Here is a 57,671-nt window from a genome sequence, read left to right as displayed (position 1 = left end):
ATGCTCCTGTTTGCAGTAACAATGCAGAGAGCAGCCGCTGTATCAGTATTTTACCGGAGTGCGCTTTACTTCCGATCACGGCAATTACCTACACCCATAACGTTGAGAATTCAAAGGCACTCTTGTTCAGCAAATCAACTGTACACCTCCAAATAAAAACACCAGCCTGAGATCGGTATAAATGAAGATACGAGCGTCTTTCATGATTTTCGGCGGCCTACTTGCGCTCTCCAGCAGTGGTCATTTACTTGCGGACACTCTTGCGCTTAGCGTTCCACTACCGGATCCACTCCCACAGTTAAAGGTTCTGACACTCCTTGTAGGTATGCATCTGCTTGGTATGTGCTTCGGTCTCGGCGGGGCGACGATGCTGGACCTCTGGATTTTGCGTTGGATGCGTAGGGGTAGCCTTCCAGTTGAAATCGGGCGCACCTTTCACTTCATCAGCGACGCGGTCACCACTGGACTATGCCTCCTGTGGCTTTCAGGCCTTGGCTTCCTTGCCCTTTACGCCATGGAGTCGCCGGAAAAGTTTGAAAATCCTAAGCTCTGGGCGAAGGTAATTGTGGTGACCGTCCTGACCATCAATGGAATCATCATCCACGCGTTTGTGTTGCCAGAAGCACTACGCGACTTGAGTCGCCCTTTGCTCTTTGGATTTTCCCACAGGAGAGCTGCCTTATTTCTCGCATCAGGTGCAATTTCAGGCGTTTCTTGGTACACCGCTTTTGCCTTCGGCCTTTTTCGCGAGTTAAACAACAGTGTCACATTCACCTTGTTGGTCATCATGTGGCTTACGTTGATAGTAGCCGCCGCTCTCGCAGCAATTATGCTCTGGTTAAAAACTGCAGCGGCAGCCAGAAAACCTCGTTCCCTAAGTCCTCCGACTTTAAAATGAGCTTGTAGCTGTCTGGGCAACATACACTTCTGCGACTGTTGTCAGAAGCCAGGCAACTGGGGTACGGCAATTCCATATCCAGGCCGTTGTATTACTACTTAGCTTGGCAGGTTTCCCACTTAAATCTTACGTTTCAACCGGAACGGCCCGGGGACTGACTGACAGCGTACGGGTCCGGCGTCGCGATGCATTCGTGTCCACGGCGCTGAATTGCTTCGTCGAGAAACTGCAGAGCCAGTCTGGCCCCGGCAATGAGGGTGCGGCGACCAGCGCCAGCACTCACTAGCCCACCGCAGCACAGGATCAGGCCGTTTTCTCAACCAGCGTCAGCGCCACCGGCGGGCGCTTCTGGCTCAGGTAACGAATGCAGCTGACGCGCAGGAAGGACGCGAAATTCACCACCTCGCCGCGGTAATTCATCACTTCCTGATGCAGTTGGGTGATCAATTGATTGGTGCTGAGGCCATCAGTGGCGGCAATTTCGACCAATACATCCCAGAACTGGTTTTCCAGGCGCAGCGTGGTGACGACCCCGTTGATACGCAACGAACGGGTTCGCGACTCGTACAGTATGGGATCGGCCTTTACGTAGAGTTCACACATGAATGGCGCTCCTGTCTCTGAATGAATAGCCAGCCCATGCTAGTCGGTTTTCCGACGATGCGGGTAACAGAAGGCTATTACGTGGGCCCGGACGGAAACGCGGGCCACGCCGAACATAATAGCCGTCTATTACCTCATGGGTTTTGCCCTGGCGTATGGTTTGAATGAAGCCGTCAACGGCCTCATCACCACCAGCACGACAACGGGTTTTACTATGCTTAAGTTCATTCACTCAATGATTCGTGTATCAGATCTGACACGTTCATTGCGTTTTTATCAGGACGCATTAGGCCTGCAGGAATCCCATCGCCTTGAGTTCGATGATTTCTCCCTGGTCTATTTGCGTGATCCCCATAGCGGTATTGAAATTGAATTGACCTGGAATAAAGGCGTCTGCGCCTATGACCTGGGCAATGGCTATGGCCACGTCGCCTTCGTCACCCCTGAGCTTGATGCCTGTCATGCCAGGATGACCGAGCTAGACATCTCGCCTGGGGCCATCAAGGAATTCAAACGCGATGACGAACTGCTTGCCCGGTTCTTTTTCATCCAGGATCCCGACGGCTACAAGATTGAAATCCTGCAACAAGGAGGTCATTACCAATAAACCAGCACTTTTCAGAGTTTGATCAGGCGATTCAACTCGATGATTCAGCAGTACACCGTGGCTTCTCATAAAAATAACAAGGAGACACCCATGAACGACCTCAAGGTCAATAGGCGCCGTTTTCTGCAAGGAAGTGGCGGCCTGTTATTAGGCACACTGCTATTTACTTCCGGCCCCATCGCACTGCTTGCACCCGGCCAGAGCTGGGCGCTGGAAATGACCACTCTGAGCAGTGATCTGGGCAGCAAGCTGCTGTTGCTGATCCGCCGTATCTATCCCCACGACACCATGGAAGACGCTGTCTACGCCTTCGCGGTCAAGGCGCTGGATACACGGGCATCTGCCGACCCGTCCATTGTTCCCTTGCTCAATCAGGGCTTCGCGCAACTGGATCAGTTGGCGGGCAAGAGCTGGGCTTCCCTGGACGAATCGCGCCAGGTTGAGCTGCTCGAGAAAATCCAGCACTCGGACTTCTTCGCCCTGGTTCGGAGTGTGTCGGTTACTTCGCTGTACAGCAACGAACTGGCCTACACCCATTTTGGTTATGAAGGCGCGTCGTTTGCCAAAGGCGGTTACCTGATGCGCGGTTTCAACGACCTCAAATGGCTACCTGCGCCTCCCGCAGATGCCAGCCCTGCCGCAATGTCCTGAGGAATTATCAACATGACCACTTACAGTTATGACGATCAATCCGTAGTAGTCGTGATCGGCTCCGGCGCAGGCGGCGGCACATTGGCCAACGAGCTGTGCCAGAAAGGCATTGCGGTGGTGCTGCTGGAGGCTGGCAAGCGGCAATCCACGGCCACCTTCATCAACGATGAATGGCCCTCTTTCGAACAACTGTCCTGGGGCGATACCCGCACCACCTCGGGCACCTGGCAGATTGCCCAGGACTTTCCCAACCTGCCCGCCTGGATCTGCAAGACCGTAGGCGGTACCACGACTCACTGGGCCGGCGCGAGCCTGCGCTTCCAGGAGCACGAATTTCGCGCCCGCCAGACTTATGGCGAAGTGAAGGATGCCGCCCTGCTGGACTGGCCCCTGACCCTGGCCGAGCTTGAGCCGTTCTATGCCCGCGCCGAAGAGAAAATGGGCGTCACCCGCACCAACAATATTCCCGGGCTGCCAGGCAACAATAACTTCAAGGTGATGTACAACGGTGCGATGAAACTGGGCTACAAAGAGTGTTCGACCGGTCATATGGCCATTAACAGCCGCGCCCGCGACGGTCGCGCCCAATGCATGCAGCTGGGCTTCTGCTTCCAGGGCTGCAAGATGGGCGCAAAATGGTCAACCCTGTATACCGAGATTCCGGCAGCCGAGGCCACGGGCAAGCTGGAACTGCGCACCGAAGCCCACGCGGTGCGTATCGAACATGACGCCAAGGGCCGGGCGACTGCCGTGGTGTATGCCGACGCCAGCGGCCAGTTGCATCGCCAGCAAGCGCGACTGGTGGCCGTGGCGGGCAACGCCATCGAAACACCGCGTCTGTTGCTCAATTCCGCCAGCACGCTGTTCCCCCATGGCCTGGGTAATGGCGCGGGCAACGTCGGCAAGCATTACATGCGTCACACCACCGGCTCGGTATTTGCCGAGTTCAAGGAGCCGGTGCACTTCTATCGCGGCAATATCATGGCGGGGCTGATCGGCGACGAAGCACGCTTCGATCCTGCCCGTGGCTTTGTTGGCGGCTATGAAATGGAAACCATCTCACTGGGGCCGTCATTTATGGCCGCCTTTCTCAAACCTGGCGCGTGGGGCCGTGGTTTCGCCAGTGTCATGGACAACTACGCCAACCTCGCCGGCATGTGGCTGGTGGGCGAGGATATGCCACGGGCAACCAACCAGGTCACGATCAGCGCCAGCGTCAAGGATCGATTCGGCATTCCCGTGGCCAACGTCCACTACGATGACCATGCCAACGACATCGCCATGCGTGAACATGCCTACAAGCAGGGTACGGCACTCTATGAAGCCGTCGGCGCCTTGAAAACCCATCGGGTACCGCCCTACCCCTCGACCCACAACATGGGCACCTGCCGCATGAGCCTCAAGGAAGCCGACGGCGTCTGCAACAAATACGGGCAAAGTCATGAGGTACCGAACCTGTTCATTTCCGATGGCAGTCAGTTCACCACCAGTGCCGCAGAAAACCCCACGCTGACCATCGTCAGCCTGGCCATCCGTCAGGCGGGGCACATCGCTGAGTCGCTGAAAAGCAACGCGGCCTGATCTTCGCCAGCCTGCCAGGGCGGCCAGTCATTGTGCTGGCAGCCCTGGCGGACTGGTGTCCGTTAACTGTCATTCTGAAGAAAAAGAATATTGAATGAGCCGCCTGTTCGCGCTGGCCCTCGCCCGTTGATTGCGGCCTGACTTGGGGGCGGGGCGGCGTTGACGGTCGAGATCAACGCAAACAATTGAAATTTGTTGGAGCGAGGCTCGCACAACGCTTTGGCGCCTTTCTTGCCTATGGGAATCCATGCACCATCCGAACCGGAGCCCCTATGCAAGATCCACAACTGCCCGCCACCCTGCGTTTCATGCTCGCCGCCAGCCGCTGCGAGAAGCAGGGCCTGGATGCATTGGCCCGCACCTGCACCCTGGTCACGCTGCTGAGCAATCTGGTGCATGCCATGCAACGCGAACGCGGTTTTTCCAATCTCTACCTCGGCCAGCCTCAGCCACGTCTGCTGGCGACCCTTGAACAGATCAGCGAAGAAGCGCGCCTGTGCGAGCAGGCGGTGCGCGGTTATCTGGAGCAGATGGATATCGAGGGCGCCGACCGTGCGCGCCTGTGCCATCGGCTTGCCTATATGTTGCACAGCCTCGATGACCTCCCGGCCCTGCGCCGCAAGGTTCGCGATGTTAACGTCACGGTCATCGACTCCACCGACAGTTTCAGCCGCCTGATTGCCAGCCTGCTGGCCGTGGTGTTCGAAGCCGCCGACACCGCCATCGACCCGCAGATCACCCGGGCACTGGTGGCCATGTTCAACTTCATGCAGTGCAAGGAGCTCTCCGGACAGGAACGTGCCTGCGGGGCCGTGGGCTTTTCCCAGGGTTACTTTGACCCGGCACGGCACGAGCAGATGGAACATTTGCGCTGCGGCCAACAGCGCTGCAGCGAGGTCTTCAGTCAGTACGCCGACAGCGCCGCGCTGGAGCGTTGGAAGCAAATCGAGGCCGATGCCGGGCAGTTGCAACAGCTGCGGCAGATGGCTCTGCGCACCAACGCCGAGCAGACCGTCGATCCTGGGCTGGCCGAGCTGTGGTTTGACCTGTGCAGCCAGCGCATCGACGCCATGCACAGCGTCGAAGGGCTGCTCGCCGATGGTTTGCGCCAGCTCTGCCAGGAGCGCCTGGACCGCGCCGCCAAGGAACTGGACAACCATCGGACACTGCTGAGTCGCCTGGCCAACCGCGCCGCCGATCATCAACCGCTGCTGTTCAGCGTGCAGGGGCGCAGCCTTGATCAGGCCAGCGCCGAAGACCCGCTGCAACACTCGCTGCTCGACCTGCTGCAGAAACAGTCCCGGCATATGCATCGTCTCAGCGACGAGCTCAAGTCCGCACGCAGCGCGTTGGCCGAGCGCAAAACCATTGAGCAGGCCAAGCGCCTGCTGATGAGCCGTTTCCAGCTGGACGAACCGGCCGCACATAAACATATGCAGCAGGCGGCGATGAATAATGGCGTGCGCCTGATTGACATGGCCGAACGCTTTCTCGCCCAGGCTCAAGAGTGAACCCGCAGCACCAACGCGGAGCATCCGCCCCACCGTGGGGCAATCAATAGCCCGCTTAATCCCGAAAAACCACTTCAACGCGTTGGTTTTCGGCGGCACCAACGTTTTGGCACAAAGTCTGCTTAATCACCCTTGTAGCTGCCCAGAACAAGCAGCCTCTCTATTTGGCAAAGGCGCCCGAGACCGAAAGGTCTGGGGCGCTTTTTTTTGCGCGTCTGAAAACCAGATCAAAGCCTGACCGGGGGAATACCCATGAACTCACTTACTCATTCCATTGAACGCCCTGTCCTGATCGTGATCGGCAACGGCATGGTCGGCCACCATTGCGTCGAACAACTGATCGCCAATGGCGCCCTGGAAAAGTACCAGGTCCTGGTCTTCGGTGAGGAACGCCAGCGCGCCTACGACCGTGTGCACCTGTCCGAATACTTCAGCGGCAGCGACTGCGAAGCCCTGGCCATGAGCGATGCCGAGCTGTATCAGCAACCGGGCCTGACCTTGCACCTGGGCACGCCGGTGCTGGCAATCGACCGGGTAACCAGGCAAATCACTACAGCAATGGGCGCCTTTGCCTACGACAGGCTGGTCCTGGCCACCGGTTCCTACCCGTTCGTACCGCCGGTCGAAGGCGCCGAAGGTGCATCGCGCCTGGTCTACCGCACCCTTGATGATCTCGATGCCATTCGTGCCGCCGCAGAAGGCAAACGCCGGGGCGTGGTGGTCGGTGGCGGCCTGCTCGGTCTGGAAGCCGCCAATGCCCTGAAATCCCTCGGCCTGGAAGCCCATGTGGTGGAATTCGCACCGCGGCTGATGCCCGTGCAACTGGACGATTTCGGCGGCGCCGCGCTGAAGAAACGTATCGAGGATCTGGGCGTCGGCGTGCATCTGTCCAAGGCCACCCAGTCCATCACGGCGGGCGAGGAATATCGCTACCGGATGAATTTCGCCGGTGATACTCATCTGGAAACCGACATCATCGTGTTTTCCGCCGGTATCCGCCCCCAGGATGCCCTGGCCCGCAGTTGCGAGCTGCAACTGGGCGAGCGCGGCGGCGTGGCCATTGACGGCCAGTGCCTGACCAGCGACCCGGCTATCCATGCCATCGGTGAATGCGCGGCGTGGAATGGCAGCATCTTCGGTCTGGTCGCACCGGGCTATCAGATGGCCCGCAGCGTCGCAGCGCAGTTGTGCGGTGAAGAAGGCGCGTCGTTCCAGGGCGCGGACATGTCGACCAAACTCAAGCTGCTTGGCGTCGATGTCGGCTCCATCGGCGACGCCCATGGCGCCCTGCCCGGCTCGCGCAGCTATCGCTATATCGACGAACTCACCGGCAGCTACCGGCGCCTGGTGGTCTCCGCTGATGGCAAACACGTACTCGGTGCCGTACTGGTCGGTGACAACAGCTACTACGACACCCTGCTGCAATATGCGCAAAACGCCATCACGCTGCCAGCCGATCCGGCCGCGCTGATCATGCCGGCGGGCGAAGGCGCGCCGGTACTGGGCGCCGCCGCCCTGCCCGACACGGCCACCCTGTGCTCGTGCCATAACGTCAGCAAGGGCCAGGTCTGTGCCGCTATCGACGGCGGCTGCACCGACGTGGCCTCGGTCAAGGCCTGCACCAAGGCGGCCACCGGTTGCGGCGGCTGCCAGGCGCTGATCAAGCAGGTGGTCGAACATGAACTCAGCGCCCGCGGCGTCGCCGTGGACAAGAGTCTGTGCGAACACTTTGCCCATACCCGCCAGGAGCTGTACCACTTCGTCCGGGTCGAAGGTATCCGCACTTTCGAAGCACTGCTCAACCGCCACGGCAAGGGCCACATCGGTTGCGATATCTGCAAGCCCGCCGTCGGCTCGATCCTCGCCTCGTGCTGGAACGAGCAGATCACTGCCAAGGCGCTGATCCCCCTGCAAGATACCAACGACACCTTCATGGCCAATATGCAGAAGAACGGCACCTACTCGGTGGTACCGCGCATTCCCGGCGGCGAGATCACCCCGCAAGGCCTGATCGCCATTGGCGCTGTGGCACAGAAATACGACCTCTACACCAAGATCACCGGCGGCCAGCGTATCGACCTGTTCGGCGCGCAGTTGCACGAGCTACCGGATATCTGGAGCGAACTGATCGCCGCAGGCTTCGAGACCGGTCACGCCTACGGCAAGTCCCTGCGCACGGTGAAATCCTGCGTCGGCAGCACTTGGTGTCGTTACGGCGTGCAAGACAGCGTGGCCATGGCCTTGCGCCTGGAGAATCGCTACAAGGGCCTGCGCAGCCCGCACAAGATCAAATTCGCCGTCAGCGGTTGCACCCGCGAATGTGCAGAAGCCCAGAGCAAGGACATCGGCGTGATCGCCACCGAGCACGGCTGGAACCTCTACGTCTGCGGCAACGGCGGCATGCGTCCGCGCCACGCCGAGCTGTTCGCCACCGACCTGGACGACGAGACCCTGATCCGCACCATCGACCGCGTCCTGATGTTCTACATCAGCACCGCCGACAAGCTGCAACGCACGTCGGTCTGGCGTGAGTCACTGGAAGGCGGCCTGGACTACCTCAAGGACGTCATCCTCGAAGACAGCCTGGGCCTGGGCGACGAGCTGGAAGCGCAGATGCAGCAGGTGGTCGACACCTACGAATGCGAATGGGCCAACACCTTGCAGGACGAGGAAAAACTCAAGCGCTTCCGCACCTTCGTCAACCAGAAAGGCGGCGACCCCGCCGTGCAATTTGTCCGCGAGCGCGGCCAACGCCGTCCTGCCCGCAGCGAAGAACTGCAACTGATCGCCCGCACCGAGGAGAACCTGGCATGAGCAACCATCACTCGATCAACTGGCAACCGCTGTGTCAGCACAGCGACCTGGTCGCCAACTCCGGCGTCGTCGCACGGCTGGACGACGAACAGATTGCCCTGTTCTACCTGCCGGAAACCGAGCAGCAAGTATTCGCCATCGACAACCGCGACCCGAAATCCGAAGCCAATGTGATCGGTCGCGGCCTGCTCGGGGAGCTATCCGGGGAGCTGGTGATTGCGTCGCCTTTATATAAGCAGCACTTTCGCCTGAGCGACGGGCAGTGTCTGGAGTATCCGGAGCAGCAGTTAAAAGTGTGGCCGGTGCGGCTCAATGGCAGTGTTGTCGAGATAGCCGTTTAACCCATCACTTGAATGATCAACCTGTGGGAACGGCTTTGGCCGCGAAGACGCATTCCCGGCTAAAGCCGGTCCCACAGATTAAATCCACTTTAACCCTCTGCAACCTGAAAAATTGTTGGGCGTTCAGTGCCGTTACCTGTCTAAAATCCCAAGGGTGACAATCACCCTCTGAAACGGACGGGCATGGCAATCAGACAGACCAGAACCGCCGTTCAGGCGCTACGACAGATGTGCAGGCAGGGCATGTTCCTGCTCTGCCTCACCGCACTCAACTGCGTCAGCGTACAGGCCGCCCCCCAGGTCCTGGTCATCGCCACCAATGAAGCCCCGCCTTATATCAGCGAAAACCCACAGAACAGCTTTCTCACCGACCTTCTTGGCCACGTCGCCGAGGAAATGGGCGTGACCTTCGAGTACCGCTTCATGCCCTGGCCCCGTTGCGAACTGGCGGTCGACAACTTGCAGGTCTGGGCAACCATGCCCTATGTCCCGACACCCGAGCGCAGCAGCAAATTTCTGTTCTCGCAATCGCTGTTCGCCAAAAAGACCCTGCTGTTCTACTACAACCCCAATGGCGCACACTTTCCCAAGACCTTCCAGCGCCTGAGCGAACTCAAGCCCTACCGCATGGGTGGCGTGCGCAGTTATTATTACGAAAGCCTGTTCGCGCAAGCTGGCCTGGCTCTGGATCTGGCCAACAACGAAGAACAGAGCTTTCTGAAACTGCGCGCCGGCCGCGTCGACATGGTCCCCGCCGTCGATAACACCGGCTGGGAGATGATCCGCAAGACCTTCCCCGTAGAAGAACAGGCTTACTTTCAAACACTGGAAACGCCACTGGCCGTGGGCAATAACTACCTGATGAGCTCACCGCGCTACCCCGAGGCACAGGCCTTGATGGAGCGGTTTAACGACGCGTTGGCCGAGGTGCGTCGAGATGGGATTTACAAGGATGTGGCTCAGCGGCATGGGTTGATTGTGCAGGACTGAATAGATGAGCTTTGGGCAGCTCAAAAAAACCGAGTCATTGGAATGGGATTCTGTGGGAGCTGCGCCCCACCATCCAAAGCACTATCTGATACGCAAACAACAACGCTCCGGCAATCGCCAGCGTCCATTGCACACTCAAGGCAGCAGCCAGCAACCCGGCCATCAAGCCGCCAATCGCTTCAAAGCCGAAGCGCATGGCAATGTAAAAGGCGATCACCCGAAAGCGGTGGCGCTGTATGGGTTTGAGTAAGCCCCTTTTCTAAAACAAAATGTAACCAACTGAATTGAAATGTTTTTTCTGTGGGACCGGCTTCAACCGGGAAAATGTTGCCATGAGCAATATATTTCGATCGCCTGTCATATCGTCTTCCCGGCTAAAGCCGGTCCCACACTGGCCTGATGTAGATGCCCGCCACTTGATCCCTCACACACTCGACGCTACCCTGTCGCCGCCGCAGCAAAATCTGCGGCCAGGTGTCAGAACCTGCAACTACACGAAGGCGTGATTAGCGCCATAGCCTGTCTGTCGGCGCTATTTTCATTGCGTCTGCCGCTGCATTTCTATGGTGGATCGCGTGAGGCAGGCCTCGGCCTGGCCGGCGTTCCTTCGTGTGCCGGTTTCTGACCCTTGCGCGGTCCGCCACCCTTTCCGCGTCAGAACGGTGGGTGTCGGTTCCTTAATCACACGAAGGAACATAAGGAAATGGATTATCTCCCTTTTATCCAAGGGCACCGCCCATTACGCCAGCTGATACCAGGCAATCCCGGGGGCCTCCTCCATGATTGACTACAGCCTGCTCTCCAGCCTCCCTACAGCCGATATGATCCACCTCGGCTCACTGACCCAGAACGAAGCCGTCCACCGCCTGCAACACGCGGCCCAATTGTGCCTGGGCGGTGCCAAGCACCTGCTGGAACATGACCCCACCCAAGCCCTGTTGGCCACCAAGCTGATTCAGGATGGCCTCAGCCTCTACGACCTCGCCCTGCTGCGCCTCAAGACCATCCCCGAAGCCCAGCGCCCGACCATTTCCGTCACCGCCCGGGAACATATCGACAGCCCGACGCCATGGGACATCCACCACGCCGAGGAAATCGAACAAGGTGCAGCCAGTGCGGAAGAATGGCTGAAAGCCTCTTCACGCGTACCGCTATGGTGGCAACTGGTCCAGACCCGCTACCCCCATCCACTGGGCGAGCAGCGCGATGCCTTTGAGGCGGGCTTTCTAAGACGCTTGCAGCATCGGTTATTGGTAGCGAAGTATCGGGCGGTGGTTAGAACCTAGCGCTCCGTGCAAATCACCCTCTGAACACGAATTAGATTTGTAGGACCGGCTTTAGCCGGGAGGGCGCTCTCTCGGCCGAAGCCCTACGCCTATCATTTCATCCAGATCAGTAGCGCACTGGCATGGGGTGCTAGGGGTCGAGTGGAGGTATTTTCTGTGCTTTGGAACGCAATACTCGTGGGAGCCGGCTTGCTGGCGATTGCAGTAGACCGGTCCGACGATGTTACGAGCGCTCACACCTATCTTCCGAACACCGTTAAGTCGTTGTCGATGATAAAGCCAGCTAACAACGCTACAGCACCAGCCTTTGCGGGGCGCACTGGTGGCGGGAGCTGAATCGGCAATCACCACTGCGGATGGAGAATACTTCGAATCCCTTCCCACCCAGACTCGCAACGTTCGATAACGAAAGCCGAAACCGCTATCCCACGAGCTCCTGCCAAGCAGGATGCAGTAGACGCGATCAGCTATTACTTCGCAAACCATGCCAAACAGGCTGCAAATAACGACATTCATCGATTAAAATACATATTCGCTAGAATATTGACCACTTCTAAACAATTCACCTAGGCATATTAAATAATGTATGAAAATATAGATCCGCAGCTTTTAAATTTCCTGTTCAACCCTATGCTCAACCTGGAAACCATGCAACAGACGCGCCCGAAGTCAAAACTGATAACCCGATTACTTTACAAAATCCCTCCACTTCGCCATTTCATATCCAAAGATCAGGTACGCCTCCTGCTCTTGGAAAAAATACTTCGAGGCTTGATATATGCAAACAAAAACCTGCCCCTGAACCTCTTCGAGACCCACGAACGTTTAAATGAAGACGCGTTAGACACCTATCTCCAGACGCTTGAAAGCTATTTTTCAATTATCCACTTAGATATGGATGAAAATTTGCTGAACCCAAAGCAATCAGAGCATATTGAAAACCGTCGAAAACAACAAGCCTTTGCCAATATTGAGTACACCAACAATAGAATCAGCGAAAGCTTGGAGCTACGAGCCGAGCACAATTTCGCCATCGTCAATGATAAACACCTCTGGCTAACCTACTACTTAATTGAGGTCTATGTTCTTATTGAGCGGGGGTTAATGAATCCACACCTAACCATGAGAACCCTCTACATTTCACCCTCCGCAGAATTCGAGCAGCACTTGAAGCGCTATTGGTTGACTGAGACCAGCGAGGAAAGCACTAACCTTAGTGATAAAAATACACTGATGCAATTTTTAGATTTTTTTCAAAAGAGGGGAAAATTATCAAAGGAAATAGAGGAACTCTTGATCAATAGCCTGATGGACAAATGCCTTTCAATTCATGCCGACTATGTGCCAAAAAAAATGTTTACCCATCCGCAATATCAGCTCTTGCGGGAGGTTGTTTGCTTCTCCCTTTACCTTGAACTCACTGCCCTGCTTGGCCAGTCAGCCATATCCGTGACCCAGATGCGCTGTTACGTGAGTTCCGCTGCACTCGCGATAATTGACGCGAGCCTGCTCGATAAAGCCACGACGCTAGATTCAGTCGGCAGTTTTGTAATGCGCAATGATAACGCTTACCTTCGAGGCCCAGTGAAATTAAAATACGGTATAAAGAAACTTATAAAACAGGTGCTACACAAGGACTTTTTGAGCCAGCTGGGCGATTTCTTTGAAAAAGACTACATCGTAAATTATGTGAAAAACCTGAAAGACCCTCGTTTTTTGTTACGTGAAGGTTTCAAGGCAGAAAACAACGCAGAAATAGACGGATATGACATTGACTTCGTACTTGAAGACACGCAGGAAAATCTGTACTACTTTATTCAAGTAAAATACAAATCATTTAATTTACCGATTTATTTTCACGAGCAATGCTGGCTAATGAAAGATGAAAACTTTAGAAAAGGATTTGACAAACAGCTTTTACGACTAAAGGAAAACATCACAAAACCCAGCATTCGAAAAAAGCTTAAAGGACTAGGACTCGACAGTGCCCAGCCTGAAAACAGCCACTATATTTTACTCCACAACATACCTTTTTTAAATTTTTATGAATTAAATGGCGTTTATTTTTATGAGTGGAATTTATTTCGCAATCTGTTAAAAAATGGCCAAACACAGTATACAAAAGGACTTAAAGTCACTCAAGAACAACTTCTGGAGAAGCCCCGATTTCATCGCCCAGAAGAGCTAATTAAAGCTTTTTTTGACAATGGACAATATGCCTCAGAGATGAATTTTGAGTACCGGCTATTTGAGCGAACTTACGCCCGCTTTTCCTATGATGGACTCGAGGTAATTTGTAAAACCATGTGAACGAAGATGAAGCGAACCTCAAGAGCTTCTCAGATCATTTTTCGGTCCGTCAGAGGATGACAATGAGGCGGATCGAAGATATCCCCTTCGCAGCCTTCTGCAGCTCCGACGTAATATAGTTGGATTGACTTCAGATATTCAACCAATACAAACACACCGCCAACGTCCCCAACGAACACAGCGTCGACAGCAGAATACTGCGCGACACCACCCCCGCTTCGCGTTCGTAGTACTCGGCCAGCATGAATGGCCCGGTGCCGGTGGGCAGTGCGCTGAGCAACAACGCCGCCTGGGCCCACAGGGTCGGCAGGTGGAAGACCTTGAACGCCAGGTAGCCGGTCAGCAGCGGTTGGCCGACCAGTTTGATCACCACCAATGGCCATGCGCCGCTCTGCCGGCCCTGCTGTTTCTGCGCCAGAAACAGGCCCAGGGAGATCAGTGCGCAGGGCGTCGTCGCAGTGGCGAGCATGTCGAGGAAATGCATGACCGGCTGGGCCAGGCCGAGGCCGGTCGAGGCCCAGCAGGCGCCCGCTATCGGCGAGACCACCAGGGGGTTTTTCGCCAGGGCCTTGAGGACCGTCCACATCGCCCGGCCAAAGTGCTTTTCGTCCTGCAGACCGATTTCGATGCACACCACCGCCACGGCGAACAGCACGCAAACCACCACCAATGACGAGATCAGCGCCGGCTCCAGGCCCGCCTGGCCAAATACCAACAGGCACAACGGAATGCCGATATAGCCGGTGTTGGCGTACGCCGCACTCAAACCGTCGATACTGGCGTCCACCAGGCTATAGCGCTGGTAAAGCCGCCACGCCAGGGTCGCGAAGAACACCAGCATGCACCCGGCGGCGAAGGCCATGACAAAGCCCGGTTGCCAGATCTGCTCCCAGGTGCTGGTAGCGGTCACCTTGAACAGCAACGCCGGCAGGCACAGCCAGACCACCATGCGATTGATTTCGGAGGCGGCCTTCTCCCCCAGGCGGTCGGTCTTGCGGCACAGGTAGCCGAGCAGAATCAGCGCAAAGATTGGTAACACGACTACAAAGACGGTATGCATGGCACGCTCGGCAAACAGACAAGCCCGCGAGCTTAAGACCGGCAATCTGCGCTGTCCATTAATTAGGCTGCTATCGATATAACGACCCTATACGTCAGGGCATTTGCCGCGCATTGATGTTGCAGGACCGACATGGCAATCCATTGATGGCTCATATCATTCCGAATGATATTTACCTTTGCTTCATTCGATTCGTGCAATACCAGTTGCCAGAACAGAATCCGCCCCATCTCAACAAAATCGGCGGAATTTCCCATGTCTCAGTCATTCAATCATTTGCGCTATCCCCTTGCCGCCCTGGCCCTGGTCGTGATCAGCGCCTGCGGTCGGGCGCCTGAGGCGACCGGCCCGGCGCCTGCGGCGGCCAAGGTCAATGTGGCCAAGGTCCTGGAACAACCGATCAACGAATGGGACGAGTTCACCGGCCGCCTGGAAGCCCCGGAAACCGTGGAAGTCCGCCCTCGCGTTTCGGGTCAGATCGATGAAGTAGCCTTCACCGACGGTGCCCTGGTCAAGAAAGGTGACTTGCTGTTCCAGATCGACCCGCGCCCCTTCCAGTCGGAAGTGCGTCGCCTGGAAGCGCAACTGCAACAGGCTCGCGCTGCCGCTACCCGCAGCGACAACGAAGCCCAGCGCGGTGAGCGCCTGCGTACCAACAACGCCATTTCCGCCGAACTGGCCGATTCCCGTACTACCACCGCCCAGGAATCCCGCGCTGCCGTCGCCGGTATCCAGGCCCAACTGGATCTGGCCAAGCTCAACCTGAGCTTCACCCGCGTCACGTCGCCGATCACCGGCCGCGTCAGCCGCGCGGAAATCACCGCCGGCAACATCGTCACCGCCGATACCACCGCCCTGACCAGCGTCGTCTCCACCGACAAGGTCTACGCCTACTTCGATGCCGACGAGCGCGTGTTCCTCAAGTACAACCAGTTGGCGCGCGACGGTAAACGCGGCCAGACCACGCCGGTGTACATGGGCCTGTCCAACGAAAGCGACAACCCGCACCAGGGCCAGATGAACTTCGTCGATAACCAGGTCAATGCCAAGACCGGCACGATTCGTGGTCGTGCTGTGTTCGACAACAGCAAGGGTGAATACACCCCTGGCCTGTACGCTCGCCTGAAACTGGTCGGCAGCGCCACCTACTCCGCCATGCTGATCAAGGACGACGCCGTAGGCACCGACCTGGGCAAGAAGTTTGTGCTTGTCGTCGACAAGGACAACAAGGCCATCTATCGCAACGTCGAACTGGGGCCGAAACTCGAAGGCCTGCGCATCGTTCGCAGCGGCCTGCAGAAGGATGACCGCATCGTCATCTCCGGTCTGCAGCGCGTACGTCCCGGCTCGCCGATCGACCCGCAGGACACGCCAATGGCCAGCAAGGAAACCCTCGCCGCCCTGCTCCAACAACGTCAAGCACTTGAAGCCAGCAATCTGCCGAAGGTCCAGCCAAAACTGGACAACAAAGTCGCCAGTGCTGCTGCGCCACGCGGTTAAGGGACAACTCTGATGAATTTTTCTCAATTCTTTATTTCGCGACCGATCTTCGCAGCGGTACTTTCGCTGTTGATCCTGATCGCCGGTGCGATCTCGCTGTTCCAGTTGCCGATCAGTGAATACCCGGAAGTCGTGCCGCCGACCGTGGTCGTACGTGCCAACTTCCCTGGCGCCAACCCGAAAGTGATCGGTGAAACCGTGGCAGCTCCGCTGGAGCAGGCCATCACCGGCGTCGAGAACATGCTGTACATGTCCTCGCAGGCCACTTCCGACGGCAAGCTGACCCTGACCATCACCTTCGCCCTGGGTACCAACCTGGACACCGCGCAGGTACAGGTCCAGAACCGTGTCACCCGCACCGAGCCGAAACTGCCGGAAGAAGTGACCCGTATCGGTATCACCGTGGACAAGGCTTCGCCTGACCTGACCATGGTGGTCCACCTGACCTCCCCTGATCAGCGTTACGACATGCTGTATCTGTCGAACTACGCGGTACTCAACATCAAGGACGAGCTGGCTCGCCTCGGTGGTGTCGGTGACGTGCAGTTGTTCGGCATGGGTGACTACTCCCTGCGTGTCTGGCTGGATCCGAACAAGACCGCTTCGCGCAATATCACTGCCACCGACGTGGTTAACGCCATTCGCGAGCAGAACCGCCAGGTCGCCGCCGGTCAATTGGGCGCCCCGCCCTCGCCGAGCGCTACCAGCTTCCAGATGTCGATCAACACCCAGGGCCGTCTGGTCACTGAAGAAGAGTTCGAAAACGTTATCGTTCGCGCAGGCGACAATGGCGAAATCACTCGTGTGAAAGACATCGCCCGGGTCGAACTGGGCTCCAGCCAGTATGCCCTGCGTTCCTTGCTGAACAACCAGCCAGCTGTGGCGATCCCGATCTTCCAGCGCCCAGGTTCCAACGCCATCGACATTTCCAACGAAGTGCGCGAGGAAATGGAACTGCTGAAGAAAAGCTTCCCTGAGGGCATGGACTACAGCATCGTCTACGACCCGACCATCTTCGTGCGCGGTTCCATCGAGGCAGTGGTACACACCCTGTTCGAAGCACTGATCCTGGTTGTCCTGGTCGTGATCCTGTTCCTGCAGACCTGGCGCGCCTCGATCATCCCGCTGGTGGCCGTACCGGTGTCGCTGATCGGTACCTTTGCCGTGATGCACCTGTTCGGCTTCTCGCTCAACGCCCTGTCGCTGTTCGGCCTGGTACTGGCCATCGGTATCGTGGTGGACGACGCCATCGTGGTGGTGGAGAACGTCGAGCGTAATATCGAACTCGGTCATGAACCGTTCGAAGCCACCAAAATCGCCATGCGTGAAGTGACCGGCCCGATCATCGCCACGGCCCTGGTGCTCTGTGCGGTATTCGTACCGGCGGCATTCATCTCGGGTCTTACCGGTCAGTTCTACAAACAGTTCGCGTTGACCATCGCCATCTCGACGGTGATCTCGGCCTTCAACTCCCTGACCCTGTCCCCTGCTCTGGCAGCGGTACTGCTCAAGGCTCACGGCGCACCGAAGGACGGCTTCTCCCGGTTCCTCGACAAGCTCTTGGGCGGCTGGCTGTTCCGTCCGTTCAACCGCTTCTTCGTCAAGGCCAGTAACGGCTACGTCAACTCGGTTGGGCGGGTCATCCGCTTCAGCGCCATCGCTGTCGTGGTTTATCTGGGCCTGATCGTCATGACCTGGCTGGGCTTCAGCACCACGCCAACCGGCTTCGTGCCACCACAGGACAAGCAGTACCTGGTCGCCTTCGCGCAACTGCCGGATGCCGCCAGCCTGGACCGTACCGAAGACGTGATCAAACGCATGTCCGACATTGCCCTCAAGCAACCGGGCGTGGAAGCGGCGGTGGCCTTCCCCGGCCTGTCGATCAACGGTTTCACCAACAGCCCGAACTCCGGCATCGTCTTCGTGACCCTCAAGCCGTTCGAAGAGCGCAAGCTCGCCAGTGAATCGGCCGGCGCCATTGCCGGTCAGCTCAACGGCAAGTACGCGTCGATCCAGGAAGCCTACATGGCGATCTTCCCGCCGCCGCCGGTACAGGGCCTGGGCACCATTGGCGGGTTCCGCCTGCAGATCGAAGACCGTGGCAACCTGGGGTACGACGAGCTGTATAAAGAGACGATGAACGTTATCGGCAAGAGCCGTAGCGTGCCGGAACTGGCCGCCCTGTTCACCAGCTACACCGTGAACGTGCCGCAAGTCGACGCTGCCATCGACCGTGAAAAAGCCAAGACCCTCGGCGTGCCGATCAGCGACATCTTCGACACCCTGCAGGTTTACCTGGGCTCGCTGTATGCCAACGACTTCAACCGTTTCGGCCGTACTTATCAGGTCAATATCCAGGCTGAACAACAGTTCCGCCAGGAAGCAGACCAGATTGGCCAGCTGAAAGTGCGCAACAACCGGGGCGAGATGATCCCCCTGGCGACACTGCTCAAGGTCACCGATACCTCCGGCCCTGATCGTGTCATGCACTACAACGGCTTCATCACTGCGGAAATCAACGGTGCTGCGGGTCCAGGCTACAGCTCGGGCCAGGCTCAGGCGGCGATGGAAAAACTGCTCAAGCAGGAACTGCCCAACGGCATGACCTACGAGTGGACCGACCTGACCTACCAACAGATCCTGTCGGGCAACACCGCGCTGCTGGTCTTCCCGCTCTGCGTACTGCTGGCCTTCCTGGTACTGGCTGCCCTGTATGAAAGCTGGAGCCTGCCACTGGCGGTGATCCTGATCGTACCGATGACCCTGCTGTCGGCCATCGCCGGTGTGATCATTGCCGGTAGCGACAACAACATCTTCACCCAGATCGGCCTGATCGTACTGGTGGGCCTGGCCTGTAAGAACGCAATTCTTATCGTCGAGTTCGCCAAGGACGAGCAAAGCAAGGGCAAGACTCCGCTGGAAGCGGTACTGGAAGCCTGCCGTCTGCGTCTGCGGCCAATCCTGATGACCTCGTTCGCCTTCATCATGGGTGTTGTGCCACTGGTCATGTCCAGCGGTGCCGGTGCTGAAATGCGTCACGCAATGGGTGTAGCGGTGTTCTCCGGGATGCTCGGGGTGACCTTCTTCGGCCTGTTGCTGACCCCGGTGTTCTTCGTCCTGATCCGCAACCACGTCGAACGCAAGGAAGCCCGCAAGGCAGCCAAGGCGCAAAGACTGCAAACCCTGAATCCGGAGGCGCATTAATGAGCGCGTTGAAACTCTTCCTCCCGAGCCTGCTGGTTCTGGCGCTGGCGGCCTGTGCCGTCGGCCCGGATTACAAGGCCCCGGACACGGCGCCGGCCAAGGTCGCCGCAGCCGCCCCGGGTAATTTTGACCGCAGTCACGTCGACACCATCTGGTGGCAGCAATTTGATGATCCGACCCTGAATAAACTGGTCGCCCAGTCGCTCAACGGTAACCGCGAACTGCGCGTGGCCTTCGCCCGCCTGAAAGCGGCACGGGCCATCCGCGATGACGTCAGCAACGACGCCATGCCGGTAGTGACCAGTCGGGTCAGCAGCGATCAGGGCAAGGGGCAGCAACCGGGCGTGACCGAGCGCCGCGTGCACAGCGAACGTTACGATCTGGGCCTGGACATGGCCTGGGAAGTCGATCTGTTCGGCCGTATCCAGCGTGAACTGGAAGCTGCCGACGCCGACCAGCAGGTCGCCGAGGCCAATCTGTATCAACTGCAGGTGACCCTCACTGCCGAAGTGGTCGACGCTTATGGCCAACTGCGTGGTGCGCAACTGCGCGAGTCCATTGCCCGGGAAAACCTGAAGAACCAGCAGGATTCCCGTGGCGTGACCGCTCAACTGCGTGATGCTGGCGTAGGCAACGAAATTGACGTAGTGCGGGCCGACGCCCGCCTCGCCGCCGTCGAAGCCACAGTGCCGCAACTGCAGGCCGAACAGGTTCGCCAGCGCAATCGCATCGCAACCTTGCTGGGAGAGCGCCCGGAAACCCTGTCGATCGACCTGAGCCCGGCGAAACTGCCGGCCATCTCGAAAAACCTGTCCATCGGTGATCCGACCCAGGTGCTGCGCCATCGTCCGGACATCATGTCGGCCGAACGCCAACTGGCCGCGTCCACTGCACGGATTGGCGTGGCCACAGCCGACCTGTTCCCACGGGTCAGCCTCAGCGGCTTCCTCGGCTTTACCGCCGGACGCGGTTCGCAGATAGGCTCGTCGGCCGCCAGAGCATGGTCCCTGGGCCCTAGCATCACCTGGGCCGCCTTCGACCTGGGCAGCGTACGGGCCCGTCTGCGCGGTGCCAATGCTGATGCCGAAGGTTCCCTGGCGAACTATGAGCAGCAAGTGCTGCTGGCCCTGGAGGAGTCGGAGAATGCGTTCAGCGACTACGACAAGCGCCAGCAACGCCTGCTATCGCTGATCCGACAGAGCGAAGCGAGCCGTTCCGCCGCCAATCTGGCGTCGGTGCAGTACCGCGAAGGCACGGCTGACTTCCTGGTGTTGCTGGATGCCGAGCGCGAGCGCCTGGCCGCCGAAGACTCCCAGGCACAGGCGGAAATCGACCTGTATCGCGGCATTGTCTCGATCTACAAGGCACTGGGCGGCGGCTGGTCGCCTCAGGCTTAAGGCTGCCGTTAGCTGCAACAGCCCCGCGCCCCTCAGGGTCGCGGGGCTTTTTTTGCCTGACGTTTAACAAACACAGCCCCTGAAGGAGCTGCCGAAGGCTGCGAACCGGGCCTTCTGATATACCGTTTTCGCAACCTTCGGCAGCTCCTGCAGCTCTCACTCCAACTCAAAGGATTGAGTTGTCTCCCACAATCATGTGTCGTTGGAACCCAATATTTCCTGTTGTTTGGCCAGCGCCGTTTGACACTCGCCGGACACTACCCGAAGCTGCATGACTTCAAAGATGTGGATACCGGTATGCCTCAACTGCCCTCGCAAGGCTCTCTCGCTGATCCCAGGACCCGTCGCCGGGTAACCGTCATCGCACTGAGCGTGCTGCTGGTCGCGATCGTCCTCGGCCTGTGGTGGGTCCGCAGCCGCCCTGCCCCGACCGTCGTCCAGCCAGTGCTCAGCCATACCTATACCGAGGCGCTGGAAATGGCCCATGGCGGCAAGCCGGGCGCCGCGCGAGTGCTCTATCAACAGCTGGCCCGCACCGACCTTTCCGACATCCGTCGCGCCAGCCTGTTGAGCGAGCTACCCAATTACGCCGGCCCGCAGTCCATGAAGCTGCTCGGTGCCGACCTGCGCCACCCATCGCCGATGATTCGCCAGGCCGCCATCGAGGCCGGGGTACGCCTGACCGACGGAGCCCAGCGCAGCCTGCTGCTCGGCCCCTGCCTTGACGACGCTGAGGGGAACGTGCGTTTCACTGCAGCCCGAGCGCTGTTGGACCTGTCCCCGGATGATCTGGGGTTGTATTACGAACCGCTGCAAAAAGTTGTCGAGCAATATCAGCAAGCCCTGACCGACCAGCCTCCCAACGGCCAGAGTCTGCTGCAACTGGCCAGACTCTACGTGCACAACGAGGCTTATGGACAGGCGAGCAAGGCCTTGCAACAGGCCCTGAGTCTGGAACCGAACAATGTCCAGGCCGGCATCGCCCTGATCGATCTGGCCGACCGCCAGGGCCAGACCGAACAGGCTCGCCTGCTCCTGAGCCAATGGCTGGAGCGCCATCCGAAGTCAGCACAGCTGCAATATACGCTTGGCAAATGGCTGCTGCGTCATGGTCAGAACGAATATGCCCTGCTGGCCCTGACCAAGGCGCTGGAGCTGGACCCGGAAAACAATGCCTATCGCTATGACCTGGCGGTAGCCCTGCACGATCAGGACCAGCTGGAGGCGGCTCAGAAGCAGTTGGCGGAGATTCTCCAGCGCCAACCGGCGGACCGTCGCGCTCGGGTGCTGCTCATCGGCTACTGGAAAGAAAATGGCCAGTTACAGAAAGTGCAGGTGCTACTCGCCGAGTTAGAGCAGCAGAACCCTGACGACCCCGCCCTGCAACAGGGACTATAGGGCCAGTGCCCGGACTGGCCGCCCCTGCTATCAGAAATAACTTACAAGCGACTTCCTCTGATAACACCCTTCGGGGTAGGAAGCCGTGTTCATGTTTTTTATTTCATAAAGCCAATTGCGTACAGAGTGTTTTCTAACTCGAAAAAAAAGTGCATGATTTACCTGCAACCGATTACAACTACCCCTCTTGAGCTGTTGCGATACCGAAAGTGCCCCTTTAGTTTCTTCGGCGGCTCAAAGCGTATTGATACCGGGTAGCGAACCAATGAGCGAATCGGCCGGAACTTCTAGTCTTATCGCTTTGCCAGGCTGGTCACAGCCACCCCATTGCCGGAGTATTTTATTTGTCCAGACTTGCCGAATTTCGAGCAGCAGAAAAAGCCCTTCAAGAGCAGCTGGCGCAGCTGGAATCCTTGAAGAATGACGTCGGGCTGAAGAAGGAAATTGAATTCGAACAGAAGCTCCAGGAGCTGATGAAGAGCTACGACAAGGGTCTGCGCGACATCATCTCTATCCTCGACCCGAATGCCGCAGCTGCAAGCGTCGTTGCGCCCGGCCCGAAACGCCGCCGCGCCCGCGTGGTCAAGGTCTATCAGAACCCGCACACCGGCGAGCTGATCGAGACCAAGGGCGGCAATCATCGCGGCCTGAAATCGTGGAAAGAACAATATGGCGTCGACACCGTGGATTCCTGGCTGCGTGCCTGATTCAACACTGCCATCTGAAAGCCCTGTTGATTCAGGGCTTTTTGTTATCCGTCAACACCTCGCTACGAATAATCGAAAACGTTCAGCTGCAAGACAGCTATAGGCGACTGGCAGTCGTATGACTGCGTTCGGTTTTTCGCAAGAGCACACTGACGCGCCCGCCGATCAGAAAATTCTTACAACTAAAGCGTTAGACCATTTCACTTAAGCGTTGGAAAAATGACGTCAATAAAGTTCTGTTGCAATGTTATTAACAAGCGCTCCCTACAGCACAAAGACGCCTAACTCGGCTCAGAAACTTTCCGAAATAAATACCCGGCATATCCAATTAGTTTGTAGGAATTTTCCTTTTAATTGACAGACTTGATTGAGGTCCGCGCAGGCTTTCACGATTTTTTCACACCCTCTCTTACAGGATGCAAGCAGCTAAAGGACTAGCACCCCATGCCCGCTTCGGCGGGCTTCTTTATGCCTGTCGTTTTTACCTGCCGTTGCCGACAGCCCTGCGCATCCCCTCTAAGGCGTGACGCTCAGGCGCAAGCCGTCGCGAATGCGCAGCACTTCTTCCTTGTTGGCGTCGTAACCCTGCGCAGAACCGGCGTAGGACAGCGACCAGGCCATCTCCTTGCTCGCCGCCGCAACCAGTGTCTGGGTCATGACATGACCGCCGTTCTGGGTAATGGTGCAGGTGGTTTCCAGCGAGGCGATACCACTGAGCGTGCCGGGTTTCACTTGGGTGCAGACACTCTGGTAGCCGCCGCGGACAAAATTGATCTGCACTGCCTTGCGCATCTCCAGCAGTACGCCCTGGACATTGACCTGGTGCCCGGCCTGCAGGCGTGATTGACTCAACTCTACGACCATCACCGGATTACCGGCCTGATCCTTTTTCACTGCACGCTGTCTCATTTGCAGTGACGACTGTGCATCGGCGACAGGCAACGACTCGACCTCCCAGTCCGCCGGCCAGATAACCAGGGTGTCAGCGGCATTGACGGCCCCCGAAACGAACACAAGACACAGAGCGAAGAATGAACGGCGGTATTGCAGGCGGATCATGGTGGACGCTACCAGGACAGAGAGGCGGAAATTCTGAGCCCCTGCCCTGCTCCCCGGCAAGGACTTATATCCATGTACAGGTTTGCACAGCCCGTCTTGCCCCGTATCATTCGCCCATCTTTTCACCCCCTCAACGGAGACATCCATGAGTCTGCATGAACTCAACACCTTCCCGGGCGTGACCGCAGAACCTGAAGCCGCCACCCGCCAGTTCGTGTTCAACCACACCATGCTGCGGGTCAAAGACATCACCGCCTCCCTGGACTTCTACACGCGCATTCTGGGCTTTAGCCTGGTGGAGAAGCGTGATTTCCCGGAAGCGGAATTCAGCCTGTATTTCCTCGCCCTGGTCGATAAGGCGCAGATCCCTGCCGATAACGCGGCCCGCACACAATGGATGAAGTCGATTCCCGGTATTCTCGAGCTGACCCACAACCACGGCACTGAAAACGATCCGGCGTTCAGCTACCACAATGGCAACACCGACCCGCGCGGCTTTGGCCATATCTGCATTTCGGTGCCGGATGTACAAAGCGCCTGCACCCGCTTCGAAGAGCTGAACGTGCCCTTCCAGAAGCGCCTGAGCGACGGCCGCATGAAAAGCCTGGCCTTTATCAAGGACCCGGATGGCTATTGGGTAGAGATCATCCAGCCAGCGCCGATGTAAACAGGGCGCCACCACCTGCGTTGAAATGAGGTCTGTGGGACCGGCTTCAGCCGGGAAAGGGCCGACACAATCGGCTGCATGTCTTCGATGTGCACATATGCCTTCCCGCCTAAAGCCGGTACTACAAACACAAAAAAACCCTGCCTGTGTAAACAGGCAGGGTTTTTTATGGCTTACGGAACGATCAGGACTCTACAGACGTGCGGATCAGGTGATCAAAGGCACTCAGCGAAGCCTTGGCACCCTCGCCCAGGGCAATGATGATCTGCTTGTACGGCACAGTGGTCACGTCACCTGCGCCAAACACGCCAGGGATCGACGTTTCACCACGAGCATCGACGATAATCTCGCCGCGTGGCGACAGCTCGATGGCGCCCTTGAGCCATTCAGTATTGGGCAGCAGGCCGATCTGCACGAAAATCCCTTCCAGCGCGACATCAATCACTTCGTCGTTCAGACGGTTCTTGTATCGCAGGCCGTTGACCTTCTGACCGTCGCCAGTGACCTCGGAGGTCTGGGCGTTGGTAATCACAGTCACGTTGGGCAGGCTGTTGAGCTTGCGTTGCAAGACGGCGTCAGCACGCAACTGTACGTCGAACTCCAGCAGCGTCACGTGGGATACGATACCGGCCAGGTCGATGGCTGCTTCAACACCGGAGTTACCGCCGCCGATCACCGCTACGCGCTTGCCCTTGAACAGCGGGCCGTCACAGTGTGGGCAGTACGCCACGCCCTTGTTGCGGTATTGCTGCTCGCCCGGCACGTTCATTTCGCGCCAGCGGGCACCGGTCGCCAGGATCACAGTGCGGGACTTGAGGGTCGCGCCATTGGCGAACTTGACGGTGTGCAGCTCGCCTTCCTTGCCCGGAATCAGCTGGGAAGCGCGCTGCAGGTTCATGATGTCCACTTCGTACTGCTTGACGTGTTCTTCCAGCGCCACGGCCAGTTTCGGCCCCTCGGTATGCTGTACCGAGATGAAGTTCTCGATGGCCATGGTGTCCAGCACCTGACCGCCAAAACGCTCGGCGGCAACACCGGTATGGATGCCTTTGCGGGCGGCGTAGATCGCCGCAGCAGCGCCGGCCGGGCCACCACCAATCACCAGCACATCGAATGCGGCTTTGGCATTGAGTTTCTCGGCCTGACGATCACCGGCACTGGTGTCGATCTTGGCGAGGATTTCTTCCAGACCCATGCGGCCCTGGCCGAACAGTTCGCCATTCAGGTAGATGCTCGGCACCGACATGATCTGGCGCTCGGTGACTTCGTCCTGGAACGCACCACCTTCAATAGCGACGTGTTGCACATTAGGGTTGAGCACGGCCAGCAGGTTCAGCGCCTGGACCACGTCAGGGCAGTTCTGGCAGGTCAGGGAGAAATAGGTTTCAAACTTGAACTCACCGGTCAGGCCACGGGCCTGGGCGATGGTGTCTTCACTGGCCTTGGACGGATAGCCGCCGACTTGCAGCAGGGCCAATACCAGAGAAGTGAATTCGTGGCCCATGGGCAGGCCGGCAAAGCGCAGGCTGATGTTTTCGCCCGGGCTGTTGAGTGCGAACGATGGCTTACGGGCATCGTCACCATCGGTTTTCAGGGTGATCTTGTTGGAACTGCTGACGATTTCGTTGAGCAGCTCCAGGGTTTCCCTGGATTTCGCGCCGTCATCAAGGGACGCGACGATCTCGATGGGGCGAGTGACCCGCTCCAGGTACGATTTCAACTGGGCTTTAAGATTGGCGTCCAACATGCTGCGGCTTCCTTTTACTGGAGTAGAAAAAACAACGCCCAGGCGATGACCGCCCGGGCGTTTTTTGGGGCGATGCGGTTTACGTGCTCAAGAGCTCAGCGCCCCTAGCCGATTCAAACGACTCAGATCTTGCCAACCAGGTCCAGGGACGGAGCCAGAGTGGCCTCGCCTTCCTGCCATTTGGCTGGGCAGACTTCGCCCGGGTGAGCAGCAACGTACTGAGCAGCCTTGATTTTGCGCAGCAGCTCGGAAGCGTCACGGCCAACGCCGCCATCGTTCAGTTCAACGATTTTGATCTGACCTTCCGGGTTGATCACGAAAGTACCGCGGTCAGCCAGACCTGCTTCTTCGATCAGTACGTCGAAGTTGCGGGAGATGGTCAGGGTTGGGTCACCGATCATGGTGTACTGGATTTTGCCGATGGCTGGCGAAGTGTTGTGCCAGGCAGCGTGGGCAAAGTGGGTGTCGGTCGACACGCTGTAGATTTCAACGCCCAGTTTCTGGAACGCGTCGTAGTTGTCAGCCAGGTCTTCCAGTTCAGTCGGGCAGACGAAAGTGAAGTCGGCTGGGTAGAAGAACACCACGGACCACTTGCCTTTCAGGTCGGCATCCGAAACGTCGACAAAAGCGCCATTTTTGAAGGCAGTCGCTTTGAACGGTTTTACTTGGCTGTTGATGATAGGCATCGGTGAATCTCCTGATGGGTTGTGAATTCGATGAAGTGAAGCTTACGCACAATCGTCGGCAAGGGCTCATTGGCAAACCTGATGCCGCTGATTGGTTTTCACTATAAGAGATGTTTATTAATAGATGAAATCTTCATATCCGCCGACGGCGCTGCCAGGCCCGTGAAGGGCGTGGCCTCGATGTAGCGTAGAGCCGATTTCATGTCCTTCCAGCCTACGTAGCTCATCAGCGACTTGAGATCCCAGCCGTTACGCTGGGCCCAGGTCGCAAAGCCACGTCGCAGCGAGTGGCTGGTATAGAGCTCGGCGGCGATTCCGGCGCGCTCAAGCATCTGTCGCAACATGGGGATGACGCTGCTGGCATGCAAGCCCTCCTCGCCCAGATTGCCCCAGCGGTCGATACCGCGAAACACCGGGCCGCGACTCAAGCCCGCGCAATCGATCCAGTCGAGATAGGCCTGTACCGGACAAAGTCGTTGCAAAGCCGGCGCCTGATAAGTACGCCCAAGGTTGCCGCGATCACTCTTGCTGCGCGGCAGATACAGCTCAATACCCATACCCGCCCGCGCCTGGACATGCTCGACCTGCACACGACACAACTCGTCACTGCGAAAGCCGCGCCAGAAGCCCAGCAGCACCAACGCCGCATCTCGACGGCAGCGCAACAGCGTGCCGTGGTCCTGAGAAACGATGGCACGGGCGGCTTGTTGATCCAGCCAGCCGATCAACCGTTCCAGATCCTGCAACTGCAAGGGCTCGGCCTGTTTCTCCCGGGCCGGGTGCAGCGCGCGAATACCCTTGAGCACCTGGCGCACCAACGGCGTCTTGGTCGGGTCGGCAAAACCCTGGCTGTTGTGCCATTGCGCCAATGCCGACAACCGCAGTTTGAGGGTATTGACCGACAGGGTCGGCGCATAGGCCGCCAGATAACGCGCCACCGAATCGGCCGTGGCAGGCAGGAAGCCGCCCCAGGTCACTTCGAAGTGCTCGATTGCCGCCCGATAGCTGCGCCGCGTGTTGTCACGGGTTGCTGCATCGATATAGCGGTCCAGCTCGCTCATGGAAAATTCTCCAGGTGTTCACAGACCGTTGGAACGAAGCATGCCCGCACAGACGGTGTATGGGTATTGACGAATTCCCGGGCAAGCCTCGCTCCAACAAGCGCAAATAATTCATGACACGGGATAATACGCCAATATCCCGTTTGTTATTCGATGAATAAAAGCTTAGATTTACACCATATCGTAGTATGTATTTACATAGTACGTACCACAGTACGAAATCGTAGGAACAAGCATGGCACGGGGCGGCGTAAACAAGGCGGTGGTGCAGAAAGCACGGCAGGCGCTAATGGCCCGTGGCGAGCATCCGAGCATCGATGCAGTACGTATCGAAATGGGCAACACCGGCTCGAAAACCACCATTCACCGCTACCTGAAGGAGCTGGACAGCGATCACCCCGAAACGGGCCACTCCCAGGCCAGCATCGATGACGAGCTGCTGCAACTGGTCAGCCATCTCAGCCAGCGTATTCAGGAACAGGGACAGGCACGCATCGACCAGGCTCTGGCCGAACTGGAGGCGCGGGAACGCTTGATGCGCGAGGCCATGGCTCAGGTTGAACGCCAGCTGCAAGAGCTGACAACGCGGCATGCGCGACAGGCCGCGGAGCTGGAACAGCAAAGCAGCGCCCTCCTCACCACCCGCGATGCCCTGCAGGGCCAACAGACTGCGAACGCCCGCCTGAACCAGGCCTGCCAGGATCTGGAGACGCGACTAGCCGATCGCGATGCACAGATCCGCTCCCTGGAAGAAAAGCACCTGCACGCTCGCGACGCCCTTGAGCACTACCGTAGCGCCGTCAAGGAACAGCGCGAGCAGGAGCAGCGTCGTCACGAAGGTCAGGTGCAGCAGTTGCAGATGGAGCTGCGCCAGGCACAGCAAAGCGCATCGGTGCGCCAGGATGAGATCACCCAGCTCAACCGCGACAACGAAAGGTTATTGATTGAAACCCGTAATACGCGCCGTGAGTTTGATGAGTTGGGGGATAAGCTGCAGAGATCCGAGCTAAAGGTCGAGCAACTGAGCGAACGCAATCAGCAGAGTCTTCAGCAATGCGCCTTGATGGAGGTTCGTCTGAACAGTAGTCAACGCGAAAGCGATCATCTGGGCCAGCAACTGACCGAGCAACGTCAACAGAATCGCCTGCTGGAGCTGTTATTGGCCAAGGCTGAGGTGACCATGGAGAACCTGCGGGCGAGTCAGGTAGCGCCTGAAGAGGCGACGCCGCCGCAAGACGAGAATTGAAACCTGATTCTGCAGGAGCGCCGCCCGGCCGCCCCTACAGGCTCTATGCTTGCAGCGCGGCGCCAGCGATAAATCCCCCCCCTTCAATCATCCTGCGCACTCGCTGCGCCAGCTCCTCGACAGTAAAGGGCTTGGTCAGCATATCCATGCCCGGCTCGAGAAAATCTCCGCGCACCAGGGCGTTGCGTGCATAGCCGGTCATGAACAGCACCCGCAGACCTGGTCGGTGCTGCCGGGCGATTTCCGCCAACTGTCGGCCATTGAGTCCCGGCAGGCCGACATCACTGACCAGCAGGTCGATACGCTCGCCACTTTGCAGCAGCGGTAACGCGCCTTTGCTGTCAGCCGCCTCAAGTGTCGAGTAGCCCAGCTCACGCAAAACATCCACCACCAGCATGCGCACGGCGGTTTCATCCTCCACCACCAGCACCCGCTCGCCCTTAATGGCACGGGGCGGACTCGGCAGATCGAGCGTGGTCACAGGAACCTGCCCAACCTCAAGATGGCATGGCAGGTACAGGTGAATCTGCGTGCCCTGGCGCTCGACACTGTCCAACTGCACATGGCCGCCGCTTTGATTGATAAAGCCATAGACCATCGACAGGCCCAGCCCGGTGCCCTGACCAATCGGCTTGGTGGTAAAAAACGGGTCGAATACCCGCTCGATCACGTCCTCCGAAATCCCGCAGCCGGAATCTTCGACACTGAGCTGTACGTACTGCCCAGCCGGCAAACCGTCCCGGGCGATGGCAATCGAGGCCAATCGACTGCGGATCAGCAGGCGCCCGCCATCGGGCATGGCATCCCGGGCATTGATGACCAGATTCAACAGCGCATTTTCCAACTGATGCTCATCGGTGTGGGTCATGGGCAGTTGAGTCGCCAGATCGATGTTCAGCTCAATGCTTTCACCGACAGTCCGACGCAGCAGCTCCTCCATGGATATCACCATACGGTTGACGTCCACCGGGCAAGCATTGAGCGACTGGCGCCGGGCAAACGCCAGCAGGCGATGAGTCAGGGCCGCCGCGCGATTGGCCGAGGTCACGGCGGCGCGGATATAACGGTCAATCTCGCCCACGCGCCCCGCCGCCACCCGGCGCTGGATCAAGTCCAGAGCACCCAGCACGCCGGTCAGCATATTGTTGAAGTCGTGAGCGATGCCGCCGGTCAACTGGCCGATGGCGTCCATTTTCTGCGCATGGCGCAGCGCTTCTTCAGCCTGGGCCCGTTCAGCCATCTCCACTTGCAGCAAGCGGTTGATATCGGCCAGCTCGCGGGTGCGCTCGGCGACTCGCAACTCCAGGCTTTCATTGAGTTCGCGCAAAGCCTCTTCAGCATTGACCTGGGCAGTGATGTCAGTGTGAGTGCCCAACCAGTGGGTGATATGGCCCTGCTCATCACGAATCGGTAAGGCGCGAGAAAGAAACCAGCTGAAGCGCCCATCCTTGCCGCGTAACGGGAAGGTATCCTCCCAGATCGAGCCGGTAGCGAAGCAATGCCGCAGTCGCGCCATGACCCGCTCGCCATGCTCGGGATGATGGACCGCACCCCAGCCCAAGGCCTGCATGGACTCCATTGTCGCGCCGGTATAGTCATACCAGCGGCCGTTGTACCAATGGATATGACCAGCGGGATCAGCCGTCCAGGCCAGCTGGCTCATATTGTCGGCCAGCGTTCGGAACTGTCGTTCGCTCTCCCACAGAGCATCGATCTGACGCATAGGTTCTAAATCTTCACGCTCAACGGAGTGCAATGGCATGGTTGCCGGAGTAATAGCGCTTTTCACGGTGGGTCCGTCCTGTCAATCCAAACCACCCGGGTTTCATCCTGAATCCCGGGCATCAGCAGTTACAGCGAAGTTTTTATCGGGCTACAGGGCTGCGCATGGTGACGAATTCCTCGGCGGCCGTCGGATGGACACCAATGGTGTCGTCGAAAATGCGCTTGGTCGCGCCAGCCTTCAGCGCGATAGCCAGGCTCTGGACGATCTCGCCGGCATCCGGCCCAACCATATGGCAACCCAGCACCACATCAGTCTTGGCATCTACTACCAGCTTCATGAGGGTGCGTTCCTGATTGTCGGTGAGGCTGAGCTTCATCGGCCGGAAACGACTTTCAAAAATCTGCACCTCATACCCGGCCTTGACTGCCTCTTCCTCGGTCAACCCGACAGTGCCGATATTGGGCAGACTGAACACCGCCGTGGGGATGTGCCGGTAATCGACCGGGCGATACTGCTCCGGCTTGAACAGACGACGGGCAATAGCCATCCCTTCGGCCAGGGCCACTGGAGTGAGTTGTACGCCACCAATGACATCGCCCAGGGCCAGGATCGAAGGCTCACTGGTCTGATAATGCTCATCGACGGCGATTGAGCCATCCTTGTTCAGCTTGATATCGACGGTTTCCAGGCCGAGATTGTCCAGCATCGGCCGGCGGCCGGTGGCGTAGAACACCGAGTCGGTTTCAAGCGTGCTGCCATCCTTGAGGGTGACGTGCAAGCTGCCATCGGCCTGTTTGTCGATGCGCTCGACATCGCTATTGAAGCGGATGTCCAGGCCATGCTTGACCAGCTCTTCGTGCAGATGCTTGCGCACGCTGCCGTCAAAGCCACGCAGGAACAGCTCGCCGCGATACAGCTGGGTAACGTGCGCACCCAGGCCGTTGAAGATCGAGGCAAACTCCACGGCGATATAGCCGCCGCCGACCACCACTATGCGCTTGGGCAGTTGCGGCAGGAAAAATGCCTCATTGGAGGTGATAGCGTGTTCGCTACCGGGGAATTCCGGCACTTGCGGCCAGCCGCCAGTGGCAATGAGGATATGTTCGGCGCTATAGGTCTGGCCATTGACTTCGACCTTGTTCGGCCCCAGCAGGCGGCCATGGCCTTCGAGCAAGGTCACACCGCTGTTCACCAGCAGATTGCGGTAAATACCGTTGAGTCGCTCGATTTCCTGATTCTTGTTGGCGATCAAAGTGGCCCAGTCAAACTCGGCTTCCCCAGGCGTCCAGCCAAAGCTCTTGGCCTGCTCGAACTCTTCGGCGAAATGTGCGCCGTAGACCAGCAATTTCTTGGGTACGCAGCCGACATTGACGCAGGTCCCGCCCAGGTAACGGCTTTCGACTACCGCAACGCGGGCACCAAAGCCCGCAGCAAAACGCGCAGCACGAACGCCCCCGGAACCGGCACCGATAACAAACAAGTCAAAGTCGTAGGCCATTTCTGTCTCCCTAATCAGACGGCTAGCATAACCGTGTAAGACAGAAACGACAAAGCCACCCGAAGGTGGCTTTGCCCTACAACCAGATTACTCAGCCGTTAAACATCACGACGATTTCGAGTCCTTCTCAAGACCCGAGATGTGATAGACCTTACCGGTCTTGTAGATGTTCTCGAAGCAGAAGTTGGTTGCTTCGATGTAGCCTTCAGCACCACCGCAGTCGAAACGCTGGCCCTTGAACTTGTAAGCCAGCACGTTGCCTTCGGCAGCCTGCTTCATCAGGGCGTCAGTGATCTGGATTTCGCCGCCTTTGCCTGGCTCGGTCTGTTCGATTTTCTCGAAGATATCCGGGGTCAGGATGTAACGGCCGATGATCGCCAGGTTCGACGGTGCATCTTCCGGCTTTGGCTTCTCGACCATGTCCGTCACGCGGAACAGGCCCGGCTTGATTTCTTCACCAGCAATGACGCCGTACTTGTTGGTTTCCTGCGGATCGACTTCCTGGATAGCAACAATCGAGCAGCCGTAGTGCTTATGCAACTTGACCATTTGCGCCAGCACGCCGTCGGCTTCCAGATTGACGCACAGGTCGTCAGCCAGGACTACGGCGAAAGCTTCATTGCCGATCAGTGGGCGGCCGCTGAGAATGGCGTGGCCCAGGCCTTTCATTTCAGTCTGGCGAGTGTAGGAAAAGCTGCACTCATCGATCAGTTTACGGATACCGACCAGGTACTTCTCTTTATCAGTGCCCTTGATCTGGTGTTCCAGCTCGTAGCTGATATCGAAATGGTCTTCCAGAGCACGCTTGCCACGACCCGTCACGATGGAGATTTCAGTCAGTCCAGCAGCAAGTGCTTCTTCCACACCGTATTGGATCAGTGGCTTGTTGACCACCGGCAGCATTTCCTTGGGCATGGCTTTGGTCGCTGGCAAAAAGCGAGTGCCGTAACCGGCTGCAGGGAACAAGCATTTCTTGATCATAAAAGTCCTTGATAAGGGCTGTGGGTGTTAGCGGCGCAGTCTAATCACGCAGCGGTCACCTTACAATGGCCCGCTACTGGCCGTCCGATGCCATGGTAGAGGAATCCCAGGCCAGATAGTTCAACGCAATCGTAGATATTGCGACCGTCGAACAGCACTGGCATTCGCATAACCCCCCTTACACGGGTGAAATCGGGCTGGCGAAACTGCTTCCACTCGGTCAGGAGAACGACCGCGTCTGCGCCCTCGGCGCAGCTGTACAACGACTCGCTCAAGCGTAGCTGACCGCTGCTGACTGCGTCGGAATAATACTCAGCGATCGCAGACATGGCCGCAGGATCTGTCGCCTGAATCCTTGCTCCGGCCGCCAGCAGCGCATCGATCAACACCAGGCTTGGCGCTTCACGCAGGTCATCAGTGCCTGGCTTGAACGACAACCCCCAGAGCGCCACCACCCGCCCCTGCAGATAACCACCGAAGTGCTGCACCAGGGACTCGAATAACAGGGTCTTCTGTTTCGCGTTGCGCTCCTGTACCGCACGCAGAATCTGCGGGTCGAAGCCCTGCTGCTCGGCGGTATTGATCAGCGCCCGCACATCCTTGGGAAAACACGAGCCGCCGTAGCCGCAACCGGCGTAGATAAAATGCGTGCCGATACGTTTATCGGCACCGATGGCGTGACGTACCTGTTCAATATCCACATCCAGATGCGCACACAACCCGGCCATTTCGTTGATAAAGGAAATCTTCGTAGCCAGAAAGGCATTGGCGGCGTATTTGCTGAACTCCGCTGCGCGCACACCCATGACCATGGCGCGCTCACGATTGCGCAGGAACGGGCTGTAAAGGCGGTGCAGCAGCTCGGCAGACTCATCATCAGGGCAACCCAGGACGATGCGGTCCGGACGCATGAAATCCTCGATGGCACAGCCTTCCTTGAGGAATTCGGGATTGCTGGCAACCTTGACCCGCCCCAGTACATCGCGTCGGGCCAGATGCCGGTTGATTCGCTCCTGCACCTGTTCAGCCGTGCCGACCGGGACCGTCGACTTGTCTACCACCAGGCATGAGCGGCTCAGGCATTGTCCCAGTTCGTCAGCCACATTGAGCACATGGGACAGATCGGCCGAGCCATCTTCATTGCTCGGCGTACCCACCGCGATAAAGATCACTTCGGCCCGTCCCACACCCTGTACCAACTGACTGGCAAAGCTGAGCTGGCCGCTGGCCAATTGCGCCTTGATGATTGCTTCCAGGCCAGGTTCGTAGATCGGGCACTCGCCACGGCGCAGCGCGGCGACGCGCAGTGCATCGCGCTCTACGCACACCACCTGGTTGCCCATCTCGGCAAAACATGCCGCAGTGACCAGCCCTACATACCCAGCACCGATTACGCAAAGTTGCATGGTGGAACTCCCACATAATTTGTGGCAATTCCACAGCACCGCAATTGCAGGCAGATGACACCGGAGCGACAGCACGATGACAACACCTTTATCATGCCGCGCCGCCATTCAATTGAGCTCGATTCAAGGATAAATGTGCAGACAGTTCCGGAACGATGGCATACCGCCACAGTCGAAGACTTTCAGCTGCACAAGCTTTTTCTTCACCCCTCCACCTACGCGAAAGAAATCATGATCAGATTGTTATGCATCGCAGCGATATTGGGCCTGGTCGGCTGCGCGACCGCCTCCAACACCACATTGAAAAATGGTCGCCAGGGCCTGAGCATCGACTGCTCCGGCGAAGCCATGTCTTGGGCGAGCTGCTATGAAAAAGCCAGTGACTCCTGCGCAGGCACTGGCTATGAAATCGTCGGTACCGACGGCACGCCGCAACCCAAGGAAAGCGACAAGACCCTGGGCGTGGACGTCGGCAACTACAAAAGCCGCAGCGTTACCGTGGTCTGCAAGTAACGCCTTTAGCCATCAGCCGGAAATACAGGCAGTTGCGGCCCGCTGCACGTCCTTGGGTCGCAGCGGCATATTGGACAGGCGCTCATAAACCTTGATCGAGCTGCCGTTGGAGCGGTTTTCGATATTGAGGATGGCGGCGGGATCAGCGCTGAATTTCTGCGCCACGATAATCTGCAACCCCTCGTGATGCGCCTCGACCAAAGGCGGCTTGCGGCTATCGGCGATCTTGCCCAGGAAGCAATCGGCATACTCGCGCGGGCTCTTGCCCGACATCACGCTCATGGTCGCTGGAGTGTGCTCGATGTCCTCGACAGTGGCGCAACCGGTCATCGCCAAGGCCAGGATTACAACGGCCAGTTTCATACAATCCCTCCAAATTAAAATGTCACAGCCTGCTTCGATTTCGGCGGCCGCGCCTAAATCGCGGCAGGCCGTACGACAAGCAGGAGCGAGATTAGATCCCGATCCAGACACATTTAGCGAGAAAGTCTGCCAGAAAACTGCAATCGACCATAAATAACCCGACACTGCGTGCTATCGTTTCGGTTTTTTGCAAAAGCGCGCGCCTGAAAGTGCGTCCCCCGGAGTCCCCATGAAATTCGTCCACCAGCGCGAGCACCTCAACGAAGACGACCTGGTCGTCATCGAATGCTCCCAGCTCTGCAATATCCGTCTGATGAACGACGCCAACTTCCGCAGCTTCAAAAATGGCGGTCGTCACACCTATCACGGCGGCGCGTTCGACAAGTTCCCAGCCAAGATCACCGTACCCAGCACCGGTTTCTGGAACATCACGCTCGATACCACGGGTCGCAAGACCGACAGCAACGGTGGGCGCAAGACCGCTTTCACCCACTCGATCAAAATCGTGCGTCGCTCGACGTCGCGCCTGAGCTGAGGGAGCTCCTGTGAATCAGCCTACCCCAACCACTAAATACGCGGTCAGCTACAAGCTGAACGGTGAACGACGCTTCGAGTTTGCCCAGTTGCAATCGAACTCCGTCGAAGAAGCCAGGGCCGCCCTGGAAAAGATGCATGGTGCCAGTGATGACCATATCTCGGACGTCAAGGTCAGCAAGGCTCTGTAAGCAGGCACTTTATCTGTGGGACCGGCTTTAGCCGGGAAGGGGCAGGTATGATTGATACATCTCTTTCGTCATTCATATTGTCTTCCCGGCTACAGCCGGTGCCACATTAAGATGCGACACACCAGTGACACCCCTGCCAACTTTGACTTGTTCGCCGACGATCAACCCAAGATTACCGGCAATGAACAGATCGGCCCGCAATCTTTCGTTCTGCGTAGCTTCGCCCTGCCCCTCATCGAAAGCCTGCTGCCGGCCTTGCGCAAGGTCGTGCGCCAGGCGCCCTTCCGGCACCTGGTCACGCCTGGCGGCTTTACCATGTCGGCGGCCATGACCTGTTGCGGCAGCGTCGGCTGGACCTCGTCACGCCAAGGCTATCGCTACAGCCCCCTGGACCCGCAGAGCGGGCTGCCCTGGCCGCGGATTCCCGAAGACCTCATGGCCCTGGCCAGCTCCGCCGCCGAGGCCGCGGGTTTCCCCGGCTTCATTGCCGATGCCTGCCTGATCAACCGTTATGTGCCGGGGGCGAAAATGTCCCTGCATCAAGACAAGGACGAAGCCGATCACCACTGGCCGGTGGTTTCCATTTCCCTGGGAATTGCCGCTATCTTTGAATTCGGCGGCTTCGAGCGTAGCGACAAGCCACAACGGGTATCGCTGTTTCATGGGGACGTAGTGGTCTGGGGCGGGGTTGACCGTCTGCGCTTTCACGGCGTACAGCCGATCAAACAGGCCAGTCATCCGCTGCTGGGGGAGCAGCGGATTAACCTGACGTTGCGTAAGGCCCTTTAACGCGCGCAATTTTATCTGCTGGAGCGAAGCTTGCCCGCGAACCGGACACCGCGAAAGATCAGGCCATTCGCGAAAAGCCTTCGCCGGCAAGCCTCGCTCCAACGATCGTGTCGCTAGGCCTCGCTGCGACTCCTGGCCGGACACTCGACCCGGTGCAGGTTCAACGCAGTGTTGATAATGCCGATATGGCTGAACGCCTGTGGGAAATTGCCCAGCATGCGCTGACTTCGCGAGTCGTACTGCTCAGACAGCAGGCCGACGTCATTGCACAGCCCGCACAGCCGGTCGAACAGCTCCCGCGCCTCAGCCTCCCTTCCCAGTAGCACATAGACGTCCGCCAGCCAGAACGAACAAACCAGGAAGGTACCCTCATGCCCCGAGACGCCGTCATCGCTGCGTTCACTGTCGTAGCGCAGTAACAGGCCGTTCTGCATCAGGCTGCGCTCGATATGCGCCACCGTGCCGATCACTCTTGGGTCGTTGGCAGGCAGGAATCCGGTCAGGGCAATTTGCAGCAGGCTGGCGTCCAGTTCCTTACCGCCGTAGGTCTGCACAAAGCTGCCCATCTGCGTATCGAAACCATGTTCGCAGACATCGGCATGAATCTGCCCGGCCACGCCCCGGTAATGGCGGGCCAGTTCAAGCTCTTCCTCGGTTTTGGCGGATTGTTCGATCAGGCTTGCATTGCGGTCGAAAGCCACCCAGGCCATGACCTTGGAGTGAGTGAAATGCCGGGGCTCGGAGCGGATCTCCCAGATACCCTGATCCGGCTTGTGCCACACCTCTTCGAGGAATGGCATGATGACCTTGGAGATTGCCACACTACGCGGCGGCCGTGGCAGACCGCCCTTGATCGCCTGGGTCATGGCATCCGCCACTTCGCCATAGACATCCAGTTGCATTTGCGTCGCCGCACCGTTACCGATCCGCACCGGGCTGGAGCCTTCGTAGCCCTTGAGCCAGGGCAGCTCAAGCTCCGGCAGGCGCCGCTCGCCACCGAGGCCGTACATGATCTGGATCTGCTCGGGATTACCAGCCACCGAACGCATCAGCCAGGCCCGCCAGGCATTGGCCTCTTCGAAATAGCCAAGATTCATGAAGGCAAGCAAGGTCATGGTGGCATCCCGCAACCAGCAGAAGCGGTAATCCCAGTTACGCTCGCCGCCAATCTGCTCAGGCAAAGAGGTGGTCACCGCCGCAACAATCCCGCCCGTAGGCAGATAGGTCATGGCCTTGAGGGTGATCAGCGAGCGCTTGACCTGTTCGGTCCAGGGGCCGACATCAGGGCAACGGTTGGAAAACTCCAGCCAGAAGCTTTCAGCCTCCTTGAGGGCCGCTTCGCCATCCAGCGCTTCGCCAATCGGCTCGTTGGACGGCTGATGGCTGAGAACAAAAACCCGGCGCTGACCGTTTTCAACACGAAAATGGCTGGTGGTGTGATGATCCATTGCCTCAAGCGCTGACGGCGTTCGCAGCACCAGCATCTCAGGCCCGGCGACCGCCGTCAGGGTGTGCGGGCCGTGCTTTTCCACCCAAGGCACGGAGCTGCCGTAATCAAAACGGATCGACAGGTCCATGGCGAATGCCATCTCCCCTTCCAGCCCCTCAATGATACGCACGACATGATTGCCGGTGCCCATGGGCATGAACTCGATCAACCGGGCGCGGCCAGTGGCGGTCTCGAACTGCGTCTGCAGGATCAGGGTGCCATCCAGGTAGCGCCGCTCAATGTGGCGCACATCCTCACTGGGGGCCAGTTTCCAGCGGCCATTTTCCGTTTCGCCGAGCAGGGCAGCGAAACAGGCCGGTGAATCGAAGCGCGGAAAGCACAGCCAGTCCAGCGACCCGTCCCGCGCCACCAGGGCCGCGGTCTTGCAGTTGCCCAACAAGGCATAGTCTTCAATCAGTGCAGCCATAAAGCCGTGTCCACCTGAGGAAATGCACCGCAATGCCACTCAATGCGGCAGGATGTATTGCTCGATTGCCATCGCCACGCCATCCTGCAAGTTGCTGCCGGTAACATGGTCAGCATGGCTGCGTACGCCCTCCTCGGCCTGGCCCATGGCAATGGACAGGCCGGCACGCCGGAACATTGCGACATCATTGCCGCCATCGCCGATGGCCGCCGTCTGTGCCAACGGCACGCCCAGCAGCTCTGCCAGGGACGCCAGCGCCGCCCCCTTGTTGGCGTCAAGGGCAGTGACATCCAGATAGTAGTCCTGGGACCGCGCCGCATGGGCCGAGCCTTCAATCAGCGGATTGAGCTGTGCCTCAAGACGCTTGAGCAGTTCGAAGTCCTTGCTGGCGGCGACAATCTTGTCGGCGCGGTCCAGATACGCCTCGAAGCTGTCGACCAGCACCGGGCCGTACCCCAGCGTGTGCTGCTCATGGGCAACATAATCACCTTCGGGATCAAGCAGGTACCACTGATCGTCGGCAAATAGCCAGGCTGAAACAGGGTGCCTGGCAAACAGATCGACTGTGGTACGCGCCGCAGCCGGATCGATGCGGTGGGCCAGCAACAGACTGCCATCGGGATTGATCAGGGCACCGCCGTTGAACGCGACCGTCGGCAGATCGATACCCAAGGCTTCGATCTGCTGACGCATGGCCCGTGGCGGGCGGCTGCTGGCCAGGGTGAAATGAATGCCAGCAGCACGTAAACGGGCAATGGCGTCAATATTGGCCTGGCTCAGGCTGTGATCGGGGCGCAACAAGGTGCCATCGATATCAGAGAGCAGGAAGCGGATGAGGGGTTGCGTCGACCCACTCATCCGATGCTGTGCCATTCGCGGCCATCACGGGACAGCAGCTCATCGGCCGCCTCGGGACCATCTTCACCGGCCTCGTACAGCTCGACCTTGGGGTGTGCGGCCCAGGCATCAAGGAATGGCTGTACGGCACGCCAGCCATTTTCAATATTGTCGGCGCGCTGGAACAGGGTCTGATCGCCGGTCAAGCAGTCATAGATCAGCGTTTCATAGCCGGTAGAAGGCTGCATTTCGAAAAAGTCCTTGTAGGCGAAGCCCAGCTCGATGTTCTGCAGTTCCAGGGTCGGCCCCGGGCGCTTGGCCTGCAAGTCAAAGGACATGCCTTCGTTGGGCTGGATCTGGATCCGCAGGTAGTTGGGTTTGAGCCGCTCGATGTCGGTATCGCGGAACTGCGCGTAAGGCGCATGCTTGAAGCAGATGGCGATCTCGGTGTCGCGTACGCTCATGCGCTTGCCGGTGCGCAGGTAGAACGGCACGCCAACCCAACGCCAGTTATCGATCATCACTTTGATCGCGGCAAAGGTCTCGGTATTGCTGGCGGGATCGACCCGGTCTTCCTCGCGATAACCCGGTACGGCCTTGTCGCCCTTGCCGCCGGCGGCGTATTGCCCACGCACCGAGTTGGCCAGGGCTTCTTTCTCGCTCCAGGGACGGATCGCGCCGACCACCTTGGCCTTTTCCCCGCGCACGGCATCGGCGCCGAACGCTGCGGGAGGCTCCATGGCCACCATGGCCAGGAGCTGGAATAAGTGATTGGGCACCATGTCACGCAGGGCGCCCGTCGTTTCGTAAAAGCTGCCACGGGTTTCGACGCCGACGGTTTCCGCCGCCGTAATCTGCACGTGGTCGATGTAGTGATTGTTCCAGAAGGATTCGAACAGGCCGTTGGAGAAACGGCTGACCAGAATGTTCTGCACCGTTTCCTTGCCCAGATAGTGATCGATCCGGTAGATCTGCTTCTCGTTCATGACCTTGAGCAGGCAGGCATTCAACGCCTGGGCGCTGGCCAGGTCGGAACCAAAGGGCTTTTCGATCACGACTCGCCGGAAGTACTCGTCGCTTTCTTCCAGCAAGCCGCTTTTACCCAGGCGGGTGGCCACTTCACTGAAGAAGCGCGCCGCCGTGGCCAGGTAGAACACCGCGTTGTCGGTGCCATTGCTCTTGATTCGGGCGGCGATGTCGCTGTACGTCGAGTCGTCGAGAAAATCACCCTGTATGTAGCTGATGCGTGCGGCCAGATCGGCCCAGATCTCCGGATCCAGGACTTCGGCGCCTTCACTGCCCTTTTTTGCCGCCTCCTGGCGGATAAAATCCTCCAGTTTCTTGGCAAAATCGGCATCGCTTATCGCATTGTGATCGACGCCGACAATGTGCAGGCCCTTATCCACCAGACCGTCACGGGTCAGGTTGTAGAGTGCCGGCATCAACAGCCGCTTGACCAGATCACCATGGGCGCCGAACAGGAACAAGGTCGTCGGTGGTGCTACTTCAGGTGTTTTCTTGCGCGATTCGTGCGTACGCGACAGCCCCATCGTTTATTTCCCTTCTTTATGACCACCAAAACCGAAGCGCATGGCAGACAACAATTTGTCGCCATACGTACTTTGTTGACGCGAGCGGAAGCGGGCAAACAAAGCGCTGGACAGCACCGGCACGGGCACGGCCTGTTCCATCGCGGCTTCGATGGTCCAGCGGCCTTCACCGCTATCGGCCACGGCGCCGGAATAGGCATCCAGTTTAGGGTCGGTTGCCAGCGCATCGGCGGTCAGATCCAGCAGCCAGGACGACACCACGCTGCCACGACGCCAGACTTCAGCGATATCGGCCATGTTCAGGTCGAAACGCTGTTCCGGCGGCAGGTTCTCCGAGTTTTTCTGCTTGAGGATGTCGAAACCTTCAGCGAACGCCTGCATCATTCCGTATTCAATGCCGTTATGGATCATCTTGACGAAGTGACCCGACCCGGCAGGACCGGCATGGATATAACCGCGCTCGGCACGATCATCCGTGGAGTTGCGATCCTTGGTGCGCGGCACGTCGCCGATACCTGGCGCCAGAGTGGCGAACAGCGGATCAAGACGTTCGACCACCGAGGCTTCGCCGCCGATCATCATGCAGAAACCACGTTCCAGCCCCCAGACGCCACCGGAAGTACCGACGTCGACATAGTGCAGACCCTTTTCTTCAAGGGTCTTGGCCCGACGCACGTCGTCCTTATAGAAGGTGTTGCCACCGTCGATGATTACATCGCCAGCTTCGAGCAATTGGCCGAGAGTCTCGATGGTGTCCTCGGTAGGCGCACCAGCGGGCAGCATGACCCAGATGGCACGGGGCTTTTCCAGGGCGGCGACCATGCCTGGCAGGTCGTTCACGGCTGTAGAACCTTCACCGGCCAGGGTCTTGCGCGAGGCTTCGTCGCGGTCATAGACCACAGTCGTATGGCCGTCGAGCATCAGACGCCGTGCAATGTTGCCGCCCATGCGGCCCAGTCCAATAATCCCGAGTTGCATGTAGAGGTGCTCCTTGATTCATGAAAAGAAGTGCCTCTCTTTATAGCCCAGGCACGCTCGATTCCGATGCGTGAAGGGTTAGTCCGGAGAGATTGGGTATCGGTTCCCTGAAAAGGGAATGCTAGCTGTCGAGCCTGCCTGATGACGCGTATTTTCGCGATCAGGAACGGTTCGCGACAATCAAAAATAAAAAAGTTCCATTCCAGCCCAAAAGAAATCAGAATCAGCGCCGATAGAGAGACACGCAACGACAATTTGTCAGGGCGCCAGGTCTTTCAGGTTGAATCCCGCCATTTGCGAGGTGAGCAATGGGCACAGTACTACCAGCAATCGCACCACAAACCCTGTACGTCACAATCCGTCGTGACGAACTGCGCAAGCTCAAGGAAGAACGCGAACAATTGCAGAGCAAGGTCGCGCATCTGACGCTGATGCTGCAACAGGCCCAACTGAGCAGCGCTGTCGCCCTGAACGCCTGACCCCGCCTCTTCGCGCCCTCCCTGCGGCAAGCCCGATCGGCGGCTTGCCCCTCGTATTACCCTCCCGAACTCCAGCACCTTTTGTTGTCCGAGCGGACATCTATTGTAACGCCCCAAATGGCACTTGGCCGCAGCGACTTCACCTGCGTGACACTTTTTTCACAACGCGATAGCAATACTGCGCGCTCTTTTGTCACCTCCGTCTGTGCGGACGGCGCGTGAAAGCAGGTTTGCCGGGAGTCCACCCGGCCAATCAAGCGACTGAAATAGGCTGGAGTGCTTGATGTCTATAGTGAAACGAGGCGCTACGACCTCGAAAGGTTTTGACTGGGCTGGCGTGATCTGGCTCTTCGTATTCTTCTGGTACTTCTCTGGTATCACCCAACTACTGATTGTCTCCACTGGCACCTCCGGTTTCTCGGGCTTTCGCCAGGCCTTCGTGATGAGCGGCATCTGGCTCGCGCCGATGCTGTTGTTCCCCAACAAGACCCGCGCCATGGCCGCAGTCATCGGCATCGTGCTGTGGGCGTGCTCCATGGCCAGCCTCGGATACTTCTTCATCTATCAGCAGGAGTTCTCGCAAAGCGTCATCTTCATCATGTTCGAGTCGAACATCTCTGAAGCGGGCGAGTACCTGACCCAGTATTTCGCCTGGTGGATCGTCCTGGCGTTCATTGCTCACACGCTGTTCGCTGTGTTCCTGTGGACCCGTCTGCGCCCGGTGTACATGCCCAAGGGCCGCGCCCTGGCCGTGTCGGCGGCTCTGCTGGTCGGTATCATCGGCTATCCGCTGGCCAAACAGCTGGCCCGACATGATGACACCGCCGGCGGCATTGAAGCGTTCGAAAGCCGCATCGAACCGGCCGTGCCGTGGCAGATGCTGGTGGCCTACCACCGTTACACCCAGCAACTGGACAATATGCAGGACATGCTGTCGAGCAGCAGCAAGGTCGCGCCGCTGAAAAACCTCAAGGAACAGCAGCCCGACACGCCCAAGACCCTGGTTCTGGTCATCGGCGAATCCACCAACCGCCAGCGCATGCATCTATATGGGTATCCACGACAGACCACGCCGAACCTGGATCAGCTCAAGGATCAACTGCAGGTCTTCACTAATGTGATCACGCCGCGCCCCTACACCATCGAGGCGCTGCAACAGGTCCTGACTTTCGCTGACGAAGAAAATCCTGACCTGTATCTGAAGACACCGTCCATCGTCGGCGTGATGAAACAGGCGGGTTACAAGACGTTCTGGATCACCAACCAGCAGACCATGACCAAGCGCAACACCATGCTGACGACGTTCTCGGAACAGGCGGATGAACAGACCTATCTGAACAACAACCGCAACCAGAACGCCCGCCAGTACGACGGTGATGCCATCGAGCCGTTTGCCAAGGCGCTGAAGGACCCGGCACCGCGCAAACTCATCGTGGTCCATCTGCTCGGCACCCACATGAGCTACCAGTACCGTTATCCGCCTGCCTTCGAGCAGTTCACCGACCGCAAAGGCGTGCCTGACGGCATCAGCGACAGCCAGCTGGAGCTGTACAACAGCTACGACAACGCGGTGCTGTACAACGATTTCGTGGTTTCCAGCCTCATCAAGGAATACACCAAGGCCGACCCGAACGGCTTCCTGCTGTACCTCTCCGACCACGGCGAAGACGTCTACGACTCGCCGGGCCACAAGGTACTGGGACGCAACGAAGCCGCGCCGACCGTGCCGATGTATACCGTGCCGTTCCTGGTATACGCCTCGCCCAAGTGGCAGCAGACCCACAACTGGGACTTCAGCAGCATCAAGAGCCGTCCGTATACCAGCTCCCAGTTGATCCACACCTGGGCGCAACTGGCGGGGCTGAGCTTCGATGAACTTGACGCGACACGCAGCCTGGTCAGCCTGGACTTCAAGGAACGCCCACGCATGATCGGCGATCCGTACACAAAGAATCTGCGGGACTTCTCCCAGATCCAGTCGACGCAACCAGCGGCTGTATTGGCAACGCCTGAAGTCGCAAAAAAATAACCCGGCTGAAATAGCCTGTAGGAGCTACCGAAGGCTGCGAACGGGGGCTTGAACCGCTTTCGCAGCCTTCGGCAGCTCCTACAGATCAGCGCTCACAAGCCAATATTCCAATCGCTCCTCAGAGCGTCTTCTGCCAGAACATCGCTTCGCCCATCTGCGGGTCCAGCTCATAACCGGCAAAACCCATCTTGCGATAAGCGCCCTGGGCCGCCGCGTTACCTTGCAGCACTTCCAGAGTCAGCTTGCAGCAACCGCGCTGACGGGCGATTTCCTCGACCTTGGCCAGCATCTTCTGGCTGATGCCCTTGCCCCGCCACTGCGCGATTACCGCCACGTCATGGATGTTGACCAGTGGACGACAGGCGAATGTAGAAAAGCCCTCGAAACAGTTGACCAGGCCAACCGGCTGACCCGCCACGAATGCCAGCACGCTAAAGGCATAGGGGCGTTTGGCCAGCTCACCAGCCAGTTGCTGCAAGGTGTCGGCAGACAGGGACTTGCCCCCGCCCATGACATCCTCTGCGTAGTGATTGAGCACAAAACCAATGGCATCGGCATGCACCGGGTTGCTGTAGCTCGCCTGTAATACCAGCACCTCTGGGGCTTCCATTTACAACCTCATTCTCAACATTCAATACAGATAGACCTGACGGGATCGTCCTTGCCGCGCCAGCCGTGCAGGCGTCGATTCTATCCTGCCACGCGCCAAAATGTTCCGAGCACATCGTAGGAAATGTCGCTAACTGTGCAATGATCGAGCTTCGCCTGCACCGCAAAGCGGCGCACTGCGCGATCAAGCGGTTTGAGTGAGTGAAATCGGGCAGCGGTATAGCGCGTTTGCGCGCTCTCTGGACTCATTGTCAAACAATCCGACGACCGGTCACCGACCGTTTCAATGGGCTTTTCATCGCCCCAAAAAGGCGCAGGGGCCTGATCACAGGCTTACGCATTACGCCACGCAACTCCTATAGACAGCTCGCCAACCCGTATGCCAGACATTTCCGAGAAAAAAAGTCGAAACTTCTGAATATGCCCCCGGTCAGCTAGTTAGAGCGCCTATGCTAATGGCTGGGCCTTGATATTGGCGCCTTTTACCCCTGCACTGTCATCACACATACATTAAATGGGTATTGATCTTGCGTAGGGCTTTTGTGCCCGGCCACAGGAAGTGGCCACATAAGAACTCAATGTGCTGCACCGACACTGAATCAAATGGGAGAAATCGATGATAAGCGCCGCTGTCAAAACCCAACAGGGAGAGAGTTTTAATCAGCCGGCCAGCGAGCTGACTCATCTGCCGGTCTTCGCAACGACAAGCGTTCCACTGCTGCAACTGCCTACCTCACAGCCAACGATTTCGCAGATCAACAGGCGCAAAATCCTGTTCGTGACCTCCGAGTTGGCTGACCTGGTGAAAACCGGGGGCCTGGGCGATGTATCTGCTGCTCTGCCGCGAGCCATGCGTCACCTGCACGACGTCCGTGTGCTGATCCCCGGCTACCCGCAAGTCCTCAATAGTGGCAACCCGATCCATGTGATCAGCGAACTGGGTGGCTATGCCGCATTGCCGCCGTGCAAGATCGGCCGCATGGATATGAAGGACGGCCTGGTCATCTATGTATTGATCTGCCCGGAGCTGTACGAACGCGAAGGCACGCCTTACGGCGACAACCATGGCCGTGACTGGGCCGACAACCATATTCGCTTTGCCCGCCTGGGCCTGGCCGCCGCCGACTTTGCCGCCGGTGCCGTCAAGACCCAATGGTGTCCTGAACTGGTTCACGCCCATGACTGGCCAGCAGGTCTTGCGCCCGCCTACATGCGCTGGCGCGGGCAGACCACGCCGAGCATCTTCACCATCCATAACCTGGCCTACCAGGGCACCGTCAGCACCCATTCCAGCCGTGAACTGGGCATCCCGGACGAAGCGCTGAGCAGCGAAGGCATGGAGTTCTACGGCAAGCTGTCCTTTATCAAGGCTGGCATGGCCTACGCGAGCCACATCACCACGGTGAGCGCCACCTACGCCAAGGAAATCGCCACCCCGGACTTTGGTTGCGGCCTGGAGGGTTTCCTGCAGAGCAAGGCGCAGAAAGGTCTGCTCAGCGGTATTCCCAATGGCATCGATTCGAGCTGGGATGCGGCCACCGACGAACACCTGATCTGCCGCTTCGCGCCTAATGAATGGCAGCGCAAGGAAATCAACGCCGATCACGTGCGCGAGCTGTTCGAACTGGAACCTTCCAGCGGCCCGCTGTTTGCGGTGGTCTCGCGCCTGGTTTATCAAAAAGGTCTGGACCTGACCATCGGCGTTGCCGACTACATCGTCAGCCAGGGCGGTCAGATTGCCGTTATCGGGCGTGGCGAACCGGAAGAAGAGGATGCCATGCGTGAACTGGCGGCGCGCTACCCCGGCAAGATCGGCGTGCGTGTGGGCTTCAATGAAACCGATGCCCGGCGCATGTTTGCCGGCAGCGATTTCCTGTTGATGCCATCGCGCTACGAACCTTGCGGCCTGAGCCAGATGTACGCCCAGCGCTTCGGTTCACTGCCCGTAGCCCGCAATACCGGCGGGCTGGCCGACACCATCGAAGATGGCGTGACCGGTTTCCTGTTCAATGAATCCACGGTGGAAAGCTACACCGAAGCCCTGAGCCGAGCGTTCAAGGTCTTCGCCAACCCTGCCCTGCTCAACGCCATGCGCTGCCGGGCAATGGCTGCACCTTTCAACTGGCATCAAGCGGTCGAACCCTATGCCGAGCTGTATCAGGATCTGTTGAAGAAAAACGCAGGTGTGACAGTACATTATTGAAATAAGGGGACAATGGATGCCTTTGCGTACGGACGAGAGCTGGCGCCACGGCGCCGTGTTGCTGGATCCCGAGCATGTGCGGTTCGCCCTCTGGGCACCGGATGCGTACTACGTCAGTGTTGAAATAGAAGATGGCCGATCCTTGGCCATGCTGCCGCAAAATGACGGCTGGTTTGTCCTTGAGACGCAATGCAAGGCAGGCAGCCGTTACCGCTACAACATCGATGGCGAACTGGAAGTACCTGACCCGGCGTCCCGTGCCCAGGTCGACGACGCTCACTCCCAGAGCATTGTCGTCGACCCGCTGGCCTATCACTGGCAGCACAGCGCGTGGCAGGGTCGGCCCTGGCATGAAGCGGTCATCTATGAATTGCATGTCGGCAGCCTCGGCGGTTACGCCGGGGTCGAGGAGCATCTGGCGCGCCTGGTCGAATTGGGGGTGACGGCCATCGAACTGATGCCCCTGGCGCAGTTTCCCGGTGATCGCAACTGGGGTTACGACGGTGTTCTGCCCTATGCGCCGCAGTCCTCCTACGGCCCGCCGGAGCAACTTAAACACCTGATCGATACCGCCCATGGCCTCGGCCTGATGGTCATCCTTGACGTGGTCTACAACCACTTCGGTCCTGACGGCAATTATCTGGGCAGCTACGCCAAGGGATTCTTCCGCAGCGATATCAAGACGCCCTGGGGCGACGCCATCGATTTTCGCCGCCGCGAGGTACGCGACTATTACATCGATAATGCCCTGATGTGGCTGCTCGAATACCGCTTCGATGGCCTGCGCCTGGACGCTGTACACGCTATCGACGATCCGACCTTCCTCCAGGAGTTCGCCCATCGGGTCCGGCAGCAGATTGATGCGCCCCGCCATGTGTGGCTGATGCTGGAAAACGAACTCAATCAGGCCAGCCTGCTCGAGCGCGGTTTTGATGCCCAGTGGAACGACGATGCTCACAACACGCTGCATGTGATGCTGACTGGCGAGACCGACGCCTACTACACCGACTTTGCCAAGGAGCCGACCCAGAAACTGGCGCGCCTGCTCAGCCAGGGTTTTGTCTATCAGGGCGAACCGACCCGGCATGGTCACACCCGCGGCGAACCCAGCGGCCACCTGCCGCCGAGCGCTTTCATTATCTTCCTGCAGAACCATGATCAGGTCGGCAATCGCGCCTTCGGCGAACGCCTCTCCCAGTTATGCCAGGGCCCGGCCCTGCGTGCCGCCACCGCCCTGCTCCTGCTGTCGCCGATGATCCCTCTGCTGTTCATGGGCGAAGAATGGGCGGCCAGCGAGCCGTTTCTGTTCTTTACCGATCATCACGACGAACTCGCCGATGCGGTACGCGAAGGCCGTCGCGCCGAGTTCGCTGACTTTGCCGCCTTTGCCGATGAACAGCAGCGTGAGCGAATTCCTGATCCCAACGCCCTGCAAACTTTCGAACACTCACGCCCGGCCCTCGATGCCCTTTACCTGGAAACCGACAAAGGCCAGGACCATCGCAGCTGGCAAACGCTGTACCAGCATCTGCTGGAGTTGCGCCATCGCCACATTATCCCGCGTCTGCCGGGAGCGCAGGCCCTGGGCGCCGACATTCTCGGTGAGGGCGCGCTGTGTGCCCGCTGGCGCATGGGCGATGGACAGATCCTGCGTATCGACCTGAACCTCGGCGCCCATGGCGTTGACGCGGCGAAACTGGGCGACGCCAACGTGTTGTTCCAGTCCGCTCCCGATTCGGTCGAACTTTCCCGCCGCGGCACCCTCAATGCCTACACGGCCATTGTCAGCCTGATAGCAAGTGATGTTCTGGAGGAACAGGATGAACAATGAGCAATTGCAGACCCTGGCCCATGAGGCCGGTTTGGCGGTCAATTGGATTGACGCCAACGGGCGACCACAGGTGGTCAGCGACCCGGTGCTGCGCAAGGTATTGGAAAGTCTCGGCCACCCGGCCGAGGACGACGCCGCCATCGATCAAAGCCTGCAACAGCTGCGAGCTGCGGGCCTGAGTCGCAGCGCTCCCCCACTGTTGACCGTCGACCATGGCAGCGCATTGGATCTGTCCACCTGGTTCGCCCCGCACACACCTTTTGTCCTGCATCAGGAAGATGGCTCTACGCTGCAAGCGCAATTGACCGCCCAGGGCGAGCTGCCTGCCCTGGCCGCGGTTGGCTATCAGCAGCTGGCGATTGCCGGGCAACACCTGACCATCGCCGTCGCACCGGCCACCTGCTACAGCCTGGCCATGGCCACCGATCAACGCGTGCCCCGGGCCTGGGGCCTGACGGTTCAGCTGTATTCGCTGCGCCGCGAAGACGATGGTGGCTTCGGCGATACCCAGGCCCTTGAAACCCTGGTCCGCAAGGCCGGTGAGCGCGGCGCCGATGCCGTGGCCATTAGCCCGGTACATGCCATGTTTGCCAGCGATACCCAGCGTTTCAGCCCTTATTCACCGTCCAGCCGTCTTTTCCTCAACAGCCTGTATTGCTCCCCCGGCCTTATCCTCGGTGAGCGCGCCCTGCGCGCCGCCATCGAGCGTACCGGCCTGGCGGCCGAGCTCAAGCGTCTGAGCGAGCTGCCCCTGGTCGACTGGCCCGTTGCCGCACACGCCAAATGGCAGCTGCTGCGCGCGCTGTTCGAGGACTTCAGCAACGGCGATCATCCGCTGCACGAGGACTTCAACAGCTTCCGCCACAGCGGCGGTGAAGCCCTGGAAAATCATTGCCGCTTCGAAGCCATACGCGATGCCAGCGCCAGCCTGGGCATCAGCGACAACTGGCACGAGTGGCCCGTCCCGTTCAAGGATCCGCGCAGCGAAGCGATCGCCGAATTCGCTACCGAGCACGCCGCGCAAATCCGCTTCCATGCCTTTGCCCAATGGCTGATCGCTCGCGGGCTTGAGCGCGCGCAGCATGCGGCCCGCAGCGCCGGTATGAGCGTCGGCCTGATCGCTGATCTGGCCGTGGGCGCCGATGGCGCCGGCAGCCAGGCCTGGAGCCGTCAGGATGAGCTGCTGTCAGCCCTGACTGTGGGTGCGCCGCCGGACATTCTCAATCGTGCCGGGCAAAGCTGGGGCATTTCAGCGTTCTCTCCGGAAGGCTTGCAACGCAACGGCTTCCGCGCTTTTATCGAAATGCTCCGGGCCAATTTCGCCCATGCCGGCGGCCTGCGCATCGACCACGTCATGGGCCTGCAACGCCTGTGGGTGGTGCCATTGGGTTCGCCACCCAGCGAGGGCGCCTACCTCAATTACCCGTTGAACGACATGCTGCGCCTGCTCAGCCTGGAATCCTGGCGCCACAAGGCCATTGTGCTCGGCGAAGATCTCGGAACCGTACCCGAGGGGCTGCATGACAAGCTCTCCGCTCGCGCCATTCTTGGCATGCGCGTGCTGCTGTTCGAACAACATAACGCCCACTTCAAGCCCATTCTCAACTGGTCACCCGACGCCCTGGCCACCACCAGCACCCACGACCTGCCGACATTGGCCGGTTGGTTGAGCGAGCTGGATATCGAGTGGAACAGCCGCCTCGGTCACGTCGACGCCCAGAGCGAAAAACATTGGCGTGAAGGTCGCGAGCATGAAATCAATGGGCTGCGCCATGCACTGGCACAAAACAACCATGACTTCGACGCCGCTGACGCTGACGACGCTCAAATCATCGATGCCAGCATCCGCTATCTGGGCCACACTCGCGCGCCTCTCGTATTGTTGCCCGTGGAAGACGCCCTGGGCGTGTTGGAGCAGGCCAACCTGCCCGGCACCATCGACACCCACCCCAACTGGCGTCGCCGCCTGCCGGGGGACTGTGCTCGCCTGCTGGACAACGAAGACGCTGCGCGGCGCCTGGAAATACTGTCTCAGGCTCGCCTGCAAGCGGGGGATCGTGATCGATGAGTATCATTGCTCCCCTGCGCGCCACCCAGCGCCTGCAATTCCATAAGGATTTCACCCTGGATGATGCGGTGCCCCTGGTGCCCTATTTTGCCAAACTGGGCATCAGTCATATCTATGCGTCGCCACTGCTGCAGGCCCGGGCCGGGTCCATGCACGGCTACGATGTGGTCGACCCACGGCTGATCAACCCGGAGCTGGGTGGCGAGGACGCATTACGCCGTCTGGTCGCCGCCCTGCGCGAGCAAGGCATGGGCCTGATCCTCGATATCGTCTCCAACCATATGGCCGTGGGCGGCTCGGACAATCCCTGGTGGCTCGACTTGCTGGAATGGGGCCGCAGCAGCCCGTACAAGGACTTTTTTGATATTCAATGGCACTCACCCGATCCTTTGCTCAAGGGCCAACTGCTGCTGCCTTTTCTTAGCACCGACTACGGCACCGTACTGCAAGCCGGCGAGATTCCTCTGCGCTTCAATGCCGCTCAGGGTACGTTTCATATCGAGCACTATCAGCACCACTTCCCTATCAATCCCATTACCTATGGCGACCTGCTGCAAGGCAGCGACGAGCCGCGCTTGCAGGAGATCGGCCAGCGTTTCACTGCATTGGACCAGTATCCCCAGGCCTACGAGCGGGCGCGGCAGGCCAAAACCGAGCTGGCGGCGCTGGCCCGGGATCCGGCGGTCGCCAAAGCCATCGAAGGCGTCCTCGCGCATTTCGACTCACGTAACGAAGCAGGCTTCCAGCGCCTGCACGCGCTGCTCGAAGCTCAGCACTATCGCCTGGCCAGCTGGCGCACCGCCGGTGACGACATCAACTGGCGGCGATTCTTCGACATCAACGAGTTGGGCGGCCTGCGAGTGGAGCGGGCCAATGTCTTCGAAGCCACCCACGGCAAGATCTTTCAGCTGATCAGTGAAGGTCTGGTCGACGGCCTGCGTATCGACCACATCGACGGCCTGGCCGACCCACGGGGTTACTGCCGCAAGCTGCGCCGTCGGGTCGATGGCCTGTTGAGTCAGCGCCCTGCTGCTGCAAAGCTGCAACACCTGCCGATCTTCGTCGAGAAAATTCTTGGCGCGGATGAAGAGCTGCGCCGGGACTGGGGTGTCGATGGCACCACCGGCTACGAGTTCATGAACCAGGTCTCACTGCTGCAACACGCACCCAAAGGGCAACCCGTTCTGGCCGGACTGTGGAGCCGTATCAGCGAGCGCACTGCCGACTTCGATCAGGAAGTGTTGCAGGCCCGGGATCTGGTCCTGCACGGCACTCTGGCCGGTGACTTCGAGAGTGTCGCCCAAGCTCTGCTGCAAGTGGCGCGTAGCGACCTGATGAGTCGCGACCTGACTTTGGGCGCCATCCGCCGTGCCTTGCTGGCCCTGATCGTGAATTTCCCGATCTATCGCACCTATATCAGCGCCTGCGGCCGTTCTGCCATCGATGACCAGTTCTTCCAGCAGGCCATGGATGGCGCGCGCAACACCCTCAGCGAAGCCGACTGGCCGGTACTCGACTACCTGCAACGCTGGCTCGGTGGCGTGGCCTGGCGCGATCTGCCTGTGGGCCGACTGCGCAAGCTGTATCGCCATGCCTGCGTACGCTTCCAGCAGCTGACCTCGCCTGTCGCGGCCAAGTCGGTGGAAGACACGTCCTTCTATCGCTCGGCAGTGCTGCTGTCGCGCAATGACGTCGGCTTTCATCCGCAACATTTCAGTGCCGAGCCCGAGGCGTTTCATCAAGCCTGCATCGCCCGGCATGAATACTTTCCCGACAACCTGCTGGCCACGGCGACCCACGACCACAAGCGCGGCGAAGACAGTCGTACGCGCCTGGCGGTGCTCAGTGAATGTGCCGACTGGTATGGCGAACAGGTCGAACGCTGGCGGCAATTGGCGACTTCATTGCGCGGCGATGGCGTCAGCATCAGTGCAGGCGATGAGCTGATGCTCTATCAGGCCTTGCTCGGCAGCTGGCCGCTGGATCTGACTAGCGAAGCCGATTACAAGGCCTATGCTGAAAGGCTGACCCGGTGGCAGGAAAAGGCCTTGCGAGAAGCCAAACTACAAAGCAGCTGGAGTGCGCCCAATGAGGCCTATGAAAGTGCCTGCCGCAGCTTTTTGAACGGGCTGCTGCTGGAACAGGAAGGCCTGGCCCTGCGCCAGTCCATCGGGGCTACCGCCAACCGTATTGCCACGACGGGAGCCTTGAACAGCCTGGCGCAAACCTTGCTTCGCATGACCGTACCCGGCGTGCCGGATCTGTATCAGGGATGCGAGTTCTGGGACTTCAGCCTGGTCGACCCGGACAATCGACGGCCCGTGGATTACACAAGGCGCGAGGCAGCGCTGGCCGAACACGTCGATGTCGCCGATCTGTTGAGTCACTGGCAGGACGGGCGCATCAAACAACAGCTGATTGCCCGAGTGCTCGCGTTTCGGGCCGAACACCCGGCGCTGTTCCGGCATGGGGAGTATCAGGCCCTGGAAGTGACAGGCAGTCAGGCCGGGCAAGTCATGGCATTCGCTCGCATCCACGAAAGCGAGCGGGCCATTATTGTAGTGCCACGCTTGATCCATGAACTATTGGGCACAGCCCAAACTCCATTGATTACTGCCGACAGTTGGGGCGACACACGAGTCATCTTGCCGTTCGCTGATTCGAATCAAAGCTGGAAGGGACTTTTCTCTGAGACCGTAGTCACAACTGACAAGGCGCTGTTGCTCAGCGCAGTGTTAAAGAACTTTTCTGCCAACCTGCTTATTCAATCTTTGTAATACCTGGGAGTGTCGAGATGAATGCCGACGAAAAAAGAATCCGCGAGTTCGCTTATCAAATCTGGGAATCGGAAGACAAGCCCCATGGCCAGGAAGAGCGCCACTGGGAAATGGCTCGCAAATTGGCCGAAGCCGAAGCATTGGCTCCGGACAAGACCACTACACGCAAGGCCGCCAAGCCGAAACTGCCCAAGGTAGACGGCGCAGCCGAGCCCAAACCGGTGGCGAAGGCACCGGCGAAACCTGCCGCCAAAGCGGCGGCCAAGGCCAAGCCATCGACTCCAGCGGCACCGGCGCCAAAGCCCGTGGCATCGGCGGCCAAACCTGCTCCTGCTGCACCGAAAAAACCTGCTGCTGCAAAAAAACCGGGCAAGCCACCAGCGCCTTGAACTCTTTCGGTTCACTGACCGTCCATTGATACAGGGAGCGTCGCAGGCGCTCTCTGTAATGAATCCGTCCCTTGATCCAGATCCTGTTGACGCGACTATCGCTTCGACATCGGCTTCGGCCGTCTCTCGGAAAAGCTTTTGAAGTCAGGAATGATTATGAGTACTCGACCCGCCGACACCGCAAAAAAGGACACCCGCAAAAGCAGTTCCCATACCGCGGAGCCGACTGTAACCGCGTCGCGCATCCGCGAAGGCCTGCCCTTCCCTCTGGGCGCCAACTGGGACGGTCTGGGCGTCAACTTCGCGCTGTTCTCCGCCAACGCCACCAAGGTTGAACTGTGCTTATTCGACTCCTCCGGTGAGGTGGAACTGGAGCGTATCGAACTGCCGGAATACACCGACGAAATTTTCCATGGTTATCTGCCGGACGCCCATCCCGGCCTGATCTACGGCTATAGGGTCTACGGCCCTTACGACCCGAAGAACGGCCATCGCTTCAATCACAACAAGCTGTTGATCGACCCCTATGCCAAGCAATTGGTCGGCAGTCTGAAATGGTCGGAAGCCTTGTTCGGCTATACCATCGGCCACCCCGATGGCGACCTCAGTTTCGATGAGCGTGATAGCGCGCCGTTCGTGCCAAAAAGCAAGGTCATCGACCCGGCCTACACCTGGGGCCGCGATCAACGGGTCAGCGTGCCCTGGGACCGTACCGTGCTGTACGAGACCCATGTGCGCGGCTACACCATGCGTCACCCCTCAGTCCCCGATGAGCTCAAGGGCACCTTTTCCGGGCTGATGGTCGAGGATGTGATCCAGCATATCCGCAAGCTGGGGGTCTCCTCGGTAGAACTGCTGCCGATCCATGCCTTCGTCAACGATCAGCATTTGCTGCAGAAAGGCATGACCAACTACTGGGGCTACAACAGCATCGCCTTCTTCGCCCCGGACCCGCGCTACCTGGCTCACGGTAAAATTGCCGAGTTCAAGGAAATGGTCGCCCATATGCACCATGCCGGGCTGGAGGTCATTCTCGATGTGGTCTACAACCACACTGCCGAAGGCAACGAACTGGGCCCGACCCTGTCCATGCGCGGCATCGACAACTCCTCGTACTACCGCCTCAATGCCGACGACAAACGCTACTACATCAACGACTCCGGCACGGGCAACACCCTGGACCTGAGCCATCCCTGCGTCCTGCAATTGGTTACCGATTCGCTGCGCTACTGGGCCACGGAGATGCATGTGGACGGTTTCCGCTTCGATCTGGCGACCATTCTTGGTCGTTATCGCGACGGTTTCGACGAGCGCCACAGTTTCCTCGTTGCCTGTCGCCAGGATCCGGTGCTGCGTCAGGTCAAACTGATCGCCGAGCCTTGGGATATTGGCCCCGGCGGTTATCAGGTCGGTCGTTTCGCCCCTGGCTGGGCCGAATGGAATGACAAGTTCCGCGACACCGTGCGAGCCTTCTGGAAAGGTGACGAGGGCCAACTGGCCGACTTCGCCGCCCGTATGACGGCCTCCGGCAATCTGTTCAACCATCGTGGACGCAGACCCTATGTTTCGGTCAACTTCGTCACCGCCCATGACGGTTTTACCCTGCATGACCTGGTGTCCTACAACGACAAGCACAACGAAGCCAACGACGAGAACAATCAGGACGGCAGCAACAACAACCTGTCCTGGAACCATGGTGTCGAAGGCCCTACCGATGACCCGGCGATCAACGAGCTGCGCCTGCGTCAGATGCGCAATTTCATTGCCACCCTGCTGTTCGCCCAAGGTACGCCAATGATCGTTGCCGGTGACGAATTCGCGCGCACTCAGCACGGCAATAACAATGCCTATTGCCAGGACAGTGAAATCGGTTGGGTCAACTGGGACTTGGACGAGGACGGCAAATCCCTGCTGGAGTTCGTCAAGCGCGCGACCAAACTGCGTCAGACCTACCCGATCCTGCGCCGTAACCGTTTCCTGGTGGGCGACTATAACGAGGCCATCGGTGTAAAGGACGTTACCTGGCTTGCGCCGGATGGCAGCGAAATGGGCATCGAGCAGTGGGAGGATCGCAATGCCCGCTGCATGGGCATGCTGATGGATGGTCGCGCTCAGGAAACCGGCATCCGCCGTCCCGGTGGCGACGCCACGCTGTTGCTGGTGGTCAATTCCCATCACGACGGCGTCAACTTCACCCTGCCGCCAGTGCCCGAAGGCAAGGACTGGAAATGCCTGCTGGACACAAATCGTCCGGATATCCACGGCCAGGAGACCTTTGAGTTTGGCAGTGAATACACGGTAACGGCGCGCTCGTTGTTGCTGTTCGAGTTGCAGCACAAGGACGCTTGAAAAAACATAAGCAGGGCGCGTTTCTGTGGGACCGGCTTCAGCCGGGAAGGCATAGGCAGGGTTGATACATTCTTATCGCCTGCCATAACGTCTTCCCGGCTAAAGCCGGTCCCACATTGCTGTGGCTTTCCTGTCAGCCTGCGCGGTCAGTCAGCCCTCACCATCGGTGAGATGTATTCGCTCCTACCAGTTGCTCTAACAGAGTCCTTACGGCTTAAGGGCGTATTCCTACTTCAACCTCTTGCGCCGTCCAGGCCTTGACCTGTTCACTCATGGACAGGCCCAGACCCGGGCGGGTCGGCACCAGCATGCGGCCGTCGCGGGTTTCCAG

Annotated in this window: 45 protein-coding genes and 2 pseudogenes (1 of these 47 only partly in view); 29 read left to right on the top strand and 18 right to left on the bottom strand. The window is 58.8% G+C overall.

Going from position 1 to position 57,671, the window contains the following annotated elements; genetic code table 11:
- Positions 1-202 precede the first annotated feature (202 nt).
- Entirely contained in the window at positions 203-898 is a 696-nt protein-coding gene (locus tag ACCD02_RS08795) for a hypothetical protein (protein ID WP_413300448.1), read from the top strand.
- Between the two features lie 303 nt (positions 899-1,201).
- On the opposite strand, the gene ACCD02_RS08790 is transcribed toward ACCD02_RS08795, so the two are convergent.
- Positions 1,202-1,501, bottom strand: a complete 300-nt coding sequence (locus tag ACCD02_RS08790; protein ID WP_413300446.1) for a ribbon-helix-helix domain-containing protein — start codon at positions 1,499-1,501, stop codon at positions 1,202-1,204.
- 136 nt (positions 1,502-1,637) lie between these two features.
- Between ACCD02_RS08790 and ACCD02_RS08785 the strand changes: the two genes are divergently transcribed.
- The 7 genes from ACCD02_RS08785 to ACCD02_RS08755 all read left to right on the top strand — a co-directional run bounded on the left by ACCD02_RS08785 (position 1,638) and on the right by ACCD02_RS08755 (position 9,996).
- Positions 1,638-2,108, top strand: coding sequence for a VOC family protein (locus tag ACCD02_RS08785; RefSeq protein WP_413300444.1), 471 nt, complete (start codon positions 1,638-1,640; stop codon positions 2,106-2,108).
- A gap of 90 nt (positions 2,109-2,198) precedes the next feature.
- Positions 2,199-2,759: a tat (twin-arginine translocation) pathway signal sequence gene (locus tag ACCD02_RS08780; RefSeq protein ID WP_413300442.1), complete on the top strand. Its 561-nt coding sequence runs from the start codon at positions 2,199-2,201 to the stop codon at positions 2,757-2,759.
- 12 nt (positions 2,760-2,771) lie between these two features.
- Positions 2,772-4,340: a GMC family oxidoreductase gene (locus tag ACCD02_RS08775; RefSeq protein ID WP_413300440.1), complete on the top strand. Its 1,569-nt coding sequence runs from the start codon at positions 2,772-2,774 to the stop codon at positions 4,338-4,340.
- A gap of 272 nt (positions 4,341-4,612) precedes the next feature.
- Complete coding sequence (locus ACCD02_RS08770; protein ID WP_413300438.1) at positions 4,613-5,851, top strand: nitrate- and nitrite sensing domain-containing protein; 1,239 nt, start codon at positions 4,613-4,615, stop codon at positions 5,849-5,851.
- 252 nt (positions 5,852-6,103) lie between these two features.
- Positions 6,104-8,665, top strand: coding sequence for a nitrite reductase large subunit NirB (gene nirB, locus ACCD02_RS08765; protein WP_413300436.1), 2,562 nt, complete (start codon positions 6,104-6,106; stop codon positions 8,663-8,665).
- Positions 8,662-9,006: a nitrite reductase small subunit NirD gene (gene nirD / locus ACCD02_RS08760; RefSeq protein WP_413300434.1), complete on the top strand. Its 345-nt coding sequence runs from the start codon at positions 8,662-8,664 to the stop codon at positions 9,004-9,006. The genes nirB and nirD overlap by 4 nt, the downstream gene beginning before the upstream one ends.
- Before the next feature lie 183 nt (positions 9,007-9,189).
- Complete coding sequence (locus ACCD02_RS08755; protein ID WP_413300432.1) at positions 9,190-9,996, top strand: substrate-binding periplasmic protein; 807 nt, start codon at positions 9,190-9,192, stop codon at positions 9,994-9,996.
- Between the two features lie 34 nt (positions 9,997-10,030).
- Here ACCD02_RS08755 and ACCD02_RS08750 read toward each other — a convergent pair.
- Positions 10,031-10,222 (bottom strand): annotated as a pseudogene (locus ACCD02_RS08750) (hypothetical protein); the annotation flags it as partial.
- Positions 10,223-10,775: 553 nt separating this feature from the next.
- Between ACCD02_RS08750 and ACCD02_RS08745 the strand changes: the two are divergent.
- The gene (locus tag ACCD02_RS08745; protein ID WP_413300430.1) at positions 10,776-11,282 is read left to right on the top strand and encodes a LasR-specific antiactivator QslA; all 507 of its coding nucleotides are present in this window, start codon (positions 10,776-10,778) and stop codon (positions 11,280-11,282) included.
- Between the two features lie 582 nt (positions 11,283-11,864).
- Entirely contained in the window at positions 11,865-13,592 is a 1,728-nt protein-coding gene (locus tag ACCD02_RS08740; RefSeq protein ID WP_413300428.1) for a hypothetical protein, read from the top strand.
- A 130-nt stretch (positions 13,593-13,722) separates the two neighbouring features.
- On the opposite strand, the gene ACCD02_RS08735 is transcribed toward ACCD02_RS08740, so the two are convergent.
- A complete protein-coding gene (locus ACCD02_RS08735; RefSeq protein ID WP_413300426.1) occupies positions 13,723-14,652 on the bottom strand; it encodes an AEC family transporter in 930 nt (309 codons plus the stop codon).
- A gap of 255 nt (positions 14,653-14,907) precedes the next feature.
- On the opposite strand from ACCD02_RS08735, the gene mexE reads away from it, so the two are divergent.
- From mexE to ACCD02_RS08710, 5 genes are all read left to right on the top strand, one after another.
- Positions 14,908-16,152 carry a multidrug efflux RND transporter periplasmic adaptor subunit MexE gene (gene mexE, locus ACCD02_RS08730; RefSeq protein WP_413300424.1) on the top strand — a complete coding sequence of 415 codons (1,245 nt, stop codon included), beginning with the start codon at positions 14,908-14,910 and terminating at the stop codon, positions 16,150-16,152.
- Between the two features lie 12 nt (positions 16,153-16,164).
- Positions 16,165-19,356: an efflux RND transporter permease subunit gene (locus ACCD02_RS08725; protein ID WP_413300422.1), complete on the top strand. Its 3,192-nt coding sequence runs from the start codon at positions 16,165-16,167 to the stop codon at positions 19,354-19,356.
- The gene (locus ACCD02_RS08720; protein ID WP_413300420.1) at positions 19,356-20,753 is read left to right on the top strand and encodes an efflux transporter outer membrane subunit; all 1,398 of its coding nucleotides are present in this window, start codon (positions 19,356-19,358) and stop codon (positions 20,751-20,753) included. The genes ACCD02_RS08725 and ACCD02_RS08720 overlap by 1 nt, the downstream gene beginning before the upstream one ends.
- 297 nt (positions 20,754-21,050) lie before the next feature.
- Positions 21,051-22,151: a tetratricopeptide repeat protein gene (locus tag ACCD02_RS08715; protein WP_413300418.1), complete on the top strand. Its 1,101-nt coding sequence runs from the start codon at positions 21,051-21,053 to the stop codon at positions 22,149-22,151.
- Between the two features lie 344 nt (positions 22,152-22,495).
- A complete protein-coding gene (locus ACCD02_RS08710; RefSeq protein ID WP_413300416.1) occupies positions 22,496-22,858 on the top strand; it encodes a histone-like nucleoid-structuring protein, MvaT/MvaU family in 363 nt (120 codons plus the stop codon).
- Between the two features lie 516 nt (positions 22,859-23,374).
- On the opposite strand, the gene ACCD02_RS08705 is transcribed toward ACCD02_RS08710, so the two are convergent.
- A complete protein-coding gene (locus tag ACCD02_RS08705) occupies positions 23,375-23,917 on the bottom strand; it encodes a DUF4946 domain-containing protein (RefSeq protein ID WP_413300414.1) in 543 nt (180 codons plus the stop codon).
- A 145-nt stretch (positions 23,918-24,062) separates the two neighbouring features.
- On the opposite strand from ACCD02_RS08705, the gene gloA reads away from it, so the two are divergent.
- Positions 24,063-24,584: a lactoylglutathione lyase gene (gloA, locus tag ACCD02_RS08700; RefSeq protein ID WP_413300412.1), complete on the top strand. Its 522-nt coding sequence runs from the start codon at positions 24,063-24,065 to the stop codon at positions 24,582-24,584.
- Between the two features lie 184 nt (positions 24,585-24,768).
- On the opposite strand, the gene ahpF is transcribed toward gloA, so the two are convergent.
- The 3 genes from ahpF to ACCD02_RS08685 all read right to left on the bottom strand — a co-directional run bounded on the left by ahpF (position 24,769) and on the right by ACCD02_RS08685 (position 28,078).
- Entirely contained in the window at positions 24,769-26,331 is a 1,563-nt protein-coding gene (gene ahpF / locus ACCD02_RS08695) for an alkyl hydroperoxide reductase subunit F (protein WP_413300410.1), read from the bottom strand.
- A 122-nt stretch (positions 26,332-26,453) separates the two neighbouring features.
- The gene (gene ahpC, locus ACCD02_RS08690) at positions 26,454-27,017 is read right to left on the bottom strand and encodes an alkyl hydroperoxide reductase subunit C (RefSeq protein ID WP_259103120.1); all 564 of its coding nucleotides are present in this window, start codon (positions 27,015-27,017) and stop codon (positions 26,454-26,456) included.
- A gap of 101 nt (positions 27,018-27,118) precedes the next feature.
- Positions 27,119-28,078 (bottom strand): site-specific integrase, encoded by a 960-nt coding sequence (locus tag ACCD02_RS08685; protein ID WP_413300408.1) that lies wholly within the window; start codon positions 28,076-28,078, stop codon positions 27,119-27,121.
- A 235-nt stretch (positions 28,079-28,313) separates the two neighbouring features.
- Between ACCD02_RS08685 and ACCD02_RS08680 the strand changes: the two genes are divergently transcribed.
- Positions 28,314-29,324 (top strand): DNA-binding protein, encoded by a 1,011-nt coding sequence (locus ACCD02_RS08680; protein ID WP_413300406.1) that lies wholly within the window; start codon positions 28,314-28,316, stop codon positions 29,322-29,324.
- A gap of 43 nt (positions 29,325-29,367) precedes the next feature.
- Here the strand turns inward: ACCD02_RS08680 and ACCD02_RS08675 are convergent.
- The 4 genes and pseudogenes from ACCD02_RS08675 to ACCD02_RS08660 form a co-directional block, all read right to left on the bottom strand.
- Positions 29,368-31,053, bottom strand: a pseudogene (locus tag ACCD02_RS08675) (ATP-binding protein); the annotation flags it as partial.
- A 136-nt stretch (positions 31,054-31,189) separates the two neighbouring features.
- Positions 31,190-32,548, bottom strand: a complete 1,359-nt coding sequence (gene gorA, locus ACCD02_RS08670) for a glutathione-disulfide reductase (protein WP_413300404.1) — start codon at positions 32,546-32,548, stop codon at positions 31,190-31,192.
- A gap of 105 nt (positions 32,549-32,653) precedes the next feature.
- On the bottom strand, positions 32,654-33,529 hold the full coding sequence (gene galU / locus ACCD02_RS08665; protein WP_413300402.1) for a UTP--glucose-1-phosphate uridylyltransferase GalU: 876 nt from the start codon (positions 33,527-33,529) through the stop codon (positions 32,654-32,656).
- Between the two features lie 44 nt (positions 33,530-33,573).
- Positions 33,574-34,935 (bottom strand): UDP-glucose dehydrogenase family protein, encoded by a 1,362-nt coding sequence (locus ACCD02_RS08660; RefSeq protein ID WP_413300400.1) that lies wholly within the window; start codon positions 34,933-34,935, stop codon positions 33,574-33,576.
- Positions 34,936-35,166: 231 nt separating this feature from the next.
- On the opposite strand from ACCD02_RS08660, the gene ACCD02_RS08655 reads away from it, so the two are divergent.
- Positions 35,167-35,448 carry a hypothetical protein gene (locus tag ACCD02_RS08655; protein ID WP_413300398.1) on the top strand — a complete coding sequence of 94 codons (282 nt, stop codon included), beginning with the start codon at positions 35,167-35,169 and terminating at the stop codon, positions 35,446-35,448.
- A gap of 12 nt (positions 35,449-35,460) precedes the next feature.
- On the opposite strand, the gene ACCD02_RS08650 is transcribed toward ACCD02_RS08655, so the two are convergent.
- Positions 35,461-35,811, bottom strand: a complete 351-nt coding sequence (locus tag ACCD02_RS08650) for a hypothetical protein (protein WP_413300396.1) — start codon at positions 35,809-35,811, stop codon at positions 35,461-35,463.
- Between the two features lie 229 nt (positions 35,812-36,040).
- Here ACCD02_RS08650 and ACCD02_RS08645 point away from each other — a divergent pair, with 229 nt between their 5' ends.
- The 3 genes from ACCD02_RS08645 (at position 36,041) to alkB (ending at position 37,325) form a co-directional block, all read left to right on the top strand.
- On the top strand, positions 36,041-36,346 hold the full coding sequence (locus ACCD02_RS08645; protein ID WP_259103133.1) for a DUF1883 domain-containing protein: 306 nt from the start codon (positions 36,041-36,043) through the stop codon (positions 36,344-36,346).
- Positions 36,347-36,356: 10 nt separating this feature from the next.
- Positions 36,357-36,536: a hypothetical protein gene (locus tag ACCD02_RS08640; RefSeq protein WP_413300394.1), complete on the top strand. Its 180-nt coding sequence runs from the start codon at positions 36,357-36,359 to the stop codon at positions 36,534-36,536.
- A gap of 111 nt (positions 36,537-36,647) precedes the next feature.
- Complete coding sequence (gene alkB, locus ACCD02_RS08635; RefSeq protein WP_413300392.1) at positions 36,648-37,325, top strand: DNA oxidative demethylase AlkB; 678 nt, start codon at positions 36,648-36,650, stop codon at positions 37,323-37,325.
- Between the two features lie 113 nt (positions 37,326-37,438).
- On the opposite strand, the gene ACCD02_RS08630 is transcribed toward alkB, so the two are convergent.
- Genes ACCD02_RS08630 through gnd form a run of 4 tightly spaced genes read right to left on the bottom strand, consistent with a single transcriptional unit; the run spans position 37,439 to position 42,606 of the window.
- The gene (locus tag ACCD02_RS08630; protein ID WP_413300390.1) at positions 37,439-39,241 is read right to left on the bottom strand and encodes a glycoside hydrolase family 15 protein; all 1,803 of its coding nucleotides are present in this window, start codon (positions 39,239-39,241) and stop codon (positions 37,439-37,441) included.
- 39 nt (positions 39,242-39,280) lie between these two features.
- Positions 39,281-40,099, bottom strand: a complete 819-nt coding sequence (locus ACCD02_RS08625) for an HAD family hydrolase (protein WP_413300388.1) — start codon at positions 40,097-40,099, stop codon at positions 39,281-39,283.
- Entirely contained in the window at positions 40,096-41,628 is a 1,533-nt protein-coding gene (zwf, locus tag ACCD02_RS08620) for a glucose-6-phosphate dehydrogenase (protein WP_413300386.1), read from the bottom strand. The genes ACCD02_RS08625 and zwf overlap by 4 nt, the downstream gene beginning before the upstream one ends.
- Before the next feature lie 3 nt (positions 41,629-41,631).
- Positions 41,632-42,606: a phosphogluconate dehydrogenase (NAD(+)-dependent, decarboxylating) gene (gene gnd, locus ACCD02_RS08615; protein ID WP_413300384.1), complete on the bottom strand. Its 975-nt coding sequence runs from the start codon at positions 42,604-42,606 to the stop codon at positions 41,632-41,634.
- 308 nt (positions 42,607-42,914) lie between these two features.
- On the opposite strand from gnd, the gene ACCD02_RS08610 reads away from it, so the two are divergent.
- Both ACCD02_RS08610 and ACCD02_RS08605 read left to right on the top strand, forming a co-directional pair.
- Positions 42,915-43,085 carry a DUF6026 family protein gene (locus tag ACCD02_RS08610; protein WP_413300382.1) on the top strand — a complete coding sequence of 57 codons (171 nt, stop codon included), beginning with the start codon at positions 42,915-42,917 and terminating at the stop codon, positions 43,083-43,085.
- A gap of 283 nt (positions 43,086-43,368) precedes the next feature.
- Positions 43,369-45,114: a phosphoethanolamine transferase CptA gene (locus ACCD02_RS08605; protein ID WP_413300380.1), complete on the top strand. Its 1,746-nt coding sequence runs from the start codon at positions 43,369-43,371 to the stop codon at positions 45,112-45,114.
- Positions 45,115-45,232: 118 nt separating this feature from the next.
- Here the strand turns inward: ACCD02_RS08605 and ACCD02_RS08600 are convergent, their stop codons facing one another.
- The gene (locus ACCD02_RS08600) at positions 45,233-45,724 is read right to left on the bottom strand and encodes a GNAT family N-acetyltransferase (RefSeq protein WP_413300378.1); all 492 of its coding nucleotides are present in this window, start codon (positions 45,722-45,724) and stop codon (positions 45,233-45,235) included.
- Between the two features lie 615 nt (positions 45,725-46,339).
- Here ACCD02_RS08600 and glgA point away from each other — a divergent pair.
- The 6 genes from glgA (at position 46,340) to glgX (ending at position 57,340) form a co-directional block, all read left to right on the top strand.
- Complete coding sequence (glgA, locus tag ACCD02_RS08595) at positions 46,340-47,926, top strand: glycogen synthase GlgA (protein WP_413300376.1); 1,587 nt, start codon at positions 46,340-46,342, stop codon at positions 47,924-47,926.
- 16 nt (positions 47,927-47,942) lie between these two features.
- Positions 47,943-49,757: a malto-oligosyltrehalose trehalohydrolase gene (gene treZ / locus ACCD02_RS08590; protein ID WP_413300375.1), complete on the top strand. Its 1,815-nt coding sequence runs from the start codon at positions 47,943-47,945 to the stop codon at positions 49,755-49,757.
- Positions 49,747-51,825, top strand: a complete 2,079-nt coding sequence (gene malQ / locus ACCD02_RS08585) for a 4-alpha-glucanotransferase (protein WP_413300373.1) — start codon at positions 49,747-49,749, stop codon at positions 51,823-51,825. Before treZ ends, malQ begins: the two co-directional genes overlap by 11 nt.
- Positions 51,822-54,602, top strand: coding sequence for a malto-oligosyltrehalose synthase (locus tag ACCD02_RS08580; RefSeq protein WP_413300371.1), 2,781 nt, complete (start codon positions 51,822-51,824; stop codon positions 54,600-54,602). The genes malQ and ACCD02_RS08580 overlap by 4 nt, the downstream gene beginning before the upstream one ends.
- 17 nt (positions 54,603-54,619) lie before the next feature.
- Positions 54,620-54,991: a DUF2934 domain-containing protein gene (locus ACCD02_RS08575; protein ID WP_413300369.1), complete on the top strand. Its 372-nt coding sequence runs from the start codon at positions 54,620-54,622 to the stop codon at positions 54,989-54,991.
- A gap of 156 nt (positions 54,992-55,147) precedes the next feature.
- The gene (gene glgX, locus ACCD02_RS08570) at positions 55,148-57,340 is read left to right on the top strand and encodes a glycogen debranching protein GlgX (RefSeq protein ID WP_413300367.1); all 2,193 of its coding nucleotides are present in this window, start codon (positions 55,148-55,150) and stop codon (positions 57,338-57,340) included.
- Between the two features lie 214 nt (positions 57,341-57,554).
- Here glgX and ACCD02_RS08565 read toward each other — a convergent pair whose 3' ends face one another.
- On the bottom strand, positions 57,555-57,671 hold the 3' end of the coding sequence (locus ACCD02_RS08565) for an L-talarate/galactarate dehydratase (RefSeq protein ID WP_413300365.1). Its footprint extends 1,044 nt past the window's final position; 117 of the gene's 1,161 nt are visible here — the last part of the coding sequence; its start codon lies off the right edge, out of view; the stop codon is at positions 57,555-57,557.

Origin of the sequence: Pseudomonas sp. Pseusp88, assembly GCF_047303955.1 — a bacterium.
GTDB lineage: Bacteria > Pseudomonadota > Gammaproteobacteria > Pseudomonadales > Pseudomonadaceae > Aquipseudomonas.
Note: the sequence above shows the minus strand (reverse complement) of the source record. Positions and strands in the feature narration are given on the sequence as shown.

What these genes read in the sequence shown, in the direction of transcription:
- ACCD02_RS08630 (WP_413300390.1), bottom strand. Translation starts at nt 39,241, where the DNA reads ATGGCTGCACTGATTGAAGACTATGCCTTGTTGGGCAACTGCAAGACC.
- ACCD02_RS08790 (WP_413300446.1), bottom strand. Translation starts at nt 1,501, where the DNA reads ATGTGTGAACTCTACGTAAAGGCCGATCCCATACTGTACGAGTCGCGA.
- ACCD02_RS08600 (WP_413300378.1), bottom strand. Translation starts at nt 45,724, where the DNA reads ATGGAAGCCCCAGAGGTGCTGGTATTACAGGCGAGCTACAGCAACCCG.
- zwf (WP_413300386.1), bottom strand. Translation starts at nt 41,628, where the DNA reads ATGGGGCTGTCGCGTACGCACGAATCGCGCAAGAAAACACCTGAAGTA.
- ACCD02_RS08645 (WP_259103133.1), top strand. Translation starts at nt 36,041, where the DNA reads ATGAAATTCGTCCACCAGCGCGAGCACCTCAACGAAGACGACCTGGTC.
- glgA (WP_413300376.1), top strand. Translation starts at nt 46,340, where the DNA reads ATGATAAGCGCCGCTGTCAAAACCCAACAGGGAGAGAGTTTTAATCAG.
- ACCD02_RS08795 (WP_413300448.1), top strand. Translation starts at nt 203, where the DNA reads ATGATTTTCGGCGGCCTACTTGCGCTCTCCAGCAGTGGTCATTTACTT.
- ACCD02_RS08735 (WP_413300426.1), bottom strand. Translation starts at nt 14,652, where the DNA reads ATGCATACCGTCTTTGTAGTCGTGTTACCAATCTTTGCGCTGATTCTG.
- ACCD02_RS08605 (WP_413300380.1), top strand. Translation starts at nt 43,369, where the DNA reads ATGTCTATAGTGAAACGAGGCGCTACGACCTCGAAAGGTTTTGACTGG.
- ACCD02_RS08655 (WP_413300398.1), top strand. Translation starts at nt 35,167, where the DNA reads ATGATCAGATTGTTATGCATCGCAGCGATATTGGGCCTGGTCGGCTGC.
- ACCD02_RS08720 (WP_413300420.1), top strand. Translation starts at nt 19,356, where the DNA reads ATGAGCGCGTTGAAACTCTTCCTCCCGAGCCTGCTGGTTCTGGCGCTG.
- ACCD02_RS08685 (WP_413300408.1), bottom strand. Translation starts at nt 28,078, where the DNA reads ATGAGCGAGCTGGACCGCTATATCGATGCAGCAACCCGTGACAACACG.
- ACCD02_RS08770 (WP_413300438.1), top strand. Translation starts at nt 4,613, where the DNA reads ATGCAAGATCCACAACTGCCCGCCACCCTGCGTTTCATGCTCGCCGCC.
- ACCD02_RS08775 (WP_413300440.1), top strand. Translation starts at nt 2,772, where the DNA reads ATGACCACTTACAGTTATGACGATCAATCCGTAGTAGTCGTGATCGGC.
- ACCD02_RS08610 (WP_413300382.1), top strand. Translation starts at nt 42,915, where the DNA reads ATGGGCACAGTACTACCAGCAATCGCACCACAAACCCTGTACGTCACA.
- ACCD02_RS08715 (WP_413300418.1), top strand. Translation starts at nt 21,051, where the DNA reads ATGCCTCAACTGCCCTCGCAAGGCTCTCTCGCTGATCCCAGGACCCGT.
- ahpC (WP_259103120.1), bottom strand. Translation starts at nt 27,017, where the DNA reads ATGCCTATCATCAACAGCCAAGTAAAACCGTTCAAAGCGACTGCCTTC.
- ACCD02_RS08705 (WP_413300414.1), bottom strand. Translation starts at nt 23,917, where the DNA reads ATGATCCGCCTGCAATACCGCCGTTCATTCTTCGCTCTGTGTCTTGTG.
- ACCD02_RS08740 (WP_413300428.1), top strand. Translation starts at nt 11,865, where the DNA reads ATGTATGAAAATATAGATCCGCAGCTTTTAAATTTCCTGTTCAACCCT.
- gnd (WP_413300384.1), bottom strand. Translation starts at nt 42,606, where the DNA reads ATGCAACTCGGGATTATTGGACTGGGCCGCATGGGCGGCAACATTGCA.
- ACCD02_RS08725 (WP_413300422.1), top strand. Translation starts at nt 16,165, where the DNA reads ATGAATTTTTCTCAATTCTTTATTTCGCGACCGATCTTCGCAGCGGTA.
- ACCD02_RS08650 (WP_413300396.1), bottom strand. Translation starts at nt 35,811, where the DNA reads ATGAAACTGGCCGTTGTAATCCTGGCCTTGGCGATGACCGGTTGCGCC.
- ACCD02_RS08575 (WP_413300369.1), top strand. Translation starts at nt 54,620, where the DNA reads ATGAATGCCGACGAAAAAAGAATCCGCGAGTTCGCTTATCAAATCTGG.
- gloA (WP_413300412.1), top strand. Translation starts at nt 24,063, where the DNA reads ATGAGTCTGCATGAACTCAACACCTTCCCGGGCGTGACCGCAGAACCT.
- gorA (WP_413300404.1), bottom strand. Translation starts at nt 32,548, where the DNA reads ATGGCCTACGACTTTGACTTGTTTGTTATCGGTGCCGGTTCCGGGGGC.
- ACCD02_RS08680 (WP_413300406.1), top strand. Translation starts at nt 28,314, where the DNA reads ATGGCACGGGGCGGCGTAAACAAGGCGGTGGTGCAGAAAGCACGGCAG.
- alkB (WP_413300392.1), top strand. Translation starts at nt 36,648, where the DNA reads ATGCGACACACCAGTGACACCCCTGCCAACTTTGACTTGTTCGCCGAC.
- ACCD02_RS08625 (WP_413300388.1), bottom strand. Translation starts at nt 40,099, where the DNA reads ATGAGTGGGTCGACGCAACCCCTCATCCGCTTCCTGCTCTCTGATATC.
- nirB (WP_413300436.1), top strand. Translation starts at nt 6,104, where the DNA reads ATGAACTCACTTACTCATTCCATTGAACGCCCTGTCCTGATCGTGATC.
- glgX (WP_413300367.1), top strand. Translation starts at nt 55,148, where the DNA reads ATGAGTACTCGACCCGCCGACACCGCAAAAAAGGACACCCGCAAAAGC.
- ahpF (WP_413300410.1), bottom strand. Translation starts at nt 26,331, where the DNA reads ATGTTGGACGCCAATCTTAAAGCCCAGTTGAAATCGTACCTGGAGCGG.
- ACCD02_RS08785 (WP_413300444.1), top strand. Translation starts at nt 1,638, where the DNA reads ATGGGTTTTGCCCTGGCGTATGGTTTGAATGAAGCCGTCAACGGCCTC.
- ACCD02_RS08745 (WP_413300430.1), top strand. Translation starts at nt 10,776, where the DNA reads ATGATTGACTACAGCCTGCTCTCCAGCCTCCCTACAGCCGATATGATC.
- treZ (WP_413300375.1), top strand. Translation starts at nt 47,943, where the DNA reads ATGCCTTTGCGTACGGACGAGAGCTGGCGCCACGGCGCCGTGTTGCTG.
- ACCD02_RS08755 (WP_413300432.1), top strand. Translation starts at nt 9,190, where the DNA reads ATGGCAATCAGACAGACCAGAACCGCCGTTCAGGCGCTACGACAGATG.
- ACCD02_RS08780 (WP_413300442.1), top strand. Translation starts at nt 2,199, where the DNA reads ATGAACGACCTCAAGGTCAATAGGCGCCGTTTTCTGCAAGGAAGTGGC.
- galU (WP_413300402.1), bottom strand. Translation starts at nt 33,529, where the DNA reads ATGATCAAGAAATGCTTGTTCCCTGCAGCCGGTTACGGCACTCGCTTT.
- mexE (WP_413300424.1), top strand. Translation starts at nt 14,908, where the DNA reads ATGTCTCAGTCATTCAATCATTTGCGCTATCCCCTTGCCGCCCTGGCC.
- ACCD02_RS08580 (WP_413300371.1), top strand. Translation starts at nt 51,822, where the DNA reads ATGAGTATCATTGCTCCCCTGCGCGCCACCCAGCGCCTGCAATTCCAT.
- nirD (WP_413300434.1), top strand. Translation starts at nt 8,662, where the DNA reads ATGAGCAACCATCACTCGATCAACTGGCAACCGCTGTGTCAGCACAGC.
- malQ (WP_413300373.1), top strand. Translation starts at nt 49,747, where the DNA reads ATGAACAATGAGCAATTGCAGACCCTGGCCCATGAGGCCGGTTTGGCG.
- ACCD02_RS08660 (WP_413300400.1), bottom strand. Translation starts at nt 34,935, where the DNA reads ATGCAACTTTGCGTAATCGGTGCTGGGTATGTAGGGCTGGTCACTGCG.